This window comes from Streptomyces sp. NPDC015171, from assembly GCF_043079545.1.
Taxonomy (GTDB): Bacteria; Actinomycetota; Actinomycetes; order Streptomycetales; family Streptomycetaceae; genus Streptomyces.
Map to the genome: position 1 here is coordinate 1 of NZ_JBIBUO010000012.1, position 57671 is coordinate 57671.

Here is a 57671-nt window from a genome sequence, read left to right on the forward strand (position 1 = left end):
CCAGCGAACCGCTCACCACCCAGCCACGCCTGCACCACATCAAGCACCCGACACGACACCGCACGCACACCCGACAGCACATCCACCGCACCCACCGCACCCACGGCATCCACGGCACCGCAGTCCCACACCACCACATCCGGAACCGGGTAGTCCTGCCCGCCCCCGGACACATCCTCCCAACGCGCCCACGACACATCCGATCCCATCGGAGTCGCCACGCGTGACCACTCGACGGTGAACGGGCGCTCCGCGGCGCTCCTGCCCGAGTCCAGCTGTTCGGCGGAGACCAGACGGCTGAGCATCGAGCCGACCGACAGCACCGGCCGACCGGTCATGTCGGCCATGGCCAGTGACAGCCCCTCGGCACCGACACGGGTCAGCCGCACCCGTACCGCCGTCGCACCCGTGGCGTGCAGGGTCACCTGGTTCCAGACGAACGGGACGACCGTGTCGTCGCCGTCACCTTCCACCAGCCCGGGGTGCAGCGAGGCGTCCAGGAGCGCCGGGTGCAGACCGAACCGGCCGGCGTCATCGTGCGCCCGCTCCGGAAGCACGACCTCGGCGAACAGTTCCTCACCCGCACCGCGCCGCCACATGGCACGCAGCCCCTGGAACACCGGCCCATAGCCGAAGCCGGCCGCCGCGAAGGTGTCATAGGCGTCCTCGACGGACACGGGCTCCACGCCCTCGGGGGGCCAGACCGACCAGTCGTACGACTCCGCGACGGCACGGGCAGCGCCGTCGGCACGGGGAGTCAGCACACCGCCGGCATGCCGCAGCCACTCCACGTCGCCGGCGTCGTCCGGCCGCCCGAACACGCCCAGGGTGCGGCGCCCCGTGTCATCGGCGGCGCCGACCTTCACCTGGACCTGGATCCCGCCCTGCTCGGGCAGGACCAGCGGGGCGGCGAGCGTCAGCTCATCCACCACGTCACAACCGACCTCGTCGCCCGCCCGAAGGGCCAGCTCCAGCAGGCCCGTTCCCGGCAGCAGCACGGTCTCCTTGACCCTGTGGTCCGCGAGCCAGGGGTGCGACTGCACGGACAGGCGTCCGGTGAGAAGGACCCCGTCGTCATCGGCGAGCGTCACGGCAGCGCTCAACAGCGGGTGCCCCGCGCTGCTCAGACCGGCGAACTTGACGTCACCGGCCCGGACGACGGGGCCGGCGGGCCAGTACCGCTCGCGCTGGAAGGCGTAGGTGGGCAGGTCGACGCGGCGGGCGCCGGTGCCTGCGAAGACTGCTTCCCAGTCGGCCTTGGCGCCGTCGACGTAGAGGCGGGCCAGGGCGGTGAGGGCGGTGCTCTCCTCGTCGCGGTCCTTGCGGAGTACGGGGACGAGAACGGCTTCACCGTCCACCGACTCGGCCGCCATGGCGGTCAGGGTGCCGTCGGGGCCGAGTTCGAGGAAACGGGTCACGCCTGCGTCGGCGAGCGTGCGGATGCCGTCGGCGAAACGGACCGCCTCACGGATGTGCCGCACCCAGTAGTCGGCGGAGCCGAGTTCCTCGGGCGTCGCGATGCGACCGGTCAGGTTCGACACGACCGGAACGGACGGCGTACCGAACGACAAGCCTTCGACCACCGCGCGGAAGTCGTCCAACATCGGATCCATCAACGGCGAGTGGAACGCGTGCGAGACACGCAGCAGGGTCGACTTGCGGCCCTCGAAGTGCGCCCCGATCTCCGCCACCGCCTCCGCGTCACCGGAGACGACCAGGGCCCGGGGGCCATTGACCGCCGCGATCGACACCGACTCGCTAAGCAGCGGGCGTACTTCCTCCTCCGTCGCCTGGACGGCCAGCATCGCACCGCCCTCGGGCAGCGCCTGCATCAACCGACCACGCGCCGCCACCAGCCGACAGGCGTCCGCAAGCGAGAACACCCCAGCCACGTGCGCTGCCGTCACCTCACCGATCGAGTGACCGGCGACGAAGTCCGGCTGCACACCGAGAGATCCGACCAGACGGAACAGCGCCACCTCCACCGCGAACAGCGCCGCCTGCGCATGCACGGTCCGGTTCAGCAGGTCGGCGTCCTCACCCCAGACCACCTCCCGCACCGACCCATCCAAGTGCTCGTCCAAACCGGCACACACCGCGTCGAACGCCTCCGCGAACACCGGGAACCGGGCATACAACTCCCGTCCCATACCAAGCCGTTGCGACCCCTGACCCGAGAACAGGAACGCCGACCTTCCGGGCCGCGTCAGACCTTCGACGACCTCCGTGCCTTTCAGGACCACCGCACGGTGGGCGAACTCCGCACGGCCGGCGGCCAGGGACAGGCCCAGGTCGACCGGCCGTACTTCAGGGTGCTCCTCGGCGTGGGCCAGGAGCCGGGCAATCTGGCCGTGCAGTGCGTCCTCCGTCTTGGCGGAGACCACCCACGGGACCACACCCGGGACCACCGCGGCCTCGTCGGCCACGGTCACGTCCTCGGGCAGTTCGAGTACGACGTGGGCGTTGGTGCCGCTGATCCCGAACGACGACACACCCGCACGACGAGCATGACCCCTCTGCGGCCACGCCCGCTCCTCCGTCAGCAGCTCCACGTCCCCGGCGGACCAGTCCACGTGCGAGGACGGCACATCCACATGCAGGGTCCTCGGAGCCGTTCCGTGCCGCATCGCCATGACCATCTTGATGACGCCCGCGACACCCGCAGCCGCCTGTGCATGCCCGATGTTCGACTTCAGCGAACCCAGCAACAACGGCACCTCACGACCCTGACCATAGGTCGCGATCAGCGCCTGCGCCTCGATCGGGTCGCCCAGCGTCGTACCCGTACCGTGCGCCTCCACCACATCCACATCAGCGGCACTCAAACCGCCACTGGCCAACGCCTGCCGGATCACCCGCTGCTGCGAAGGACCATTCGGAGCCGTCAGACCATTGCTCGCACCGTCCTGATTGACCGCCGAACCCCGCACCACCGCCAACACCGCGTGACCGTTACGGCGCGCGTCCGACAGCCGCTCCAGCACCACCATGCCGACACCCTCGGACCAGCCCACCCCGTCAGCCGCGTCCGAGAACGAACGACACCGACCGTCACTGGACAACCCGCCCTGCTTGGCGAACTCCACGAACGTCGTCGGCGTCGACATCACCGTCACACCACCGGCCACCGCCAACGCACACTCACCCGACCGCAACGACTGCGCAGCCCAGTGCATGGCGACGAGGGAGGACGAGCATGCGGTGTCCACGGTCACCGCGGGGCCTTCGAAGCCGAAGGTGTACGACACCCGGCCCGAGGCGACGCTGCCCGCGCTGCCGCTGCCCTGGTAGCCCTCGAACTCACGGCCGCCCAGGAGGTGGGCGTAGTCGTTGTACATCACGCCGGCGAAGACACCGGTCTGCGAACCGCGCAGCGACACCGGATCGATCCCGGCCCGCTCGACCGCCTCCCACGTCGTCTCCAACAGCAACCGCTGCTGAGCATCCGTCGCCAACGCCTCACGCGGACTCATCCCGAAGAAGTCCGGATCGAAATCACCCGCGTCATACAGGAACCCACCCGCCCGCGCGAACGAATCCCCCTCCACACTCCACCCACGATCCGACGGAAACGCACCCACCGCGTCCCCACCGCCCGACACCAGCCGCCACAGGTCCTCCGGCGACTCCACCCCACCCGGATACCGACACGCCATACCCACGATCACCACCGGATCATCGGCAGCCACCGCACGCACCGGCACCAGCTCACCAGCGACTGTCCGCACCCCGAACAGCTCGTCGAGGACGAATCCGGTCAGCGCGTCGGCTGTCGGACGGTCGAAGACGACGGTGGCCGGAAGGCGCAGACCGGTCGCCTTGCCCAGGCGGTTGCGCAACTCCACCGCCGTCAGCGAGTCGAACCCGAGATCCTGGAACGCACGCGTCGGGTCCACATGGGACGGATCCGTGTGGCCGAGGACGAGAGCGATCTGTTCGCGGACGAGGGCGAGTACGGTCGCACGCCGTTCGGCCTCGTCGAGCCCGGACAGCCGCTGCACGAGGCCCGCCGTGGCGGTCGGCGTGACAGCCGTGCCCCGTGCGGCGCGCGTGCGCACCAGGCCGCGCAGCAGCGCGGGGATCTCGCCCTGGGTCCGGATCGCGGCGAAGTCCAGACGTACCGGCAGTACCACGGGCCGGCCGGTGGTCAGCGCCGCGTCGAAGAGCGCCGGTCCTTGTTCGGGCGTGATGACGGGCATGCCGAGGCGGGCGATGCGTTCCACGTCCGTGTCACTCAGCGTGCCCGTCATGCCCTCGGTCCTGGCCCAGGGTCCCCAGGCCAGCGACACGGCGGGCAGTCCCTGCGCGCGCCGGTACTGGGCGAGCCCGTCGAGGAAGGCGTTGCCGGCCGCGTAGTTGGCCTGGCCCGCGCTGCCGAAGCTCGCGGCCACGGACGAGAAGACGACGAAGGCGGAGAGGTCGAGATCCTTGGTGACCTCGTGGAGGTTCCAGGCCGCGTCGACCTTGGGCCGCAGTACGGCGGCCAGCCGCTCGGGGGTGAGCGAGGTGATCACGCCGTCGTCCAGGACACCCGCCGTGTGTACGACGGCTCGGACCGGATGGCGGGCGACCAGTTCGGCGAGGGCGCTTCGATCGGTCACGTCGCACGGCTCGACCACGACTCGCGCGCCCTGGCCGGCGAGTTCGGCGACCAGTTCCGCCGCGCCCTCGGCGGCCATGCCGCTGCGGCTGACCAACAGCAGCTCCCGTACGCCGTGCTCGGCGACGAGGTGCCGGGCGATGACCCGGCCCAGCCCACCCGTGCCGCCAGTGAGCAGGACGGTCCCCTCACCGTCCCAGAGCGGCTTCGGCTCGGGGGTGGCGGGGGCTGACGTACGGGCCAGTCGGCCGGCCAGCACTGCGCCGTCCCGCACGGCCAACTGCGGCTCGTCGGAGGCGAGGAGTGACGGCAGCAGCCGGGCGGCATCCTCGTCATCGAGATCCACCAGGCCGAAGCGGCCCGGGTTCTCCGACTGCGCCGACCGCACCAGACCCCACACCGCTGCCCCGGCCAGATCCACACCAGCCGTCGCACCACACGTCACAAACACCAGACGAGAACCAGCGAACCGCTCCTCACCCAACCACGTCCGGACCAGCCCCAGCACCCGTGCCGTCACCGCATGCACCGACGCCACCACACCACCGGCACCCGCCGCACCCACCCGCACGACGACCACCTCCGCCGACCCAGCCGGCAGAGCATCAAGACCGCACTCCACGTACGCCACGGCCGTACCAGAGTCCGGCACTCGCACCGGGGACCACTCCAGTGCGAAGAGAGCCTCCCTGGTCAGGGAGTCGGCGGAGTTCAGCTGCTCGGCCGAGACGGGGCGCGTCACCAGCGACCGTACCGTCGCGACGGGCGCCCCCGTGGCGTCCGCGATGGCCACGGAGACCCCACCGTCGGCGCTTCGGGACAGGCGGACCCGGGCGGACGAGGCCCCCACGGCGTGCAGCGCCACCCCCGACCAGGAGAAGGGCACCCGGCCCTGGCCCGCCTCCTCGTCGGCGCCGAGGAAGACCGACGCGTGGAGGGCGGCGTCGAGCAGCGCCGGGTGCACGCCGAAGGCATCCTCGTCCACGTTGTCGGGCAGGGATACGTCCGCGAACACCTCGTCCCCGACCCGCCAGGCCGCGACCAGTCCCCGGAACACCGGGCCGTACGCGAACCCGGTGTCGAGAAGAGTCTCGTACATGCCGGTCACGTCCAGCCGCTCGGCACCGGCCGGAGGCCACACGGCGGCGTCGAGGGGTGCGGGTGCGGCGGTCGCGGGGGCGATCAGACCACTGGCGTGCTGCGTCCACGCGCCGTCGCCCTCACCCGCCTTGTCGGTACGGGAGTGCACACTCACGGCACGACGGCCGGACTCGTCGAGTCCGCCGACCCACACCTGGACCCGAACGCCACCCGTCTCGGGCAGGATCAGCGGGGCGGCGAGCGTCAGCTCCTCCACCTCGGGACAGCCGACCTCGTCGCCCGCCCGCAGGGCAAGCTCGACCAGCGCCGCGCCCGGCACGAGCACCGAGCCCATCACCTCGTGATCGGCGAGCCACGGGTGCGACTGCACCGACAGCCGGCCGGTGAACAGGAACCCGCCCATGTCGACCAGTTCCACAGCCGCGCCCAGCAGTGGGTGCCCCGCCGATTCGAGGCCGACGGAGCTGACATCACCACTTCGGGCGAGCGGAGCGGCGGGCCAGTAGCGCTGATGCTGGAAGGCGTAGGTGGGCAGGTCGACGCGGCGGGCGTCGGTGCCTGCGAAGAGTGCCTTCCAGTCGGTCTTGGCGCCGTCGACGTAGAGGCGGGCCAGAGCGGTGAGGGCGGTGCTCTCCTCGTCACGGTCCTTGCGGAGTACGGGGACGAGGACTGCCTCTTCGGCTGCGGATGCCGCCGCCATGGCGGACAGGGTGCCGTCGGGGCCCAGTTCGAGGAAACGGGTCACACCCGCCTCCGAGAGCGTGCGGATGCCGTCGGCGAAACGGACCGCCTCACGGACGTGCCGCACCCAGTAATCGGCGGAGCCCAGCTGCTCGGGCGTCGCGATGCGACCGGTCAGGTTCGACACGACCGGAACGGACGGCGTACCGAAGGACAAGCCTCCGACCACCCCGCGGAAGTCGTCCAACATCGGATCCATCAGAGGCGAGTGGAACGCGTGCGAGACACGCAGCAGGGTCGACTTACGGCCCTCGAAGTGCGCCCGGATCCCCTCCACCGCTTCGACGGTGCCCGAAACGACCACAGCCCGGGGGCCATTGACCGCCGCGATCGACACCGACTCGCCCAGCAGCGGGCGTACTTCCTCCTCCGTCGCCTGGACAGCCAGCATCGCACCACCCTCAGGCAGCGCCTGCATCAACCGACCACGCGCCGCCACCAGCCGGCAGGCGTCCGCGAGGGAGAACAGCCCGGCCACATGCGCTGCCGCCACCTCACCGATCGAGTGACCGGCGACGAAGTCCGGCCGCAAGCCCAGCGATTCGACCAGGCGGAACAGCGCCACCTCCACCGCGAACAGTGCCGCCTGCGCATGCACGGTCCGGTTCAGCAGGTCGGCGTCCTCACCCCAGACCACCTCCCGCACCGACCCATCCAAGTGCTCGTCCAGACCGGCGCACACCGCGTCGAACGCCTCCGCGAACACCGGGAACCGGGCATACAACTCCCGTCCCATACCGAGCCGTTGCGAGCCCTGGCCCGAGAACAAGAACGCCGTCAGCCCGGCTCGGGCGGTGCCCTCGACAGTCTCGGTGCCGTTCAGGAGCACGGCCCTGTGACCGAACTCCGAACGGGACGTCACCGACGTCCAGCCGATGTCGGCGGGCCGCAGGTCGGGACGCTCATCGGCGTAGGCGAGCAGTCGCGCGACCTGGGCCCGCAGGGCCTGTTCCGTCCTGCCGGACACCACCCACGGCACCACGCCGGGAGTGACCTCGGGTTCTTCCGCTGTCCCGGCGTGTTCCGGCAGTTCGAGTACGACGTGGGCGTTGGTGCCGCTGATCCCGAACGACGACACACCCGCACGACGGGCACGACCCGTCTGCGGCCACGCCCGCTCCTCCGTCAGCAGCTCCACATCCCCCGCGGACCAGTCCACGTGCGAGGACGGCACATCCACATGCAGCGTCCTCGGAGCCGTTCCATGCCGCATCGCCATGACCATCTTGATGACGCCCGCGACACCCGCAGCCGCCTGTGCATGCCCGATGTTCGACTTCAGCGAACCCAGCAACAACGGCACCTCACGACCCTGACCATAGGTCGCGATCAGCGCCTGCGCCTCGATCGGGTCGCCCAGCGTCGTACCCGTACCGTGCGCCTCCACCACATCCACATCAGCGACACTCAACCCGCCACTGGCCAACGCCTGCCGGATCACCCGCTGCTGCGAAGGACCATTCGGAGCCGTCAGACCATTGCTCGCACCGTCCTGATTGACCGCCGAACCCCGCACCACCGCCAACACACGGTGCCCGTTGCGGCGCGCGTCCGACAGCCGCTCCAGCACCACCACGCCGACACCCTCGGACCAGCCCACCCCGTCAGCCGCGTCCGAGAACGAACGACACCGACCGTCACTGGACAACCCGCCCTGCTTGGCGAACTCCACGAACGTCGTCGGCGTCGACATCACCGTCACACCACCGGCCACCGCCAACGCACACTCACCCGACCGCAACGACTGCGCAGCCCAGTGCATCGCCACCAACGACGACGAGCACGCCGTGTCCACCGTGACCGCAGGCCCCTCAAGGCCCAGCGTGTACGACACCCGGCCCGAAGCGACGCTGGGCGCGCTGCCGTTGGCCCTGAAGCCATCGAACTGGTCGTCTGCCAACAGGTCTCGATAGTCGGTGTACATGACGCCGGCGAAGACACCGGTCTGCGAACCGCGCAGCGACACCGGATCGATCCCGGCCCGCTCGACCGCCTCCCACGTCGTCTCCAACAGCAGGCGCTGCTGAGCATCCGTCGCCAACGCCTCACGCGGACTCATCCCGAAGAAGTCCGGATCGAAATCACCCGCGCCGTACAGGAACCCACCCGCCCGCGCGAACGAATCCCCCTCCACACTCCACCCACGATCCGAAGGAAACGCACCCACCGCGTCCCCGCCGCTCGACACCAGCCGCCACAGATCCTCCGGCGACTCCACCCCACCCGGATACCGACACGCCATACCCACGATCACCACCGGATCGTCGGCAACCCCCGCACGCACCGGCACAGGGTCCGCGGTCGCCGCATCCGCCCCGAACAGCTCGTCGAGGACCAGGCCCACCATGGCTTCCACGGAGGGGTAGTCGAAGACGACGGTGGCCGGCAGGCGCAGACCGGTCGCCTTGCCCAGGCGGTTGCGCAACTCCACCGCCGTCAGCGAGTCGAACCCGAGATCCTGGAACGCACGCGTCGGGTCCACATGGGACGGATCCGTGTGGCCGAGGACCGTGGCGGCCTGGCCGCGCACGAGGTCGACGAGGACTTCGCGTCGGTCGGCGGCCGAGAGGGCGGCCAGGGTCTGGGTGAGACCCGCCGTCGCGGGAGAGTCCGCGGCGGCCGAGCGCCGGATCCGCCTGCCGGTCCGTACGAGTCCGCGGAGCACGCCCGGGATCTCGTCCCGCGCCCGCAGGGACGCTAGGTCGAACCGTACGGGGAGGACCACGGCCTCGGGGACGCGCAGGGCGGCGTCGAAGAGTTCCGCGCCTTCCGCGTTCGTCAGCTCGGGCATGCCGGTACGGGCGATGCGCCGGACGTCGGTCTCGGCGAGTGTCCCGATCATGCCGCCGTCGCGGGTCCAGGGGCCCCAGGCCAGCGACGTGCCGGGAAGCCCGGAGGCCCGCCGGTGCTGCGCCAGGGCGTCGAGGAAGGTGTTGCCGGCCGCGTAGTTGGCCTGTCCGGGGCCGCCGAAGATGCCGGAGACGGACGAGAAGAGCACGAAGGCGGTGAGGTCGAGGTGTCGCGTCGCCTCGTGGAGGTACCAGGCGGCGTCGACCTTGGGCCGCAGTACGGCGGCCAGCCGCTCGGGGGTGAGGGAGGCGACGACACCGTCGTCCAGGACACCAGCCGTGTGGACCACGGCCCGTACCGGGTGCCGCGCGATCAGTTCGTCCACGGCACCGGGGTCGGTCACATCGCAGGCCACGATCTCGGCTTCGGCGCCCAGGCCGGCGAGTTCGGCGACCAGTTCCGCCGCACCCTCGGCGGCCATGCCGCTCCGGCTGACCAGCAGCAGCTCCCGTACGCCGTGCTCGGCCGCCAGGTGCCGGGCGATCACCCGGCCCAGTCCGCCCGTACCGCCGGTGACCAGAACCGTGCCGTCCCAGACCTCGGCGTCCGCCGCGACCGGCTCGGTCGCCGCCCGTGCCAGGCGCGGGGCCAGTACCCGGCCCTCGCGCACGGCCAGTTGCGGCTCGTCGGACGCCAGCGCGGAACCCAGCAGGCCGTACGCCTCGTCGCCGTCGACGTCCACCAGGCCGAAGCGGCCCGGGTTCTCCGACTGCGCCGACCGCACCAGACCCCACACCGCTGCCCCGGCCAGATCCACACCAGCCGTCGCACCACACGTCACGAACACCAGACGAGAACCAGCGAACCGCTCCTCACCCAACCACGTCCGGACCAGCCCCAGCACCCGTGCCGTCACCGCATGCACCGACGCCACCACACCACCGGCACCCGCCGCACCCACCCGCACGACGACCACCTCCGCCGACCCAGCCGGCAGAGCATCAAGACCGCACTCCACGTACGCCACGGCCGTACCAGAGTCCGCCACCGGGGCCCAGTCGAGGGTGAACAGGTCGTCGCGGACCGGCGTGGCCGCCGCGGCGGCGGACGTCGCTCGCAGGACGAGGGAGCCGATGGCGGCCACCGCCCCGCCGGCCGGGTCGGCGACCGCGACGGACACGGTGTCGTCGTCGGTACGCGTGACCCGTACCCGTATCGAGGACGCTCCCGAGGCGTGCAGTGCCACGCGCTCCCACGAGAAGGGCACCACGCCGCGGGGCATCCCGTTGAACGCGGTGACGTGCAGGGCGGCGTCGAGCAGGGCCGGGTGCAGGCCGAAGGGGCCGCCGTCGGTCCCCTCGGGAAGCGCGACCTCGGCGAACACGTCGTCACCCAGCCGCCAGGCCGAGCGCAGGCCCTGGAACACGGGCCCGTAGCCGAAGCCGCCCTCCGCCATACGCACGTAGAGGTCGGTGAGGTCCACCGGTTCCGCACCGGCGGGGGGCCACACCGAGGAGTCGAGGCCTGCCTCCGCCGTCGCGCTCGCCCCGGCGGAGGTCGGGGCCAGCACGCCGGTCGCGTGCCGGGCCCAGGGCTGATCGGCGGCTCCTTCGGGCCGGGAGCGGACGGTGATTCCGCGGCGGCCGGTCTCGTCGGACGGACCCACGTGCAGCTGAAGCTGTACGCCGCCGTGCTCGGGCAGAACGAGCGGCGCGGCGAGCGTCAACTCCTCCACCAGGTCGCAGCCGGCCTCGTCCGCGGCACGTACGGCCAGTTCCAGGAAGGCCGTGCCGGGCAGCAGCGTCTGTCCCAGCACCACGTGGTCCGCGAGCCACGGGTGGGTCTGGACCGACAGCCGGCTGGTGAACAGGAGGGCGTCGCCGTCGGACAGCTCGACCGAGGCGCTGAGCAGGGGGTGGTCCGCCACTTCGAGGCCGGCGGAGCGTACGTCTCCGTCCTGGGCACCCGAGACGTTCGGCCAGTACCGCTCGCGCTGGAAGGCGTAGGTGGGCAGGTCGACGCGGCGGGCGCCGCTGCCCGCGAACAGGGCGGTCCAGTCGACGGCCGTGCCGCAGACGTACAGTTCGGCCAGGGCGGTGAGGGCGGTGGTCTCCTCCTCGCGGTCCTTGCGGAGTACGGGGACGAGGACTGCCTCTTCGGCTGCGGATGCCGCCGCCATGGCGGTCAGGGTGCCGTCGGGACCGAGTTCGAGGAAACGGGTCACGCCCGCCTCGGCGAGCGTGCGGATGCCGTCGGCGAAACGGACCGCCTCACGGACGTGCCGCACCCAGTAGTCGGCGGAGCCCAGCTCCTCGGCCGTCGCGATACGGCCGGTCAGGTTCGACACGACCGGGACGGACGGCGTGCCGAAGGACAGTCCTTCGATCGCCGCGCGGAAGTCTTCGAGCATCGGTTCCATCAGCGGCGAGTGGAACGCGTGCGAGACACGCAGCAGGGTCGTCTTACGGCCCTCGAAGTGCGCCCGGATCCCCTCCACCGCCTCCGCATCACCGGAGACGACCACGGCCCGAGGGCCATTGACCGCCGCGATGGACACCAACTCGCACATCAGCGGGCGTACTTCCTCCTCCGTCGCCTGGACGGCCAGCATCGCACCGCCCTCGGGCAGCGCCTGCATCAACCGACCACGCGCCGCCACCAGCGCGCACGCGTCGGAGAGGGAGAACACCCCGGCCACATGCGCCGCCGTCACCTCACCGATCGAATGGCCGGCGACGAAGTCCGGCCGGACGCCGAGGGATTCGACCAGACGGAACAGCGCCACCTCCACCGCGAACAGCGCGGACTGCGCATGCACGGTCCGGTTCAGCAGCTCGGCGTCCTCACCCCAGACCACCTCCCGCACCGACCCATCCAAGTGCTCGTCCAGACCGGCGCACACCGCGTCGAACGCCTCCGCGAACACCGGGAACCGGACATGCAACTCCCGTCCCATACCAAGCCGTTGCGATCCTTGCCCCGAGAACAGGAACGCCGACTTTCCGGGCCTGGCCGTGCCCTGGGCGGTCGGGTGTCCGTCTAGGAGTACGGCCCGGTGGTCGAGGGCGGCGCGGCCCGCTGCGAGGGTCAGGCCGATGTCCGCCGGGCGTGCCCCGGGGTGCTGGGAGACGTGGGCCAGCAGGCGTGCCGTCTGGTCGCGGAGGGCATCCTCGGTTCTGCCGGACAGCACCCACGGCACCACGCCCGGTGCCGCATCGGGCTCGTCGGCGGCGGGCTGGTCCTCCGCCTGTTCCACGAGGACGTGGGCGTTGGTGCCGCTGATGCCGAAGGCGGAGACACCGGCGCGGCGCGGGCGGCCGGTGGCGGGCCAGTCGGTGGGCTCGGTGAGCAGCCGTACCGCGCCCGTCGTCCAGTCGACGTGCGAGGAGGGCTCGTCCACGTGCAGGGTCTTGGGCAGCACGCCGTTGCGGAGCGCCATGACCATCTTGATGACGCCCGCGACACCCGCGGCGGCCTGCGCGTGGCCGATGTTCGACTTGATGCCGCCGAGCAGCAGCGGCCGGTCCGCCGGGCGGCCCTGGCCGTAGGTGGCCAGCAGGGCCTGGGCCTCGATGGGGTCGCCGAGGGTCGTGCCGGTGCCGTGTGCCTCGACGGCGTCGATCTGGTCGGCGGTCAGCCGGGCGTCGGCGAGGGCGGCGCTGATGACGCGCTGCTGGGAGGGGCCGTTGGGGGCGGTGAGGCGGCTGCTCGCGCCGTCCTGGTTGACCGCGGTGCCGCGGATGACGGCCAGGACCTCGTGGCCGTTGCGGCGGGCGTCGGAGAGCCGCTCCACGAGCAGGACGCCGACGCCTTCGGCCCAAGACGTGCCGTCGGCGCTCTCGGCGAAGGGCTTGCAGCGGCCGTCCGGGGCGAGGCCGCGCTGGCGGGAGAACTCGGTGAACAGCCGGGGCGTCGGCATGAGGGCGACGCCGCCGGCGAGGGCCATGCCGCATTCGCCGGCGCGCAGCGCGCGGACGGCGAGGTGGAGGGCGACCAGGGCGGAGGAGCAGGCGGTGTCGACGGTGACGGCCGGGCCTTCGAGGCCGAGGGTGTAGGAGATGCGGCCGGACAGGACGCTGACGGCGCCGCCGGTCAGCAGGTGTCCCTCGGTCTCGTCGGACTGCCTGGCGAGCGAGCCGTAGTCGGTGTCGGCGCCGCCGATGAAGACGCCGGTCTGGCTGCCGCGCAGGGCGGCCGGGTCGATCCGGGCGTGCTCGACGGCCTCCCAGGCGGTCTCCAGCAGGAGTCGCTGCTGGGGGTCCATGGCGAGGGCCTCGCGGGGTGCGATGCCGAACAGGCCGGCGTCGAAGTCGGCGGCGGCGTCAAGGAAGCCGCCGTGGCGGACGTAGCTCTTGCCGGGGGTGCCCGGGGTGGGATCGTAGAGGGAGTCGGTGTCCCAGCCGCGGTCCTGCGGGAGTTCACCGATGGCGTCGGTGCCGTCGGCGACCAGCCGCCACAGGTCTTCCGGCGAGTGCACGCCGCCGGGGTAGCGGCAGGCCATGCCCACGATGGCGATCGGTTCGCCGTCCCGTGCCTCGACGGACTCCAGCCGCTGCTTGGTGCGCCGCAGGTCCGCCGTGACCTTCTTGAGGTAGTCGCGGAGCTTGTCCTCGGAGGAACCGGAGCCGGAGCCTGCGGCCTTGGGTGCCGTGGGTGCCATGGGTGGGAAAACCTCGCAGTCGGGAAGGGGTGGTGCTGGTCGCTCTGGGATCGGCGTGGCTTGGTCAGGCGAGGCCGAGTTCCTTGTCGATGAGGTCGAACATCTCGTCATCGGTGGAGGCCGCGAGGTCGGCGTCGCCGGTGCCGTCGTCCTCGTCGGGTGTCCCGTCGGCGGTGGCGTCGACCTTCCACTGGAGTGCCTTGAGCCGGGTGACGAGCCGGGCGCGGCCCTCGGTGTCCAGGTCGGCCGCCGACAACGCGGTCTCCAGGGCGTCGAGTTCGGTGAAGACGGCGGAGACGGTGCCGTCGCCGCTCTCCGGTACCAGTTGTCCGCGCAGGTGGCGGGCGAGGGCGAGGGGCGTGGGATGGTCGAAGACCGCTGTGGTGGGCAGGCGCAGGCCGGTCTCGGCGCCGAGGCGGTTGCGGACCTCCACGGCGGCGAGCGAGGACATGCCGAGGTCGAGGAAGCCTCGCTCGGGTTCGACGGCCGCGGCGGAGCCGTGCCCGAGGACACCGGCGACATGTGCGCTGATCAGGTCGAGCAGGAGGGCTTCGCCCTGGGCCGCGCTGAGGGCGGACAGGCGGTCGCGCAGTCCGTGCCCGTCGGGCCCGTGTCCGTCGGCGGCCGTGGCGGTGGCCGTGCCGGCGGTCGCCCCGCTGCCGGCCGTGCGGCGTACGGGGGTACCGCCGGCCGTGAGGGCGCGCAGCAGCGGCGGCACGCTGCCGGCGGACGCGATGGCCCGCAGGTCGAGCCGGACGGGGATCAGCTGGGCGCTGTCGACGGCCGCCGCGCCGTCGAGCAGGCCGAGTCCTTGGCCTGCCGAGAGCGGCAGCATGCCGGAGCGGGCGAAGCGGGCGACATCCACGCGGTCCAGCGTGGCCGTCATTCCACTGGAATCTCCCCAGTATCCCCAGGCGAGGGAGACGGCGGTGAGGCCGTGTGCGCGGCGGTGCTGGGCGAGGGCGTCGAGGTAGGCGTTGGCGGCCGCGTAGTTGGCCTGGGCCATGCCGCCCATGACTCCGGCGAAGGAGGAGAAGAGCACGAAGGCCGAGAGCTTGGTGCCGCGGGTCAGCTCGTGCAGGTTCCAGGCGGCTTCCGCCTTGGGTCGCCACACCTTCTCCAGGTCCTCGGCGGTGAGGTTCTCCAGGAGTCCGTCGTGCAGGACGCCGGCCGCGTGGAAGACGGCGGTCAGCGGGTGCTCTTCGGGGACGGTGGCGAGCAGTTCGGCGAGCCGGTCGCGGTCGGCGGCGTCGCAGGCGGCGACGGTGACCTCGGCGCCCATGCGGGTGAGTTCGTCGCGCAGTGCCTCGGCGCCCGGAGCGGCGGGGCCGCGCCTGCCGGTGAGCAGCAGTCGGCGTACTCCGTGCCGCTCGACCAGGTGGCGGGCGAGCAGCGCGCCGAGGGTTCCGGTACCGCCGGTGATGAGGACGGTGCCGGCGCCGTGGGCTTCCCACGCGCGGTGGGCCGGGTCGTCGGCGGGTGTGGCGCGGTGCAGGCGGGGGACGGTCACCGTGCCGGCGCGGAGCGCCAGTTGGGTCTCTTCGCCGGCGACGGCGGCGGTGACGGCCTCGGCGAGGACGGCTTCGGACGCCTCGGTGCCGTCCGTGTCGACGAGGAGGAAGCGGCCGGGGTGCTCGGACTGGGCGGAGCGGATCAGACCCCGGACGGCGGCTTCGGCGGGTACGGCGATCTCGTCGTCGGGCCCGGTGGCCACGGCGTCGCGGGTGACCACGGCGAGGCGTACGTCCGCGAGCCGCGGGTCGGGCAGCCATTCCTGGACCAGGCGCAGCAGTTCCCGCACGGGCGTGCCGTCGGCGCCGGACGCGGTGGCGGAGCCGGACGCGGTGGCGGAGCCGGACGCGGTGGCGGAGCCGGACGCGGTGCCCAGGCGCAGCAGGACGGTCCCGGCGGCCGGGAGCGGGCGGCCTTCGGTGCTCCGGAGCGCGGTGCGCAGGGCGTCGGGTCCCTCGAAGGTGACCGGTTCCGGCGCGGGGCGGGCGTCGACGGGACGGGGGTCCGCCGGATCCCACGCCTGCGTCCGCCCCGTCCGCTCCGTCTGCCCGGTCTGCTCCGTCCGCCCCGTCTGCCAGGTCGGCCACTCGGTCCGGTACAGGGCGTCCTGGCATACGGCTCCGGTCGTCGCCGCCACGAGCTGTTCGTGCGCGAGCGGCTGGGTGGCGACCGAGTCGACCGTCAGGACGGGTGCGCCCGCCGGGTCCGTGGCGGTGACGGACACGGTGCCGTCCGCCGTGCGGGTGAGCCGTACGCGCAGGGTGTCGGCGCCCATGGCGGTCAGGGAGATGCCTCGCCATGTCACGGGCAGCCCGGCCGTGTCGTCGCCCAGCGCGGGTGCGCCGGTCAGCAGGGTCTGGAGCAGCGCGGGGTGGAGGCGGAAGCGCGCGGCGTCCGCCCGGTCCTCGTCGGGCAGCGCCACCTCGGCGACGATGTCCTGGCCGCACCGCCACAGGGTCCGTACGGTGCGGAAGAGCGGCCCCGGGTCGTATCCGTGCCCGGCGAGGTCGTCCTCCAGCGCCCCGGTGTCGACGGGCTGTGCGTTCTGGGGCGGCCAAGTGCCGAGGTCCGCGTCTTCGGGGACGGGAACGGTGTCCGTTGCGGTTGCGGTTGCGGTTGGGGAGACCGTTCCGGTCGCGTGGCGGGTCCACTCCGTGTCCGTGGCCGGTCCCGCGGGGCGGGTGAACACCGTGAGCGGACGGCGTCCTGAGGCCCCGTCGGCCGCGCCGACGGTCACCTGGATCTCGGCCGTCGCGCCCCCCGGCAGCACCAGCGGGGTGTGCTGGGTGAGTACGTCGACGGTGCCGCATCCTGCCTCGTCGGCGGCGCGGACCGCCCATTCCACCAGCGCGGTGCCCGGCACGACGACGGTGCCGTGCACGGTGTGGTCGGTGAGCCAGGGGTGGCCGCTCGCGCCGAGGGTGCCGGTGAGGACGACCGTGCCGTGCTCGCCGGCGAGATGGACGGCGGTGTCCAGGCCGGACGGGTCCGCAGGACGCCCGGCGGCGGCACGGGGTGCGGCCTCCAGCCAGTAGCGGCGGCGCTGGAAGGCGTACGTCGGCAGGTCCACGGCATGGCCGCCGGCGACGGCGGGGGTCCAGTCGACGGGCACGCCGTGTGTGTGGGCCTCTGCCAGGGAGGTCAGGAGGCGGGCCCGCCCGCCGTCGTGGCGGCGGATCGTGCCGATGACGACCACGTCGGCCTCCGCCGCAGCGGCGGTGTCCTCGATGCCCGGGGTGAGCACGGGGTGCGGGCTCGACTCGACGAAGGCGTCGTGCCCCTGTCGCAGCAGGGTGCGCAGCGCGTCCTCCAGGCGGACGGTGCGGCGCAGGTTCTCGTACCAGTAGTGCGCGTCGAGGGAGGTGCCGGAGTCGATCCAGTCGCCGGTGACGGTGGAGAGGAAGGGGGTGCGGGCCGGGAGGGTCTCGATGCCGGCCAGGTCCGCGAGGAGCCGGGTGCGGAGGCGTTCGACCTGGGCGGAGTGCGAGGCGTAGTCGACGGGGATCTTCCTGGCGCGTACGCCGTCGCGCTCGCAGGCGGCGATCAGTTCGTCGAGGGCTTCGGGCTCGCCGGAGACCACGACGCTCGCGGGCCCGTTGACGGCGGCGACGGAGATCCGTTCGCCCCAGGGTTCGAGCCTGGTGAGGACGGTGTCGTGCGAGGCGGCGACCGAGACCATCGCGCCGTGCCCGGACAGGTCGTCGGCGATGGCGCGGCTGCGCAGGGCCACCACGCGGGCGGCGTCGTCCAGGGAGAGGGCTCCGGCGACGCAGGCCGCGGCGATCTCGCCCTGGGAGTGGCCGAGGACGGCGGCGGGTTCGACGCCGTGCGCGCGCCAGACCTCGGCGAGCGCGACCATGACGGCCCACAGAGCGGGCTGGGCGACGTCGACGCGGTCGAGCGAAGGGGCGTCGTGGGCGCCGCGGAGCACCCCGGTGAGGGACCAGTCGGTGTACGCGGCGAGCGCCTGTTCGCACTCCGCGATCCGGTGGGCGAACGCCGTTGAGGTGTCGAGGAGTTGGGCGCCCATGCCGGTCCACTGCGAGCCCTGGCCGGGGAAGACCAGGACGGCCTTGCGGGCGCGGCCCACGGCGTGCCGGCCCACGACGACTCCGGGGGCCGGGGTGCCGTCGGCGAGGGCGCGCAGTCCGGCGCGCAGGGCGGCGCCGTCGGTACCGGTCACGACGGCTCGGTGTTCGAGCAGGGCGCGTTGGGTGACGAGGGACGCGGCGAGGTCGCGTGCGGTGGCCCGCTGTCCGGCCGGGGTGTCCAGGTGGGCGAGGAGAGCCTGGGCCTGCCCGCGCAGCGCGGGCGCACTGCGCGCGGAGAGCAGCCAGGGCAGGGCGTCGGTGGGCGTGGGGGTGAGGGGCGGTGCTTCGGCGGGGGCGGGCTCGGCGGACGTCGGCGCGGTCGGAGCCGCCGGCCTCTCCGAACCTTCCGGCCCCCTCGAACCCTCCGGCCCCCTCGAACCCTCCGGCCCCGCCGGATCCTTCGCGCCCTCCGAACCTTCCGAACCCTGCGAATCCTTGCAACCCTTCGAATCCTGGGAACCCTCCGGCCCCTCCGGCCCCTCCGGCCCCTCCGGATCCTTGGAACCCGTCGCATTCGCCGGGCTGCCCTCCGGCACCTCCGATTCCTCGGGACCCGTCCGCGGCCCCTCCTCCAGGATGATGTGGGCGTTCGTACCGCTGATGCCGAAGGAGGAGACACCGGCGCGGCGCGGGCGGGTGCCGTCGGCGGGCCAGGGCGCGGCCTCGTCCAGCAGGCGTACGGCCCCGGCGGACCAGTCGACGTGCCGGGTGGGCGTGTCGATGTGGAGCGACTTGGGGAGCACTCCCGCACGCAGCGCGAGGACCATCTTCAGCACGCCCGCGACACCGGCCGCGGCCTGGGTGTGTCCGAGGTTGGACTTGACGGAGCCCAGTCGCAGCGGGTGGTCCCCGGCGCGGTCCTTGCCGTAGGTGGCCAGCAGGGCCTGGGCCTCGATGGGGTCGCCGAGCCGGGTGCCGGTGCCGTGCGCCTCGACGGCGTCCACGTCGGCGGCCGTCAGCCCGGCGGCGGTGAGGGCCTGCCGGATGACGCGCTGCTGTGCGGGCCCGTTGGGGGCCGACATGCCGTTGGAGGCGCCGTCCTGGTTGATCGCGGAGCCGCGGACGACGGCCAGCACACGGTGTCCGTTGCGCTGTGCGTCGCAGAGGCGTTCGACGACGAGGAGGCCGGCGCCCTCGGCGAAGCCGGTGCCGTCGGCCGCGTCGGCGAAGGGCTTGCAGCGGCCGTCGGCGGCCATTCCGCGCTGCCGCGAGAAGTCCACGATGATCACCGGCGACGACATGACGGTGACTCCGCCCGCGAGGGCGAGCGTGCACTCGCCCTGGCGCAGTGCCTGGACGGCCAGGTGGAGGGCGACCAGGGAGGAGGAGCAGGCCGTGTCGACGGTGACGGCCGGGCCCTCAAGGCCGAGGGTGTAGGCGACCCGGCCCGAGACGACGCTGTCGGCGTTGCCGTTGTTGACGTATCCGGCGAGGGCGTCGGGGATGTCGGCGCCTCGGGACATGTAGTCGCTGGAGGAGACGCCGGCGAAGACGCCGGTGCGGCTGCCGCGCAGTGCTCTGGGGTCGATGCCGGCCCGTTCGACGGCCTCCCAGGCGGTCTCCAGCAGGATCCGCTGCTGCGGGTCCATGGCCAGCGCCTCGTTCGGGCTGATGCCGAAGAAGTCGGCGTCGAAGTCGGCGGCGCCGTGCAGGAATCCGCCTTCGAGGGTGCGGGAGGCGTCGGGGTGGTCGGGGACGGAGTCGTAGAGCCCGTCGAGGTCCCAGCCGCGGTCGGTGGGGAAGCCGGCGATGGCGTCGGTGCCGCTGGCCAGCAGCCGCCACAGGTCCTCCGGGGTGCGCACGCCCCCGGGGTAGCGGCAGGCCATGCCGACGATGGCGATCGGCTCGTCGGCGCGGACGGGTGCGCCGGCGTCGGCGGCCGGGGCGGACGGGCCGGCCTGCTCGTCGCGGAGCAGGGTGTCCAGGTGCCCGGCCAGCTCCGCCGGGGTCGGGTAGTCGAAGACCAGGGTGGCCGGCAGGCGCACTCCGGCGGCCGTGGCGAGGCGGTTGCGCAGTTCGACGGCGGTCAGCGAGTCGAAGCCTAGGTCGCGGAACGCCTTGCCGGCGTGGACGAGGTCGGTGCCCGTGTGGCCGAGGACGGCGGCGGCGGAGGTGGTGACCAGGTCGAGCAGCAGGGCGCGGCGTTCGTCGCCGGCCAGTCCGGCGAGCCGGCCGCGCAGTCCGCCGGTGCCGCCGGGCCGGGTGGGGCCGACGGTACGCCGGGCCGGTGCGCGGAACAGGGCCCGCAGGACGGGCGGGAGGGCCGACTGGGCGCGGGTGCGCAGGAGTCGCTCGTCGAGCGGTACGGGTACGAGCAGGGGCCGGCGGGCGGCGAGCGCCGCGTCGAACAGGGCGAGGCCGTCCCGGGTGGACAGCGGCAGCCCGCCGGTGTTCCGGGCGCGGGTCAGGTCGCCTTCGCCGAGGTGCCGGGTCATGTCGCTGGCCTGCGCCCACAGGCCCCAGGCGAGGGAGGTGGCGGGCAGGCCGTGCACCTGGCGGTGCCGGGCGAGGGCGTCGAGGAAGGTGTTGGCGGCGGCGTAGTTGCCCTGTCCCGCGTTGCCGAACACGCCGGCGGCGGAGGAGAACAGCACGAGGTCGGCGAGGTCGTGGTGGCGGGTCAGCTCGTGCAGGTTCCAGGCCGCGTCCGCCTTGGGGCGCAGCACGGTCCGCAGCCGCTCGGGGGTGAGGGAGGCGACCACCGCGTCGTCGAGGACGCCGGCGGCGTGGACGACGGCGGTCAGCGGGTGGGCGTCGGGTACGGCGGCGAGCAGCCGGGCCAGGTCGTCCGGGTCGGCGGCGTCGCACGCGGCGACGGCGACCCGCGCGCCCGACCGGGCCAGCTCTTCGCACAGTTCGAGGGCGGCGGGGCGGTCCGGACCGCGGCGCCCGGCGAGCAGCAGATGCCGTACGCCGTGTTCGGTGACGAGGTGGCGGGCGAGGGCGCGGCCCAGTTCACCGGTGCCTCCGGTGATCAGGACGGTGCCGTCGGGGTCCCAGGGGCGGGGCACGGTGAGGACGACCTTGCCGGTGTGGCGGGCCTGGGAGACGTACCGGAACGCCTCGGGTGCGTGCCGCACGTCCCAGGCGGTGACCGGCAGGGGGCTCAGTGCGCCCTGTTCGAAGAGGCCGACGAGTTCGGTGAGCATCGCGCCGATGCGTTCGGGGCCGGCCTCCTTGAGGTCGAAGGCGCGGTAGAAGGCGCCGTCGTGGTCCCGGGCGACGGTGTCGGCGTCGCGGATGTCGGTCTTGCCCATCTCGATCAGCCGGCCGCCGGGGCGCAGCAGGCGCAGGGACGCGTCGACGTACTCCCCGGCGAGGGAGTTGAGGACGACGTCCATGCCGGTGCCGTCGCCCGCGGTGCGGAAGCGGTTCTCGAAGTCGAGGGTGCGGGAGGAGGCCAGCCGGTCGGCGGGCCAGCCGGCGGCGCGCAGCGTGCGCTGCTTGGGCACGCTGGCCGTGCCGTACACCTCGGCTCCCCACAGGCGGGCCAGCTGGGTGGCGGCCATGCCGACGCCGCCGGCCGCGGCGTGGACGAGGACGGACTCGCCCGCCGTGAGCCCGGCGAGGTCGCGCAGCGCGTAGTAGGCGGTGAGGAAGACGACGGGGGTGGCCGCCGCCTGGGCGAAGGTCCAGCCGTGCGGCATGCGGACGAGGACCCGGTGGTCGGCGACGGCCAGCGGTCCGAAGCCGCCGGTCACCATGCCCATCACCCGGTCGCCCGGGGCGAGCCGGGTGACGTCCGGTGCCGCCTCGACGACGACGCCCGCGGCCTCGGAGCCGAGGAACTCGGCGCCGCCCGGGTACATGCCGAGGGTGTTGAGGACGTCCCGGAAGTTCAGGCCGGCGGCGCGGACCGCGAGCCTGACCTGGCCGGGCTCCAGGGGTGCCGCGGCGTCGGGGCACGGGGTGAGGACGAGGTTGTCGACGGTGCCCTTCTCGGGGATGTCCAGCCGCCAGGGGGTGCCGGGAGCGGGGACGGGCAGCGCGGCCGACTGGTGCGTGCGGGCGAGGCGCGGGGCGTGTGCGGTGCCCTGACGCAGTGCCAGCTGGGGTTCGTCTCCGGCGGCGGCGTGTGCCAGGGCCTGCCAGGAGGCGGGGTCGTCGTCGAGGTCGGCGACGGTGATGCGGCCGGGGTGCTCGCTCTGCGCGGTGCGCAGCAGGCCCCAGAGCGCGGCGCCCGGCAGGTCGGTGACGTCCGCTCCGGGGTCGGCGGCGACCGCGCCCCGGGTGACGACGACGAGGCGGGTGGCGTCGAAGCGGGGGTCGGCGAGCCAGGCCCCGAGCGTTTCCAGGACGTGGTCGAGTGCGGTCGCGGCGGCTTCGGGGGCGGCGGTGCTGGGGAGCGGCGGCGGGGCCATGAGCAGGACGGCGTCGGGGGTGCCGGCGGCCGTGGTCAGGTCCTGCCAGGGGTCGACGGTGACGCCTGCCGCGCCGAGGGCGGCCAGGTCGGCGTGGTCAGCCGCGTCGCCGAGCACGGCCCATCGCGTGTCCCGCGGGGCCGGCGGGGCGGGCAGCGCGGTCCACTCCAGGTGGAAGAGGGCGTCGCGGACGATGGGCGGGGCGGCGTCGGACGCGGTCAGCGAGCCGGCGGTGACGGGCCGTACGGCCAGGGAGTCGATCACGGCGACGGGCCGGCCCTCGGTGTCGGCCATGAGTACGGTCACGGCGTCCTGGCCCGCCGGGGAGATCCGGACCCGCAGTGCGGTGGCGCCGGTCGCGAGGAGTGTGACGCCGGTCCAGGAGAAGGGCAGGCCGGTGCGGCCGTCGTCGTTGCGGAGCGGGCCGAGTCCGGCGGTGTGCAGCGCCGCGTCGAGCAGGGCGGGGTGCATGCCGTAGCGGGCCGCGTCCTGGTGGGCCTCCTCGGGCAGCGCCACCTCGGCGTACACGTCGGGGCCGAGCCGCCAGGCGGCGCGTACGCCCTGGAACACCGGCCCGTACCGGTAGCCCTCGGTGCGCAGCGCCGTGTAGTGGTCCGCCATGCCGGCGACCGGCTCCGCGCCCTGCGGGGGCCAGCTTTCGAGGCCCTGCGAGGTCTCCTCGGCGGGGGCGGCGAGCGCGCCGGTGGCGTGGCGGGTCCAGGGGCCGTCGGTGTCGGCCGCCCGGCGGGTGTGGACGGCGACGGGTCGGGTGCCGGACTCGTCGGGTGCGCCGACGGAGATCTGCACCTGGATGCCGTCGTGCTCGGGCAGCGGGACGGGTGCGTGCAGGGTGAGTTCCGCGAGCCTGCCGCAGCCGAGTTCGTCGCCGGCCCGGATGACGGCTTCGACGAGGGCGGCGCCCGGCACGACCACCGTGTCGGAGACGGCGTGGTCGGCGAGCCAGGGGTGGGTGCGCAGGGACCAGCGGGCGGTCGCGACCAGCCCGTCCTGCTGGGCGAGCGGCAGGGAGGCGCCCAGCAGCGGGTGGTCGAGGGTGCCGAGCCCTGCCGAGGTGACGTCGCCGGGCGTCCCGGCGGCCGTGCGGGGCCAGTAGGGGTGGTGCTGGAAGGGGTAGGTGGGCAGGGCCGCCGCAGGGGGGAGGGCGCCGCCGGTCGCGGTGGTGAAGAAGGCGTCCCAGTCGACGCGGGTGCCGTGGACGCGGGCCTCGGCGAGCGCGAGGCGGAAGCGGTCGAGGCCGCCCTCGTCGCGGCGGAGCGTGCCGGTGGCGGCGGCAGCGGCGCCCGTGGCCTCGATGGTCTCCTGCACGCCGGTGGTGACCACCGGGTGCGGGCTGACCTCGATGAACACCCGGTGGCCCGCGTCCAGCAGCGCGCGTGCGGCCTGTTCGAACTCGACGGTTCCGCGCAGGTTTCGGTACCAGTACGCGGCGTCCAGCGTGGTGGTGTCGACGTGGGTGCCGCTGACGGTGGAGTAGAAGGGGATGTCGGCGGGGCGGGGTGCGACGGGGGCGAGGAGGGTGTGGAGTTCGTCCTCGATGAGGGCGACCTGGGCGGAGTGGGAGGCGTAGTCGACGGGGATACGGCGGGTGCGTACGCCGTCGCGGTCGCATGCGGCGATCAGCTCGTCCAGGGCGTCCGGGTCGCCGGAGACCACCACGGAGCCCGGTCCGTTGACGGCGGCCAGGGAGAGCCTCTCGCCCCAGGCGCCGAGCCGTTCGCGGGTCTCGTCGGCGGGCCGGGCGACGGAGACCATGCCGCCCTGGCCCGACAGCGCGGTCAGGGCGCGGCTGCGCAGGGCGACCACGCGGGCGGCGTCGTCCAGGGACAGCGCACCGGCGACACAGGCGGCGGCGATCTCGCCCTGGGAGTGGCCGACGACCGCGGCGGGCCGCACGCCGTGGGCCTGCCACAGCTCTGCCAGCGACACCATGACGGCGAACAGGACGGGCTGGACGACGTCGACCCGGTCGAGGGACGGGGCGCCGTCCGCGCCGCGCAGCACGTCGGTCAGCGACCAGTCGGTGTAGGCGGAAAGGGCGGTGGCGCACTCGGCCATGCGCGCGGCGAACACGGGTGAGGTGTCGAGGAGTTCGAGGGCCATGCCCGCCCACTGGGAGCCCTGGCCGGGGAAGACGAACACGCTCTCCCCGTCGTTCTCGCAGACCGCGTCGCGGAGGTGCCCCGCGGCGCGGCCCTCGGCGAGGGCGTCGAGTCCGGTGAGGAAGCCGTCCCGGTCGGCGGCGACGACGGCCGCGCGGTGCTCCATGGCGGTGCGGGTGGTGGTGAGCGCGCGGGCGATGCCGGGGAGGTCCGGGGTCTGGTCCGCGGCCCTGAGGCGGGCGGCGAGCCGGGCCGCCTGGGCGCGCAGGGCGTCCGCGCTCCTGGCGGAGAGGAACCAGGGCAGGGCGGTGGCGGCGGTCGCGGGGGTGGCGGCGGGGGCGGGTTCGGGTGCCGCCTCGACGATCACGTGGGCGTTGGTGCCGCTGATGCCGAACGAGGAGACACCGGCGCGGTGCGGCCGGTCCGCCTCGGGCCAGGGCACCGGTTCGGCCAGCAGTTCGACGGCGCCGGCCGTCCAGTCGACGTGCGGGGACGGTTCGTCGATGTGGAGTGACTTCGGCAGGATGCCGTGCCGCATCGCCAGCACCATCTTCATCACGCCGGCGACGCCGGCCGCGGCCTGGGTGTGGCCGATGTTCGACTTCACCGAGCCGAGCAGCAGCGGGCGGTCGGCGGGGCGGTCCTGGCCGTAGGTGGCGAGCAGGGCCTGGGCCTCGATGGGGTCGCCGAGCCGGGTGCCGGTGCCGTGTGCCTCGACGGCGTCCACGTCGGCCGTGGTGAGTCCGGCGTCGGCGAGGGCGCGGCGGATGACGCGCTGCTGGGAGGGGCCGTTGGGGGCGGTGAGCCCGTTGCTGGCGCCGTCCTGGTTGACGGCGGTGCCCCGGACGACGGCCTGGACCTGGTGGCCGTTGCGCAGCGCGTCGGACAGGCGCTCCACCAGCAGCAGGCCGGCGCCCTCGGCCCAGCCGGTGCCGTCGGCCGCCGCCGCGAACGCCTTGCACCGCCCGTCGGGGGCGAGTCCGCGCTGCCGGGAGAACCCGACGAACACCTGCGGAGTCGACATGACGGTGACACCGCCGGCCAGGGCGAGGTCGCACTCGCCCCGGCGCAGCGCCTGCGCGGCCAGGTGCAGGGCGACCAGGGAGGAGGAGCAGGCCGTGTCGACGGTGACGGCCGGGCCTTCGAGGCCGAGCGCATAGGACACCCGTCCGGAGACGACGCTGGCCGCGTTGCCGGTCATCAGGTGTCCGCTGTGGTCGTCGGCGGTGCCGCCCAGGAGGGTCTGGTAGTCCTGGAAGTTGGAGCCGACGAACACGCCGGTGGCGCTGCCGCGCAGGGTGTCGGGGGCGATCTGGGCGCGCTCGACGGCCTCCCAGGCGGTCTCCAGGAGCAGCCGCTGCTGGGGGTCCATGGCGAGCGCCTCGCGCGGCGAGATCCCGAAGAAGCCGGCGTCGAACCCGGCCACGTCGGTCAGGAAGCCGCCTTCACGGACGTAGCTGGTGCCCTCGTGGTCCGGGTCGGGGTGGTAGAGCCCTTCGGTGTCCCAGCCCCGGTCGGCGGGGAAGCCGGACATGCCGTCGGCGCCCTCGGAGAGCAGCTGCCAGAACGCCTCGGGCGAGGCGACCCCGCCGGGGAACCGGCAGGCCATCGCGACGATCGCGATGGGTTCGCCGGCGCCGGCCGCCGAGGAGCCGGTCGTCGCGGGCAGGCCGGCGGTGGTCTCGTGGCCGCCGAGCATCTCGGTCAGCAGCCGGGTGGCGACGGCGGCGGCGGTCGGGTGGTCGAACAGCAGGGTGGCCGGCAGCGGTACGCCGGTCGCGGCGGTCAGCCGGTTGCGCAGCTCCACGGCGGTCAGGGAGTCGAATCCCTGGTCCCGGAACGCCTTGTTGACGTCCACCAGGCCCGCCGAGGCGTGTCCGAGCACCCGGGCGATGTTCTCGCGGAGCAGTTCGAGCAGCAGGTGTTCCCGCTCGGCGGCGGACGGCAGGGCGAGCAGCCGGTCCCGCAGCGGGGAGGAGTCCGCGGCGGACGGTGCGCCGGCGGCGCCGAGCCCGCGGACCTCGGGCAGTGCCGCGATGAGCGGGCTGGGGCGGGCCGCCGTCAGGGACGGGGCCAGCAGCTCCCAGTCGATGTCGGCGACGGTGCGGCAGACGGCGCCCTGGGCGAGGGCCTGCTGGAGGGCGGCGAGGGCGAGCCGGGGGGCCATGGGGGTGAGTCCGTCGCGGCGCATCCGGCCGGCGAGCGCCGCGTCTCCCGCGGCCATGCCGGTGTCGCCCCAGCTGCCCCAGGCCACGGAGGTCGCCGGCAGGCCGTGTGCGTGGCGCAGTTCGGCGAGGGCGTCCAGATGGGCGTTGGCGGCGGCGTAGTTGGCCTGGCCGGCGTTTCCGAGGACGCCGGTGACCGACGAGAACAGCACGAACATCGACAGCCCATGGCCGGCGGCACGGGTCAGCTCGTCGAGATGGCGGGCGGACTGGGCCTTCGCCCGCAGCACCGCCTCGAAGCGGTCCGGTCCCAGCGCGCCGAGCACACCGTCGTCCAGGACGCCCGCGGCGTGCACCACACCGGTCAGCGGTACGTCGGCCGGGACGGCGGCCAGCAGCCGGGCCAGCTCGTCGCGGTCGGCGGTGTCGCAGGCGGCGACGGTGACGCGTACCCCGCGTGCGGTCAGCTCCGCGGCCAGTCCGGCCGCGCCGGGCGCGGCCGGGCCGCGGCGGCTCGCGAGCAGCAGGTGTTCGGCGCCGGCGCCGGCGAGCCAGTGGGCGACCCGCGCGCCGAGGGCGCCCGTGCCGCCGGTGACGAGGACGGTGCCGCGCGGGGCGGTCCAGCTCTCCCGCGCCCGGTCCGTGTCCTCGTCGCGGACCGGTACGCGTGCCAGGCGGCGGGCGAAGACTCCGGAGGCGCGGACGGCGACCTGGTCCTCGGCGGCGTCGGTGAGGACCGCGGCGACCCGGCCCGCCGTGGTGGCGTCGAGGGTCGCGGGAAGGTCGACGAGTCCGCCCCACTGCCGCGGGTGTTCGAGCGCCGCGACCCGGCCGAGGCCCCAGATCTGTGCCTGCACGGGGCTGAGGGCGCGGTCCGGGCCGGCGGCCGGGACCGCGCCCCGGGTCAGGCACCACAGCGGTGCCTCGGTGGCGGCCTCCTCCAGGACCCGTACCAGCGCGGCGGTGGCGGTGAGGCCGCGCGGCACGGCCGGGTACGCGGCGTGCGGGCGCTCGTCGAAGGCCAGCAAGGACAGTACGCCGGACACCGGGCCGTGCTCGGCCAGTGCCGCGGTCACCCGGTCGGCGAGGTCGCCGTCGCCCGGGTCCGTGTCGGCGCCGGCCGTGGTGACGACGACCCGTTCCAGGCGCCCGAGCCGGTCGGCGAGCCCGTCGAGCAGTGCGCCGGCCGGGCCGTCGTCGGACAGGGTGTCCGGTACGACGGCCAGCCAGCCGCCGTCCTGTGCGGCGGGCCGGGCCGCGGCGGAACCGCCGCCGACGGCCGTCCAGACGGTCCGGTAGGCCCAGGTGCCGATGGTCGACCGGACCCGTCGGCGGCTGTGCCACGCCCCGAGGACGGGCAGGAGTCCGTCGAGGGATGCCTCGGCCTCTTGCCCCTCGACGCCGAGCACGCCGGCCGCGGCCCGCAGGTCGCCGCGCTCGGCGGCTTCCCAGAAGGCGGTCTCCACCGGGTCGGCCGCGCCCGCCGCGGCCGGTACGGCGGCCCGCTGCTCCGCCGGGAGCCAGTAGCGCCGGTGCTGGAAGGCGTAGGTGGGGAGGGCCACGGTGGCCGTGCCGAGCGGGGCGAAGAACGCGGCCCAGTCGACGCCGGTGCCGCACGTGTGCAGGCGGGCGAGGGCGTCGACGACCGCGGACTCCTCGGAGCGGTGCCTGCGCAGGACGGGGACGAGGACGGCCGACCCGCCGGCCGACTCCGCCGCCATGGCGGTCAGGACGCCCTCCGGGCCCAGCTCCAGGAAGCGGGTCACGTCGGCGTCGGCGAGCGCGCGGATGCCGTCGGCGAAGCGCACCGTCTCGCGGACATGGCGTACCCAGTAGTCCGGTGAGCACAGGTCCTCGGGCGCGGCGATCGCGCCCGTCAGGTTCGACACGACCGGGATCACCGGGGTGCCGAAGTCCAGTCCCTCGGCGACCCGGCGGAAGTCGTCCAGCATCGGGTCCATCAGGGGCGAGTGGAAGGCGTGCGAGACGCGCAGCGGGCTCGCCTTGCGGTCCTCGAAGTGGGCGCGGATCGCGGCCACCGCCTCCTCGGTACCGGAGACGACCACGGCGTCCGGGCCGTTGACGGCCGCGAGGGTAACGAACTCGCCGAGCAGCGGGCGGACCTCCTCCTCGTTGGCCCGCACCGCGAGCATCGCTCCGCCCTCGGGCAGGGCGTCCATGAGCCGTCCGCGTGCGGCGACCAGCCGGCAGGCGCCGGCGAGGGAGAGGACCCCGGCCGCGTGGGCGGCGGCGATCTCGCCGATCGAGTGTCCGGCGACGAAGTCGGGCCGCACGCCGAAGGAGTCCAGCAGGCGGAACAGCGCCACCTCGACGGCGAACAGCCCCGCCTGGGCGTACACGGTCCGGTTCAGGAGTTCCTCGCGCTCGCCCCAGACCACCTCGCGGACCGGCAGCGCCAGCTGCTCGTCCAGTGCGGCGCACGCCGCGTCGAAGGCGTCCGCGAACACCGGGAACCGTTCGTACAGCTCCCGTCCCATGCCGAGGCGTTGGGATCCCTGTCCGGAGAAAAGGAACGCCAGGGGGGCCTGGGCCGCGATGCCGGTGGCGTCGGCGCCCTCGCCGGCGGCCAGGGCGTCCAGGCCGGCCAGGAGGGTGTCCCGCCCGTCGCCGACGACGGCGGCCCGGTGGTCGAGGGCGGCCCGGGTGGTGGCGAGGGAGGCGGCGACGTCCGCGGCCCTGAGGCCGGGGTGCTCGCGCAGGTGGCCGGCGAGCCGGGCGGCCTGGGCGCGCAGGGCGTTGGCGGTCTTCGCGGACAGCAGCCAGGGCAGCGGGCGCACGGGGTGCTCGGGGGCGGGCGGCGCGGACTTTGCCGTGTCGTCGGGCCGCGGTGCCTCCTCGATGACCACGTGGGCGTTGGTGCCGCTGACGCCGAAGGAGGAGACGGCGGCCCGGCGCGGCCAGGGGTTGTGCGGCCAGGCGGTCTCCTCGGTGAGGAGTTCGACGGCGCCCGCCGACCAGTCGACGTGCGGGGACGGCTCGTCCAGGTGGAGGGTCCTGGGCAGCACGCCGTGCCGCATGGCCAGGACGGTCTTGATGAGGCCCGCGATGCCGGCGGCGGCCTGGGTGTGGCCGATGTTGGACTTCATGGAGCCGAGCAGCAGCGGACGGTCCGCGGGGCGGTCCTGGCCGTAGGTGGCGAGGAGTGCCGTCGCCTCGATGGGGTCGCCGAGGCGGGTGCCGGTGCCGTGCGCCTCCACCGTGTCGACCTCGTGGGCGGGCACGCCGGCGTCGGCGAGGGCGCGGCGGATGACGCGCTGCTGGGAGGGGCCGTTGGGGGCGGTGAGTCCGTTGCTCGCGCCGTCCTGGTTGACGGCCGTGCCGCGGACGACCGCGAGCACCGGGTGGCCGCCCCGCAGTGCGTCGGAGAGGCGTTCCACGAGGATGACGCCGGCGCCCTCGCTCCACGCGGTGCCGTCGGCCGCGGCGGCGAAGGGCTTGCAGCGGCCGTCCGCCGCGAGGCCGCGCTGGCGGGCGAACTCGGCGAACATCTGCGGTGTCGACATCACGGTCACGCCGCCGGCCAGGGCGAGCGCGCACTCTCCGCGGCGCAGGGACTGCACGGCCAGGTGCAGGGCGACCAGGGAGGAGGAGCAGGCGGTGTCGACGGTGAGGGCGGGGCCCTCCAGGCCCAGTGTGTAGGAGATGCGGCCGGAGGCGACGCTGACGGTGTTGCCGGTCAGCAGATGGCCCGCGACCTCTTCCCTGCGGTCCCCTTCGACGCCGGAGTCGTATCCGCCGTGCCCGGTGCCGATGAACACGCCGGTCTGGCTGCCGCGCAGGGAGGACGGGTCGATCCGGGCGTGTTCGACGGCCTCCCAGGCGGTCTCCAGCATCAGCCGCTGCTGCGGGTCCATGGCGAGGGCCTCGCGCGGGGAGATGCCGAAGAACTCGGCATCGAAGTCCGCCGCGTGGTGGAGGAAGCCGCTCTCGCCCGGGTGGGCGGTGCCCGGTCCGGCCGCGTCGGTGCCGTACCGGGCGTCGAGGTCCCAGCCGCGGTCGGCGGGAAACGCGGAGACCGCGTCCACGCCGTCGCGGACCAGCCGCCACAGTTCCTCGGGCGAGCGGACGTCGCCGGGGTAGCGGCAGGCCATCCCGACGACGGCGATGGGTTCCCGGCTCTTGCCGTGCGCCTCTCGCAGCTGCTCGCGCGTCTCGTGAAGGTCTGCGATCGCCCGCTTCAGATAGTCGCGCAGCTTCTGCTCGTTCGACATCGGGATGTCAACCTCTCGAGGTGAGATGCCGGGTTTCCGGCTCAGTCTCACCGCGGTGGACTGCGGTTTTCCCTAGAGGCGCATCCCGTGGTTCAGTCGGTGGCGGGGCCTGGGCGGCCGCGGACGGCCCGGGCGTACAGCGGGTGCCCCACGTACGCGTCGCAGTGCGCGGACACCTCGTCGAAGCGTCCGTCGGCGCGCAGCAGGGCGGGCACGGTCGCGGCGTGCAGGGGGCCGTGTTCGAGGACGAGGGTGCCGCCCGGACGCAGCAGCCGTGCCGCCGCCGCCACGACGTGCCGGGTGACGCTCAGGCCGTCGGGGCCGCTGAAGACCGCCTGCCGGGGCTGGTGCACGCCGAACTCGGCGGGTACGCCGGTCTCGTCGGGGATGTACGGCGGGGAGGACAGCACCAGGTCCACGGTGCCGTCGAGTGCGGCCAGGGTCGTGGGCTGTGCGACGTCGGCCTGGTGCAGGACGACGGGCGGGTCGCCGAGTGCGGTGCGCCGCGCGCTGTTGCGGCGGGCGTAGTCGAGTGCGTCCGGGTCGAGTTCCACGGCGTGCACCGTGGCGTTCGGGGTGTGGTGCGCGAGGGCGAGGGCGAACGCCGCCGATCCCGCGCACAGATCGACCACGAGCGGGGCGTCGATGTCCGCCACCGCGGTGAGGCCGGCCGCGAGGGTGGCCTCGCTGACGATCATGGGTACGAACACTCCGGGGCCGACCTCCACGTCGATGCCGGAGAAGGCGGCCCGTCCGGTGAGGTAGCCCAGCGGAACGCCCTCGCTCCGCCTGGCGACCAGCTCGCGGAACCGCGCGGCCGACGCGTCGTCGGGTTCGCCGTCCGGCGGCAGGGTGTCCGCCGGTGCTCCGAAGGCGTGGGCCGCCAGGGCTTCCGCCTCCGCCTGCGCGGCCAGCACGGCGCCGGTCCTCAGGAGGATCTGCACCGCGTCCTCGACATGGGTCATGTGTGTCTTGCGAACCACAATCGTCACCCGTTCCTGTGTCGTTGTCGTCCTGTTCTGGTGGGCCACGATGCACCGGCGATGTCTGGTCGGGATCCGCGACGAATCCGGCGCGGAACAGCTGTGCGTGGGGCGGGTGTGCCGTAGGGGGTCATGGGGCGGGGCGGAGCGCAACCGGGCGCGCGGTCGGCCCGGTTGCGCTCCGCCGGGGCGGCGGCCGGCGGGTGCCGGGGGCCCTAGCGGGTGCCGGTCCCTCCGTCCTCGCCGAGCCACTCCTCCACGATCGCGGCGGTCTTCGCGGAGTCCTCCCGGATCATCGAGAGGTGGTCGGCGTCCACGAGACGTTCCTCGGCGCCGGCCACGAGCGGCTGCCGGTCCCGTGCCGTGTCCCGCGCCTCGATCGGCTCGGCGTCCACGCCGAGGAGTGCCTTGCCGCACCTGACCTGGAGGACGGGGGCCGTGGTGTGCTGCACGTCCAGCCGGTTGAGCAGGACCATCCAGCGGCCCATCGCGGACAGCCGGGAGTTGGTCAGCCGCACCGGTGAGGCGTCCGCCGCCGCGCCGCCCGCGCCGCCGCCCGCCGTGCCGCCGGCCGCGGCGAAGTTGAGCCGCATCATGCCGTTGTAGTCGACGCCCTCGCCGGCGTCGTGCCGGAAGCTGAGGGTGTCGAGCAGGACGACGCCGGCCGGCCTGATCCCCCAGGTGTGTTCCAGCATTCCGGCCGCCGCGTAGGCGAAGGAGCCGCCGGAGGAGTGGCCGAGGAGGACGAAGGGGCGGCCTTCGCTGGCCCGCAGGGCGCTCTCGGCGATGGTGCGGGTGGCGACCTCCGGGGTGGCCGGGAGCCGCTCGCCCGTCGCGAAGCCGACCAGGGGCAGGGCCGCGACGTCCCGCTTGCCGCGGAAGTGCGCGGCGAGCCGGGCGTACTGGTGGATGCCGGCGTTGGCGGTGGGTGCGCTGACGCAGATCAGGCGCGGGCCCAGGGGTCCTTCGGCGAGGTTCGCCGCCCAGGGCAGGTCCTCCAGTTCCGCTGTCGCCTCGAAGCTGGGGCGCAGTGCGGCCACGGTGGCCAGCATGCGCTGGGCCTCGGCCACCTTGCCGGCCTTGAGGCCGTCGGTGAACAGCCGCTCCAGGGAGTCGAGTTCGGGGCCGGCGGCGGGTGCGAGGAGGGCGCCGCCGCCCGGCTCGTCGCCGGTGCCGGTCCGGTGGGTGGCGAGTTCGCCGCGCAGCCAGGCGGCCAGGTCGGCCGGTGTCTTGTTGTCGAAGACGACCGTGGCGGGGAGCCGCAGGCCGGTGACGGCGGAGAGCTTGTTGCGCAGTTCGACCGCGGTGAGCGAGTCGAAGCCCAGCTCGTAGAAGTCGCGGTCGGACTCGACCTCGGCGGGTGAGGCGTGGCCGAGGACGTCGGCGGCCTCGGTGCGGACGGCGTCGGTGAGGAAGCGCATCCGGTCGGTCTCGGGCAGGTCGAGCAGGCGCCGGGTGAAGGCGGCGGTGGCGTCGGCGCCGCCCGCCTCGTTCACCGCGGTCCGGCGCGCGGTCCGCACCAGGCCCCGGAAGAGCGGCGGGACCTCGCCCTGCGGTCGCATCGCGCCGCCCGCGAGACCGATCGGGATGACGAGCGGCTCGGCGGATCCGGTGGCCGCCTCGAAGAGGCCGAGGCCCTGCTCGATGGAGAGCGGGGGCATGCCGCCGGACTGCATGCGCCGCATGTCGGTGTCGCTGAGTTCGCTGGTCATGCCGCCGTCCTGGGCCCAGGGGCCCCAGGCGAGCGAGGTGGCGGCGAGACCGAGGGACCTGCGGTGGTCGGCGAGCGTGTCGAGGAAGGAGTTGGCCGCGGCGTAGTTGCCCTGGCCGGGGCTGCCCATGACGCCCGCGATGGACGAGAAGACGAGGAACGCCGCCAGGTCGTGGTCGCGGGTGAGTTCGTGCAGGTTCCAGGCCGCGTCGACCTTGGGCCGCAGCACACCGGAGAGGCGTTCGGCGGTCAGCGAGGTGATCACGCCGTCGTCCAGGACACCGGCGGTGTGCACGACGGCGGTGAGCGGGTGCTCCGCCGGGATCGCGGCGAGCAGGGCGGCGGTGGCGTCCCGGTCGGCCGTGTCACAGGCGGCGACGACGGCCTCGGCACCCAACTCCCTGAGTTCCGCGACCAGTCCGGCCGCTCCGGGGGCGTCGGGGCCGCGCCGGCTGGTCAGCAGCAGCCGGCGGGTGCCGCGGACCGCGAAGCGCCGGGCCAGATGGCGGCCGAGCGCGCCGGTACCGCCGGTGATCAGCACGGTGCCCTCGGGATCCCACAGCGCCGGCATGGTGAACACGACGCCGCCGGCCGGCCCCTCCCGCTCGGGCAGGGCGGCACGGGCGTGACGGATGTCGTACGAGGTGAAGGCGCCGTCGGCCGCGGCCTGGTCCCAGGTCCGGCCGGCCGGCAGCGGCGCGAGGTGCCGCTCGTCGAGGACGGCGACGGGACCGAGTGCCACCGGCTCAAGGCCGACGACCCGGTCACCGGGGCGTACCGCGGTGACGCCGGGGCCGGTCCCGGTGACCGTGCCCGCCGCCCGGCCGAGCGGTACGGGTCCGTCGCCGGGGAGCGGTGCGGCGGCGCGTACGGCGAGCCGCACCTGACCGGCGTCGAGGGGCCGCGCCGCCTCCGGGCAGGGGGCGAGCCACAGGCCGTCCCCGTCGCTGTCGTCGGCGCGCTCCACGCGCCAGGGCATTCCGGCCGGCGGCAGCAGGCTCGGCCCGGTGGTGAGGCGGGCCAGCCGGCCCACCCGGACGGCGCCGTCGCGTACGAGGAACTGCGCCTCCCCCGCGGCGAGCGGGCCGGAGAGCGCGTCGAGCGCCGCGGTGACGTCCGCGTCCCGTTCGATGTCGAGGAGGACGAAGCGTTCCGGGTGTTCGGAGTTGGCCGAGCGGACCAGGCCCCAGGCGGCGCCGCCCGCGAGGTCGCGCAGGGCCTCGGACCCGGCCCGGACGGCGCCGCGGGTGACGAACACCAGCCGGGAGGCGGCGAACCGCTCCTCGGCGAGCCACTCCTGGACCAGGTCCAGGACGCGCGCGGTCAGCGCGTGCACGGCGGCGGGCACGCCCTCGGCGCCCCCGGACCCGCAGGTCGCGTCCGCCGCGGCCGGGGCGGGCAGGGAGACGACGACCAGGTCGGGGACCTCGGACGACGCCGCGGCCAGTGCGGCCAGGGACGGCGTGGAGGCGCCCACGCCGAAGCCGTCCGTGCCGAGCGCCACCCGGCTCGTGGGTACGGGCTCCGCGCCGGTCTCGGCGGGGATCCACTCCAGGCGGAACAACGGGTCGTGTCCCGCGCGCCGGGCCTGTGCCTCCAGCGGTGCCGCGAGCCGCAGCGACTCCACGGACAGGACGGGCGCCCCCTCGGCGTCGACGGCGGTGAGGGACACCGTGTCGTCGCCGCGCCGCACGAGGCGCACCCGCAGGACGGAAGCTCCCCCGGCGTGCAGGGACACCCCGGTCCACTGCCGGGGCTGCCACGGCAGGTCCTCCGTACCGAACCCGAGCAGGGTGCTGGCGTGCAGGGCCGCGTCCAGCAGGGCCGGGTGCAGGCCGAACCAGCGGGCGTCCTCGGCGATGTCGCCGGGCAGTGCCACCTCGGCGAGGACTTCGTCGCCGCGCAGCCAGGCGGCCCGCAGGCCCTGGAAGGCGGGGCCGTGCCCGGCGGCCTCGTGGAAGCCGTCCAGGTCGACGCTCGCGGCGCCGGCGGGCGGCCAGACGAGCCCCTCGAACGGGGCGGCTCCGGGTCCGGAGGCGTCCTCGGAGGTCAGCGTGGCGGTGGCGCAGCGGATCCACGGCTCGTCGGGCGCGGCGTCGGCGGACCTGGCGTAGCAGGTCACCGTGCGGGCCCCGGAGTCGTCGGGGGCTGAGGTCCACAGCTGGATCACGGGCTCGTCGCCGCCGCCGAGCGGCAGCGGCGCGGTCAGCGTGAGGTCGGCGATGTGCCCGCAGCCGGCCTGGTCGCCCGCCCGGACGGCCAGTTCGAGGAAGGCGGTCGCCGGGACGTGGGGGGTGCCGTTCACGCGGTGGTCGAGCAGCCACGGGTGGACCCGCGTCGAGAGCCTGCTGGTGAACAGGAGCCCGTCGGAGTCGGCGAGCGGAACGGCCGCGCCGAGCATCGGGTGTTCGGCCGGCAGGAGGCCGGCGGAGGTCACATCGCCGGAGAGCGGTGCGGGACGCGGCCAGTACCGGTCGTGCTGGAAGGCGTACGTCGGCAGGCCGACGCGGCGGGCGCCGGTGCCGTCGAACAGCGCGGCCCAGTCGACCCGCACGCCGCTCACGTGGAGCCGAGCCAGCGCGGTGACCAGTGCCGACTCCTCGGAGCCGTCCTTGCGCAGGGCCGGTACGGCCACGCACTCCTCGTCCGCGCCGTCCGGGGTCTGCTGGGCGAGGGCGGTGAGGACGCCGTCCGGGCCGATCTCCAGGAAGGCGGACACGCCGGTCTCGCGCAGTGCCCGGACGCCGTCGGCGAAGCGGACGGTGCGGCGGACGTGGTCCACCCAGTACGCGGGGTCGCACACCAGCTCGGCCGTGGCCGGCTCGCCCGTGACGTTGGAGACGAGCGGGATCGCGGGCGCCGCGAACAACAGTCCGGTGACGACCGCGCGGAACTCGTCCAGCATCGGGTCCATCAGCGGCGAGTGGAAGGCGTGCGACACGCGCAGCCGGTTCGTCTTGCGTCCTAGGGCGGTGAACTCCTGCCCGATCCGCAGGACTTCCGCCTCGTCGCCGGCCAGTACGACCGATTCGGGTCCGTTGACGGCGGCTACGGCGACCGCGTCCGTCAGCCGGGCGAGGGCCTCGGCCTCGGTGGCCTGGACGGCGAGCATCGCACCGCCCGCGGGCAGGGCCTGCATCAGCCGGCCGCGAGCGGCCACGAGCGTGCAGGCGTCCGTGAGCGAGAGCACCCCTGCGGCATGGGCGGCGGCCACCTCGCCGACGGAGTGCCCGGCCAGCGCGTCGGGCCGGACGCCGAGGGACTCGACGAGCCGGAACAGCGCGACCTCGACGGCGAAGAGGCCCGTCTGCGCCCACAGTGTGCGGTCGGCGCGCACGTCGTCGGCACCCCAGATCACCTCGCGCAGGGGCGTGTCGAGATGCCGGTCGAGCTCCGCGCACACCTCGTCGAAGGCCCGCGCGAACACCGGGAAGCGGTCGTACAGTCCCCGGCCCATGCCCAGGCGCTGGGCGCCCTGGCCGGAGAAGAGGAAGGCCGTGCCGCGGGAGGCGGCCTCGCCCCGGGCGATCTCGGTGCCGTCGACCAGGACGGCGCGGTGGGCGAAGGCGGTGCGCGCGGTCGCGAGGGAGAAGCCGACGTCCACCGCGGACCGCCCGGACAGCGCGCCGACACGGTCCCGCTGGGCGTCGAGGGCGGACCGGGTCCGGCCCGACACCACCCACGGTACGACGGCGGGCGTCACGGGTGTGCCGACGGCGGGTTCGGCCGGCGGGGCCTGTTCGATGATCGCGTGCGCGTTGGTGCCGCTGATGCCGAACGAGGACACGCCCGCCCGCCAGGGCCGGTCCGCCTCGGGCCACGGCCGGGCCTCGGTGAGCAGGGAGACCGCTCCGGCCGTCCAGTCGACGTGCGAGGACGGCTCGTCGATGTGCAGTGACTTCGGCAGGATGCCGTGCCGCATCGCGAGCACGGTCTTGATCACGCCGGCGACGCCGGCGGCGGCCTGGGTGTGGCCGATGTTGGACTTGAGCGAGCCGAGCAGCAGCGGCCGGTCGGCGGGGCGGTCCTTGCCGTAGGTGGCGAGCAGGGCCTGGGCCTCGATCGGGTCGCCGAGCGCGGTGCCGGTGCCGTGGCCCTCGACGGCGTCCACGTCGGCGGGCGTCAGGCCGGCACCGGCCAGGGCCTGGCGGATGACCCGCTGCTGGGACGGTCCGTTGGGCGCGGTGATGCCGTTGGAGGCACCGTCCTGGTTGATCGCGGAGCCGCGGACGACGGCGAGGACCTCGTGCCCGTTGCGGCGGGCGTCCGAGAGCCGTTCGAGGACCACGACGCCCACGCCCTCGGACCAGTTGGTACCGTCGGCCGCGTCCGAGTACGCCTTGCACCGGCCGTCGCCGGCGAGGCCGCCCTGGACGGTGAAGCCCGCGAAGCTGACCGGGGTGGTCATGACGGTCACTCCGGCCGCGAGCGCGAGGGAGCACTCGCCGTTGCGCAGGGCCTGCCCGGCCCAGTGCAGGGCGACCAGGGAGGACGAGCAGGCGGTGTCGACGGTCACGGCGGGGCCTTCGAGGCCGAGCGTGTAGGAGATACGGCCGGACAGGACGCTGCTGGCGAGGCCGGTGCCGGCGTGGCCGCCGATGTCCTCGCGGGAGTTCATCATCAGCGTGGCGTAGTCGAGGCCGTTGGTGCCGACGAAGACGCCGGTGCGGCTGCCCTGCAGGGTGTCCGGGGCGATACCGGCCGCCTCGATGGCCTCCCAGGAGGTTTCGAGGAGGAGGCGCTGCTGCGGGTCCATGGCGAGGGCCTCGCGCGGCGAGATCCCGAAGAAGGCGGCGTCGAAGTCGGCGACGCCGGGCACGAATCCGCCTTCCAGGGTGGCGCTGCGGCCGCGCCCTTCCTGGTCACCGGTGCGCAGGGTCCGCAGGTCCCAGCCGCGGTCGTCGGGGAACGCGGCGATGCCGTCGCCGCCCTCGGCGAGCAGCCGCCACAGGTCCTCAGGCGAGCGGACGTCGCCGGGCAGCCGGCAGGCCATGCCGACGATGGCGATGGGGTCGTCGGCCGCCGCCGTGGCGGCGGGGACGGCGCCGCGCCCGTCGTCCGCCGGCTGCTCCTCCAGCAGTTCGGCGAGGAGCCGGCGGGCGAGGACGGTGGCGGTCGGGTAGTCGTAGACGGCGGTGGCGGCCACCTTGAGGCCGGTGGCGAGGTTGAGCCGGGCGGGCAGCTCGACCGCGGTCAGCGAGTCGAACCCGAGGTCGCGGAATTTCCGGTCGGCCGCGACGGCCTCCTTGCCGGGGTGGCCGAGGACGGCCGCGACATGGGTGCGCACGAGGTCGGTGACGAGGGGCAGCCGGTCATCGGCGGGCAGCGCCCGCAGCCGCTGACCGAGCCGGGCGGCCTCGGAGGCGAACTCCTCGCGGGCCGCCGCCGCGTCCTCGATGGCCCGGCGGGCGGCCGGCAGCTCCTTCAGCAGGGCACCGCCCCTCAGGCCGACGAGGGTGTCGAGGACCTGCGGCTGGTGCAGGTCGAGCAGGACCAGCGTCGGCTCGGGCCGGGTGACGGCCTGCCGCAGCGCGGCGAGGGCCAGTTCGGGGTGGACGACGGGGACGGTGGCGCGGCGCGGCAGCGCGGTTCCGGGGTCCTGGCCCGGCTCGTCGGCCGTGTCCTCGTCCCACCAGGCGCCCCAGGAGAGGCAGGTCGCCGGCAGGCCCCGGGCGCTGCGGTGCCGGGCGAGGGCGTCGAGCACCGCACCGGCGGCGGCGACGGGGGCTCGGCCCGGTCCGCCGACCGCTCCGGCCACGGAGGAGAACAGGACGAACGCCGACAGCTCGTGGCCCTGCGTCAGCTCGTGCAGATGGCAGGCGGAGGCCGCCTTCGCCCGGTGGACGGCGGCGAACCGCTCGGCGGTCAGCTCGTCCAGCACGCCGTCGTCGACGATGCCCGCGGCATGCACCACGGCGGTGAGCGGCGCGTCCCCGGGGATGCCGGCCAGCACCGCCGCCAGGGCGTCGCCATCGCTCACGTCACAGGCGACGACGGAAACCACGGCTCCCAACTCCCGCAGCTCATCGGCGAGTTCACTCGCGCCGGGCGCTTCGGGGCCGCGCCTGCTGACGAGCAGCAGGTGCCGGGCCCCCTCGGCGGCCAGCCAGCGGGCCACCCGGCCGCCCCGGCCGCCGGTCCCGCCGGTGACGAGGACGGTGCCGTGCCTCTCCGGCGCGTCGGCGGCACCCGGCCGCCATCCGGCGTCCGGGGATCCGGCGGGGGCGGGCACGAGCCGCCGGCCGTACACGGCGGTCGGCCGCACCGCGACCTGGTCCTCGCCGTCGAGCCCCGCGAGCACCGCGGCGAACCGCCGCGCCGCATGCCGGTCGATCGTCTCGGGCAGGTCGATGACACCGCCCCACCGCTGGGGGTGCTCGAGAGCTGCCACCCGGCCGAGTCCCCACACTCCGGCCTGGGCCGGGGCGGGCAACGCCTCGGAGGCGGCGACCGCGACCGCGCCCCGGGTCACACACCACAGGGGTGCGGTGACACCGGCGTCGGACAGGGCCTGGAAGAGGGCGGCGGTCGCCGTGACGGCACCGTCCGCGCTCTCGGCGTCCAGCGCGAGGAGCGACAGCACTCCGGCGAACGGGGTGCCCGGGTCGGGCAGTTCGCCCAGCTGCCGCGCGAGGGCGCTCCGCTCGGGCGACGGTCCCGTGTTCAGGCAGAGCGTGTCCGGTCCGACGGCGTCGACGACGGCCGTGGTCCACTCCTCGTCCCGGCCGCGGGCCGGCACGAGGACCAGCCAGCGTCCGGCGGGCCGGGCGGAGGTCACGCCGGTCAGGGGCTGCCATGACTCGTGGAGGCGCAGCGCGTCCAGCAGCGACTGGTCACGGCGCTGCCGTCGCCAGGAGGACAGGGCCGGCAGGACGGCGCCGAGGGCCGCCCCGTCGATGTCGAGGTCGATGTCGAGGTCGGTGGCGAGCGAGGCCAGGTCCTCGCTCTCGACGGCCGCCCAGAACCGCGCGTCGACGTGGTCCTCGGCGGGCGCCACGGCCGCCGCACCGGCCGGGCCGGTCGCCGGCCAGTACCGGTCACGCTGGAAGACGTACGTCGGCAGGTCGACGCGGCGGGCGCCGGTGCCGTCGAACAGGCGGGCCCAGTCGACCCGTACGCCGCTCACGTGGAGCCGCGCCAGCCCGGTGACGAGGGCCCGCTCCTCGGGCCGGTCCTTGCGCAGGGCCGGTACGACCACGGCGGACCGGTCGTCGCAGGCGCCCAGGACGCCACGGGTGAGCGCGGTGAGGACACCGTCGGGGCCGAGTTCGAGGTAGGCCGAGGCTCCGGCCCGCGCCAGGGCCTCGATCCCCCGGGAGAACAGGACGGTCTCACGGACGTGCCGCACCCAGTACTCGGGGTCGCACACCAGCTCAGCCGTCGCCGGCTCGCCCGTGACGTTCGAGATCAGCGGGATCTCCGGGGCCGAGAAGGACAGCCCCGTGACGACCGCGCGGAAGTCGTCCAGCATCGGGTCCATCAGCGGCGAGTGGAACGCATGGGACACCCGCAGCACGCTCGTCCGCCGCCCCAGCCCCTCGAAGCGGACCCGGATCTCCTCCACCGCAGCGGCAGCACCGGAGACAACCACTGAGGAAGGACCGTTGACGGCGGCCAGCGACACCAACTCGCCTAGCAGCGGCTGCACTTCCTCCTCCTCCGCCTCGACGGCCACCATCGCCCCGCCCTCCGGCAGGGCCTGCATCAGCCGACCACGAGCCGCCACGAGCGTGCAGGCGTCCTCAAGGGAGAACACCCCGGCGACATGGGCGGCGGCCACCTCACCGATCGAGTGACCAGCCACGAAGTGCGCCCGTACGCCGAGGGATTCGGCGAGCCGGAACAACGCCACCTCGACGGCGAAGAGGGCGGCCTGGGCGTAGACCGTCCGGTTCAGCAGCTCGACGTCCTCGCCCCAGACGACATCACGGACGGAGAGGTCCAGATGCGGGTCGAGCCCCGCGCACACCGCGTCGAAGGCGTCGGCGAAGACGGGGAAGCGTGCGTACAGCTCACGGCCCATACCGAGGCGCTGTGAGCCCTGACCGGAGAAGAGCACGGCCGGCGAACGCTCGCCCGCGACACCGCGCGCGATCTCGGCGCCGTCCAGCAGCACCGCGCGGTGCTCGAAGGAGCCCCGCCCGGCAGCCACCAGCGAGTGGGCCACGTCCAGCGGACGCGCCCGCTTCAGCGAGCCGAGCCGGTCGACCTGGGCGTCGAGCGCCGCCTCGGACTTGCCGGACACCGCCCAGGGCACCACGGAGGGCGTGACGGCCGGTTCCGAGTCGCCGGGTTCCACCGGCGGGGCCTGCTCGATGATGGTGTGCGCGTTCGTACCGCTGATACCGAACGCCGAGACCGCCGCCCTGCGCGGCCTGCCCTGCTCGGGCCAGGGGGTCGGCTCGGTGAGGAGCCGTACGTCACCGGCGGACCAGTCGACGTGCGTCGACGGGGCGTCCACGTGCAGGGTGCGGGGCAGCACGCCGTGCCGCATCGCCATGACCATCTTGATCACACCGGCCACACCGGCGGCGGCCTGCGTATGGCCGATGTTCGACTTCAGGGAGCCGAGCAGCAGCGGACGCTCCGGCGCACGCTCGCGGCCGTACGTGGCGAGGAGCGCCTGCGCCTCGATCGGGTCACCCAGGGGCGTGCCCGTGCCGTGGCCCTCGACCACGTCCACGTCCGCCGCTGCGATACCGGCGTTGGCCAGCGCCTGGCGGATCACGCGCTGCTGGGACGGCCCGTTGGGCGCGGTCAGCCCGTTGCTGGCGCCGTCCTGGTTGATCGCGGAGCCGCGGACCACGGCCAGTACCTGATGTCCGTTGCGCCGGGCGTCGGAGAGCCGTTCGAGGACGAGGACACCGACGCCCTCGGACCATCCGGTGCCGTCGGCCGCGTCCGCGTACGCCTTGCACCGGCCGTCGGTGGCCAGACCGCCCTGCCGGGTGAAGCCGGGGAAGCCGAGGGAGGACGACATGACGGTGACACCGCAGGCCAGCGCGAGCGAGCACTCGCCGCTGCGCAGGGACTGGGCGGCGAGGTGCATGGCGACCAGTGAGGAGGAGCAGGCGGTGTCGATGGTGACCGCCGGGCCTTCGAGACCGAAGGTGTACGACACCCGGCCGGACACGACGCTCGCCGCCAGTCCCGTACTGGCGTGGCCCTCGATGTCCTCGCGCGAGTTCATGACGAGGGTGAGGTAGTCCTGGCCGCCGGTACCGACGAACACGCCGGTCGCGCTGCCGCGCAGCGATGCCGGGTCGATGGCCGCGCGCTCGATGGCCTCCCAGGACGTTTCGAGGAGGAGCCGCTGCTGCGGGTCCATGGCGAGGGCCTCGCGCGGTGAGATCCCGAAGAAGCCCGCGTCGAACTCGGCGACTCCGTGGAGGAAGCCGCCCTTGGCAGTGGCGCTCCGGCCGCGGCCGTCGGGTCCTTGGCCGCCGCCCAGCAGCGTGTCCAGGTCCCAGCCGCGGTCGGTGGGGAAGTCGGAGATGCCTTCCCTGCCCTCGGCGACCAGCTCCCACAGGTCCTCCGGGGAGTCGACACCGCCCGGCAGCCGGCAGGCCATGCCCACGATGACGACCGGGTCGTCCGCCGTCCCGGAGGTCACCGCGTCCGGGAGCCGGACATCGCCGCTCTCGTCCAGCAGTGCGGCGGCGAGGTGCTCGGCGACGGCGGTCGGTGTGGGGTGGTCGAAGACCAGGGTGGCGGGCAGGCGCAGGCCGGTCACGGCGGTGAGCCGGTTACGGAGTTCCAGGGCGGTGAGGGAATCGATGCCGAGATCGTTGAAGTCCCGGTCGGCGGCGATGGACTGGGCGGAGGCGTGTCCCAGGACGGAAGCCGCCTCGGCCCGCACCATGTCCACGAGGAGGCGGGCGCGCTCGTCGTCGCGCAGGTCCCACAGCCGCGCCGCGAGCGCGGCGGCTGTCCCGGCACCGCCGGCCGTCGTCGCCGCCATCCGCCGGCCCCCACGGACCAGGCCACGGAACATGGTGGGGACTTCTCCGCGCATGCGGGGAGAAGCGGACGTGGAGAGCCGGCCCAGGGGGACGAGGTAGGGCTCGTCGAGGGTGGTGGCGGCGTCGAAGAGCGCCAGGCCCTGTTCGACGGACAGGGGAGGGATCCCGGACGCCGTGATCCGCTTGCGGTCCACCTCCGACAAGCCCGCCGTCATACCAGCGGTCGGCACCCACGCACCCCACGCCAACGACTGCGCCGCAAGACCAAGGGAACGACGGTGCAACGCCAGAGCGTCCAGGAACACATTGGCCGCCGCATAGTTGCCCTGACCCGCCGAACCCATCACACCCGAGATCGACGAGAACAACACGAACGCCTTCAGGTCCATACCCTGGGTGAGTTCGTGCAGGTGCCAGGCCCCATCCACCTTCGGACGCAGCACCGACGACATCCGCTCACCCGTCAGCGAGGACACCACCCCGTCGTCCAGCACACCCGCCGTATGCACCACCGCCGACAACTCAACACCCGACAGCAGAACCTCAAGAGCCTCCCGGTCCGCCACATCACACGCCGCGACCACCACATCAGCACCCTGAGCCACCAACTCGTCCCGCAGACCCGCCGCACCCGGAGCCCCCAACCCCCGCCGGCTCACCAACAGCAGATCCCGCACCCCATGCACCGACACCAGATGCCGGGCCACCTCACGACCCAGACCACCCGTACCACCCGTCACCAACACCCGACCACAAAACGGCGACTCAACGGACGACACATCAGCCCCAAGGCGAGCCAACCGCCCCACATGCACAACCCCGTCCCGCACCAGCACCTGCGACTCACCCACCGCAAGCACCGCCCCCAACGGCACCTCACCCTCACCCTCAACATCCACCAACACAAACCGACCCGGATTCTCCGACTCAGCAGCACGCACCAACCCCCACACCGCCGCACCCGCCAGATCACCACCCCCCACCACACCACGCGTCACCAACACCAACCGCGCACCCGCAGACCACTCCCCCGACAACCACTCCCGCACCAAACCCAACACACGCACCAACACCTCATGCACCCCACCAGGCGCCACACCCCCCACCACAGGCACCACGACCAGGGTGGCTTCGCCGGGGATCTCCGCCAGCGACGTGGCGTCGGCTCCGAGCGTGACGGCCTGGAGGTCCTCGTCGGCGCCGGCTTCGGCGGACGGGACCGCAGTGGGCACCCACCTCAGACGCAGCAGTCCGTCACGGCCGTCCGTCTGCCGGAAGGCAACGGCGGCGACCGGTTCCGCCAGGGTCAGGGACTCGACGCTGAGGACGGGGGCACCGTCGGCGTCGGCCAGAGTCACCGAGACGGTCTCCTCGCCGGTACGGACGACACGCGCCCGGACGATCGGTGCGCCGACCGCGTAGAGCGTGACCCCGTTCCAGGCCACCGGCACCAGTCCCCGCCCGTCGCCCTCCCGCACCACAGCGGAGAGCAGCGCCGGGTGCAGGCCGTACCCTGCGGCTTCCTCCGCGGTCTCGCCGCGCAGGGCGGCCTCCACGAACGTCGCGTCCCCGCGCCGCCACAGCGAGACACCGGTCCGGCCGTCCGCGTCCGCCTCGGCACCGGTCTCGGCGACAACCGCGCCACGCGGCGGCCATACCGCGAAGTCGGCGGTGTCGACGTGCGATTCGACCGGTTCCTCGGTACGGAGCACACCGGAGGCGTGTTCCGTCCAGGCCCCGTCCTCCGTGCCCTCGGTGCTTTCAGGGCGCGAGTAGAGGGCGATCTTGCGGGCTCCGGAGGCGTCGGGAGCCGCGATCCACACCTGGATGACCACGGCGCCGTCCTCGGGCAGGACGAGCGGTTCGGTCTGGACGAGTTGTTCGACGCGGCCGCAGCCGACCTGGTCGCCGGCGCGAACGGCCAGCTCCAGCAGGCCGGCGGCCGGGAACACGGTGTCGCCCTCGGCGTGGTCCGCGATCCAGCGGTGTGCCGTCGGGGACAGCCGGCCCGTGAACACCATGCCGTCCGAGTTCGCCAGGGCGACCGTCGCGGCGAGCAAGGGGTGCTCGGTCGGCACCAGTCCCGCACCGCGGACGTCGCCGAGGTGGGCGGTCGGGCGCGGCCAGTACCGCTCGTGCTGGAAGGCGTAGGTGGGCAGGTCGACGCGGCGGGCACCGGTGCCGTCGAACAGCGCGGCCCAGTCGACGTCGACTCCGGTGACGTGGAGCTGCGCGAGTCCGGCGACGAGGGCGTGCTCCTCCGGCCGGTCCTTGCGCAGGGCGGGCACCGAGACGGTGTCGTCGGCGTCGGGCAGGCAGTGACGTGCCATCGCGGACAGGACGCCGTCCGGGCCCAGCTCCAGGAAGGCGGTGGCTCCCGCCCCGCTCAGGGCGCGAACTCCGTCGGCGAAACGGACGGTCTCACGCACATGCCGCACCCAGTACTCCGGGTCGCACACCAGCCCGGCCGTCACCAACTCGCCCGTGACGTTCGAGATCAACGGGATCTCCGGAGCCGAGAACGACAGCCCCGTGACGACCGCGCGGAACTCGTCCAGCATCGGGTCCATCAGCGGCGAGTGGAAGGCGTGCGACACCCGCAGCACGCTCGCCCGCCGCCCCAGCCCCTCGAAGCGGACGCGGATCTCCTCCACCGCAGCGGCGGCACCGGAGATGACCACGGAGGAAGGGCCGTTGACGGCGGCCAGGGACACCACCTCACCCAGGAGGGGCTGCACTTCCTCTTCCGTGGCCTCGGCGGCGAGCATCGCCCCGCGCTCCGGCAGGGCCTGCATCAACCGACCACGAGCCGCCACCAGCGTGCATGCGTCCTCCAGCGAGAACACCCCCGCCACATGCGCCGCAACCACCTCACCGATCGAATGACCGGCCACGAACTCCGGCCGCACACCCAGCGATTCAGCCAGCCGGAACAACGCCACCTCGACGGCGAAGAGGGCAGCCTGGGCGTACACCGTCTGGTTCAGCAGCTCGGCGTCCTCGCCCCAGACGACATCACGGAGGGAGGTGTCCAGGTGCGTGTCCAGGCCCGCGCACACCGCGTCGAACGCCTCCGCGAACAGCGGGAAACGCCCGTACAGCTCACGGCCCATACCCAGCCGCTGCGACCCCTGCCCCGAGAACAGCACCGCCAGCGAACGCTCGCAAGCCTCCCCACGCGCCACCTCACGGCCGTCCACGAGCACCGCGCGATGGGCGAAGTGCGTGCGTTCCGCCGCCAGTGAGTGGGCGGCGTCGAGGGCCGGGACCCCGGCCAGCGCGCCGAGCCGCTCCAGTTGGGCGTCGAGCGCGGCCGGAGTCCTGCCGGACACCGCCCAGGGGACCACGGCGGGCGCGAGGACCGGCCCGGAGTGCTCCGGCTCGGCCGTCGGGGCCTGTGTCGGGGCCTGTTCGATGATGGTGTGCGCGTTCGTGCCGCTGATGCCGAACGCCGAGACCGCAGCCCTGCGCGGACGGTCGAGCTCAGGCCAGGACACCGGTTCGGTCAGCAGCCTGACCTCGCCCTCCGACCAGTCCACGTGGGTGGACGGGGTGTCCACGTGCAGCGTGCGGGGCAGCACGCCGTGCCGCATCGCCATGACCATCTTGATCACGCCCGCGACACCGGCGGCGGCCTGCGTGTGACCGATGTTCGACTTCAGGGAGCCGAGCAGCAGCGGACACTCGGGATCGCGGTCGCGGCCGTACGTGGCGAGGAGCGCCTGGGCCTCGATCGGGTCGCCGAGGGGCGTGCCCGTGCCATGGCCCTCGACCGCGTCCACCTCGGCGGGCGACAGTCCGGCACTCGCGAGCGCCTGCCGGATCACACGCTGCTGGGACGGTCCGTTGGGCGCGGTGAGGCCGTTGCTGGCGCCGTCCTGGTTGATCGCCGAGCCGCGGATGACGGCCAGTACCTGGTGCCCGTTGCGCTGGGCGTCGGAGAGCCGTTCGAGGACGAGGACACCGGCGCCCTCGGACCATCCGGTGCCGTCGGCCGCGTCCGCGTACGCCTTGCACCGGCCGTCGGTGGCCAGACCGCCCTGCCGGGAGAAGCCGGAGAAGCTCATCGGCGTCGACAGGACGGTCACGCCGCCCGCCAGGGCCATCGAGCAGTCGCCGCTGCGCAGGGCATGCGCCGCCAGATGGAGCGCCACGAGGGACGACGAGCAGGCAGTGTCCAGGGTGACCGCCGGCCCCTCAAGGCCGAACGCGTACGACAGGCGTCCTGAGAGCACGCTGGCCGTGAGCCCGGTGGTGGCGTGTCCCTCCACATCCTCGGCGGAGTTCATGACCACACCGACGTAGTCGACACCGGCGGTGCCGACGAACACGCCGGTACGGCTGCCCCGCAGGGTCTCCGGCCTGATCCCGGCCCGCTCGAACGCCTCCCAGGACGTTTCCAGCAGGAGCCGCTGCTGCGGGTCCATGGCCACGGCCTCGCGCGGCGAGATCCCGAAGAAGTCCGCGTCGAACGCGGCCGCGTCGACGAATCCGCCTTCACCGGAGGCGCTGCTGCCGCTTCCCTCGCCGGAGAGGGCGCCCAGGTCCCAGCCGCGGTCGGTGGGGAAGGGGGAGACCGCGTCCCGGCCTTCCGTGACCAGGTCCCACAGTTCCTCCGGCGTACGGACGCCGCCGGGCAGCCGGCAGGCCATCCCCACGATGGCGATGGGTTCCTGCTTCCCCGACTCGACTTCCAGCAGCCGTTGGCGAGTCTGGTGCAGGTCCGCGGTGACCCACTTGAGGTAGTCAACGAGCTTGCTGTCGTTCGACATGAGGAAAGGAGCCTTCCTTGGGTGACGGAGAGTCGGTCAGCGGTCGGTCAGACGGCCGAGCTCGTTGTCGATGAATGCGAGGACTTCGTCCGTGCTGGCGGACGCGATGCGCTCCGCGACCTCTTCGGCGGACGTGTCCGTGTCCGGGGCTGCGGCCGTCCACTTCTCCAGGAGATGGCGCAGGCGGAGGGAGACCGCGGCGCGGGTCGACTCGTCCGGTTCGTCTGCCGCCGCCAGCGCGGCGTCGAGCCGGTCCAGCTCGGCGAGCAGCGCGGACGGCCCCTCACCGGATCCGAGGCCGTCGAGCAGTTCGGCCAGGATGTGCTCGGCGACGGCGGTCGGTGTGGGGTGGTCGAAGACCAGGGTGGCGGGCAGGCGCAGGCCGGTGACGTCGGTGAGCCGGTTACGGAGTTCCAGGGCGGTGAGGGAATCGATGCCGAGGTCGTTGAAGTCCTTGTCCGTGGACACCGCTTGGGCCGAAGCGTGGCCCAGTACGGCGGCGGCGTCCGTCCGGACGAGCCCCAGGACGTACGGGAGCCTGTCGCTCTCCCGGAGTTCCCCCAGCCGTGTCGCGAGTGCCGTGGCCACGCCGGATGCCGAGCCGGCGTTGGCCGCTGCCCTTCTGGCGCCCTTGACCAGTCGACGCAGCAGGTGGGGTACTTCGCCGGGCATGCGCGTCGGGCCTGATGCCCTGCCCATCGGGACGAGGTAGGGCTCGTCGAGGGTGGTGGCGGCGTCGAGGAGCGCGAGGCCCTGTTCGACGGACAGGGGAGGGATCCCGGATGTTGTGATCCGCTTGCGGTCCACCTCCGACAAGCCCGCCGTCATACCAGCGGTCGGCGCCCACGCACCCCACGCCAACGACTGCGCCGGAAGGCCGAGGGAACGACGGTGCAACGCCAGAGCGTCCAGGAAGACATTGGCCGCCGCATAGTTGCCCTGACCCGCCGAACCCATCACACCCGAGATCGACGAGAACAACACGAACGCCTTCAGGTCCATACCCTGGGTGAGTTCGTGCAGGTGCCAGGCCCCATCCACCTTCGGACGCAGCACCGACGACATCCGCTCCGGACTCAACGAGGACACCACCCCGTCGTCCAGCACACCCGCCGTATGCACCACCGCCGACAACTCCACACCCGACAGCAGAACTTCAAGAGCCTCACGGTCCGCCACATCACACGCCGCGACCGTCACATCAGCACCCTGAGCCACCAACTCGTCCCGCAGATCCGCCGCACCCGGAGCCCCCAACCCCCGCCGGCTCACCAACAGCAGATCCCGCACCCCATGCACCGACACCAGATGCCGAGCCACCTCACGACCCAGACCACCCGTACCACCCGTCACCAACACCCGCCCACAAAACGGCGACTCAACGGACGACCCATCAGCCCCAAGGCGAGCCAACCGCCCCACATGCACAACCCCGTCCCGCACCAGCACCTGCGACTCACCCACCGCAAGCACCGCCCCCAACGGCACCTCACCCTCACCCTCAACATCCACCAACACAAACCGACCCGGATTCTCCGACTCAGCAGCACGCACCAACCCCCACACCGCCGCACCCGCCAGATCACCACCCCCCACCACACCACGCGTCACCAACACCAACCGCGCACCCGCAGACCACTCCCCCGACAACCACTCCCGCACCAAACCCAACACACGCACCAACACCTCATGCACCGCAGCAGGCACGGTCAGGCCGTCCGCCGCCGACACCGGCACCACGACCGACGCGTCGATGTCGGCATCACCGCCGGTGGCAGTCCCGGGCACCCACTCCAGGCGCAGCAGCGTGGTTCCGGCCAGGGTGGTGGCGGGGGCGAGAGCGGTGGGCGGGGTGTCCAGAGTGACCGACTCCAGGGACAGCACCGGGGCTCCCTGGGCGTCGGCGACGGACACGGAGAGGGTGTGGTCACCTTGTTTCGCAACGCGCATGCGGACCACGGACGCGCCGGTGGCGTGCAGGGATACCCCGTGCCAGGCATGCGGCACCAAGGGCTCGCTGTCGTCCACTCCCGCGAAGCCGGCGACCTGGACGGCCGCATCCAGCAGTGTGGGATGCAGCCCGTAGAGGGTGGCGTCCTCTCCGGAGTCCGGGAGCGCGGCCTCGGCAAACACTTCGTCGCCGCGCTTCCACACCGCACGGAGCGTGCGGAAGGCGGGTCCGAGATCGCTGTCCTCGTAGAAGCCTTCCAGGTCGACGGGGACCGCGTCCTGCGGCGGCCACACCGAACCGTCGAGGATCGGGGCGGAGTCCTGGACGGCGGCTTCCGCAGCTCCTTCCGCGGTGACTTCCGTGACCACTTCCGCTGCGGCTTCCGCAGCGGCTTCCGCGGCGCTGAGCCTGCCGGTCGCGTGGCATGTCCACGCGTCGTCCGGGGCGTTCTCCGGGCGGGCGTAGCAGCCGAACTCACGGGTGCCTGATCCGTCGGGCGCGCTGAGCGCGACCTGGACGGCCGTCGTACCGGTGGCGGACAGCAGGAGCGGCTGAGCGGTCGAGACCACCTCCTCCACGCGGTCGCATCCGACGTGGTCGCCGGCTCGGATCGCCAGTTCCAGAAAGCCTGTGGCCGGGAAGACCACGGTGCCGCCCAGGCGATGGTCCGCGAGCCAGGGCTGGGACTTCACCGACAACTGCCCTGTGAGCAGGACCCGGCCGCTGTCCGCCACGGTCACGGCCGCGCCCAGCAGCGGGTGTTGTGTCGCGATGAGGCCCGCGCCGCTCACATCGCCGGTCCGCACGGCCGGCGTGGGCCAGTAGCGCTGCCGCTGGAAGGGGTAGGTGGGCAGGTCGACACGCTGGGCGCCGCTGCCGTCGAACAGTCGGGTCCAGTCCACGTCTGCGCCCGCACAGTGCATCCGCGCCAGCCCGCTGACGAGTGCGCTCTCTTCCGGACGGTCCTTGCGCAGCATGGCCGCGCTGACGCAGTCCTGGTCCTCCTCGCCCAGGCTCCGCTGCGTCAGCGCCGTGAGAACAGCGTCCGGTCCCGCTTCCAGGAAGGCGGTTGCACCGGCTCGGCGCAGAGCCCGGACACCGTCCCAGAAGCGCACAGTGTCCCGGACGTGCCGGACCCAGTAGTCGGTGGAGCGCAACTCCTCGTCGGTCGCGATCTCACCCGTACGGTTCGAGACGACGGGGACTTCGGGGGACTTCGGCACCAGCCCTTCGACGACCTTCCGGAAGTCGTCCAGCATCGGGTCCATCAGCGGCGAATGGAAGGCATGGGACACAGGCAGCACACTCGTCCGCCGCCCCAGCCCCTCGAAGCGGACGCGGATCTCCTCCACCGCTGCGGCGGCACCGGAGACGACGACGGATGAGGGGCCGTTGACGGCGGCCAGAGACACCAACTCACCAAGGAGGGGCTGCACTTCTCCTTCTGTGGCCTCGACGGCGAGCATCGACCCGCCCTGCGGCAGAGCCTGCATCAACCGACCACGAGCCGCCACCAACGCGCAGGCATCCTCCAACGAGAACACCCCCGCCACATACGCCGCAGCCACCTCACCGATCGAATGGCCGGCCACGAACTCCGGCCGCAATCCGAGAGATTCGGCGAGTCGGAAAAGTGCCACCTCGACGGCGAAGAGACCGGCCTGGGCGTACACCGTCTGGTTCAGCAGCTCGGCGTCCTCGCCCCACACCACATCCCGCAGCGGCAGGTTCAGATGCGAGTCCAGTCCCCCGCACACCGCGTCGAAAGCTTCGGCGAAGACGGGGAAACGCCCGTACAGCTCACGACCCATACCCAGCCGCTGCGACCCCTGACCCGAGAACAGCACCGCCAGCGAACACTCGCCAGCCTCCCCACGCGCCACCTCACGACCGTCCACCAGCACCGCACGATGAACCATCCGCGCCCGACCGGCCGCCAACGAGAAACCCACATCCAGCGGACGCAGACCACCACCCAGCCCGGACAAGCGCTGCAACTGGGCGTCGAGCGCCGCCTCGGACTTCGCCGACACCACCCACGGCACGACCGCCGACGACTCCTCGGGCGTAGGCGTTGTCTCCGCCGGCGTAGCTTCGGCCTGTTCCAGGACGACGTGGGCGTTCGTGCCGCTGAGCCCGAACGATGACACCCCCGCTCGCCACGGCCGGTCCACCTGCGGCCAGGGGGTCGCCTCGGCGAGGACCCGTACGTCACCGGTCGACCAATCGACGTGCCGGGACGGGGCGTCCACGTGCAGGGTGCGCGGAAGTACCCCGTGCCGCATCGCCATGACCATCTTGATCACGCCCGCGACACCGGCGGCGGCCTGCGTGTGGCCGATGTTCGACTTCACCGAGCCCAGCCACAGCGGACGATCGGCAGCTCGGTCCCGGCCGTACGTGGCGAGGAGCGCCTGCGCCTCGATCGGGTCACCCAGGGGCGTGCCCGTGCCGTGGCCCTCCACCGCGTCCACGTCCGCCGGCACGATACCGGCGTTGGCCAGCGCCTGGCGGATCACGCGCTGCTGGGACGGCCCGTTGGGCGCGGTGAGCCCGTTGCTGGCGCCGTCCTGGTTGATCGCCGAGCCGCGGACCACCGCCAGGACGGGATGTCCGTTGCGCCGGGCGTCGGAGAGCCGTTCGAGGACGAGGACGCCGACGCCCTCGGACCATCCGGTGCCGTCGGCCGCGTCCGCGTACGCCTTGCACCGGCCGTCGGTGGCCAGACCGCCCTGCCGGGAGAAGCCGAGGAAGCTCATCGGTGTGGACAGGACGGTCGCGCCGCCGGCGAGCGCCAGTGAACATTCGCCGCTGCGCAGGGACTGGGCGGCGAGGTGCATGGCGACCAGTGAGGAGGAGCAGGCGGTGTCGACGGTGACCGCCGGGCCTTCGAGACCGAAGGTGTACGACACCCGGCCGGAGATCACGCTGTTGGCAAGGCCGGTACTGGCGTGGCCTTCCACGTCGTCCCGCGAGTTCATCACGAGGGACGCGTAGTCCTGGCCGGTCGTTCCGACGAACACCCCGGTACGGCTGCCGCGCAGCGAGGCCGGGTCGATGGCCGCACGCTCGAACGCCTCCCAGGACGTTTCGAGGAGGAGCCGCTGCTGCGGGTCCATGGCGAGGGCCTCGCGCGGCGAGATGCCGAAGAAGTCCGCGTCGAAGTCGCCGAGCCGGGAGAGGAAACCGCCGTGCCGAGTGGCGCTGACGCCTCGGCCGTCCTGTCCACCTGTGCCATCGCCACCGCCGAAGAGGGTGTCGAGGTCCCAGCCCCGGTCGGTCGGGAATTCCGACATGCCCTGCCGACCGGCGCGTAGCATCTCCCACAGGGCTTCGGGGGTGTCCACACCACCCGGCATCCTGCATGCCATGCCGACGATGGCGATCGGTTCGTCGTCACTTGCGCGCACCGCGACCGCCGATGCGGTGGTGGCCTCGCCTGCCTCTTCGAGCAGTTCGGCGAGGAGGTGTTCGGCGACGGCGGTCGGTGTGGGGTGGTCGAAGACCAGGGTGGCGGGCAGGCGCAGGCCGGTCACGTCGGTAAGCCGGTTACGCAGCTCCAGCGCGGACAGTGAGTCCACTCCGAGTTCCCTGAACTCTCGTCCGGGTGCTACGGCCTTGGCGGACGCGTGTCCTAGCACCGCGGCTGCCTCAGCCCGTACGAGATCCAGGACGTGCGGAAGCCTTTCGCTGTCGCGCAACGCCTCCAGCCGAAGGGCGAGCGCGGTCGTGATCGCGGCCCCGGCCGCACTCGCCGCCGCCCGGCGCCGCCGGCCCCGGATCAGACCTCGGAACAGCGGGGGAGCGTCACCCTGGGGGACCGTGGGTCCCGCAAGGCGTCCGATGGGGATCAGGTGGGGTGCGTCGAGGGTGGTGGCGGCGTCGAGGAGCGCGAGGCCCTGTTCGACGGACAAGGGCGGGATCCCGGATGTTGTGATCCGCTTGCGGTCCACCTCCGACAAGCCCGCCGTCATACCAGCGGTCGGCGCCCACGCACCCCACGCCAGCGACTGCGCCGCAAGGCCGAGGGAGCGACGGTGCAACGCCAGAGCGTCCAGGAAGACATTGGCCGCCGCATAGTTGCCCTGACCCGCCGAACCCATCACACCCGAGATCGATGAGAAGAGAACGAACGCCTTCAGGTCCATACCCTGGGTGAGTTCGTGCAGGTGCCAGGCCCCATCCACCTTCGGACGCAGCACCGACGACATCCGCTCCGGACTCAACGAGGACACCACCCCGTCGTCCAGCACACCCGCCGTATGCACCACCGCCGACAACTCAACACCCGACAGCAGAACTTCAAGAGCCTCCCGGTCCGCCACATCACACGCCGCGACCGTCACATCAGCACCCTGAGCCACCAACTCGTCCCGCAGATCCGCCGCACCCGGAGCCCCCAACCCCCGCCGGCTCACCAACAGCAGATCCCGCACCCCATGCACCGACACCAGATGCCGGGCCACCTCACGACCCAGACCACCCGTACCACCCGTCACCAACACCCGACCACAAAACGGCGACCCGACCGCAGGCACCTCAGCACCCAACCGAGCCAACCGCCCCACATGCACAACCCCGTCCCGCACCAGCACCTGCGACTCACCCACCGCAAGCACCGCCCCCAACGGCACCTCACCCTCACCCTCAACATCCACCAACACGAACCGACCCGGATTCTCCGACTCAGCAGCACGCACCAAACCCCACACCGCCGCACCCGCCAGATCACCACCCCCCACCACACCACGCGTCACCAACACCAACCGCGCACCCGCAGACCACTCCCCCGCCAACCACTCCCGCACCAAACCCAACACACGCACCAACACCTCATGCACCCCACCAGGCACGGTCAGGCCGTCCGCCGCCGACACCGGCACCACGACCGACGCATCGATGTCGGCCTCACCACCGGTGGCAGTCCCGGGCACCCACTCCAGGCGCAGCAGCGTGCCGCCCAGGCGCGCGTCAGCGGTCGGCCTGGGGCCGAAGGTCACCGCGTCCACGGACAGCACCGGGGTGCCTTCGACGTCGAACAGCGTGACCGAGGCCGTTGCCCCGCCCGTGCGCGCGATGTGTGCCCGAACCATCGCGGCGCCGGACGCGTGCAGGGTGGCTCCGCTCCATGACACGGGTACGAGGTCGTCGTCGCCGGCCGCTGTTCGCATCACCTCGGAGAGGAGAGCCGGGTGCAGACCGAACCGTTCCGCGGTCCGGGCGGCTTCGCCGTCGAGCGCGAACTCCTCACCTGGAGTCTGTTCCTCAGGAAGGGCAACCGTGCTGCCGGGTGTCAGCAGACCCGACGCGTGCTCGGTCCACGGCTCGTCCGGCGCGGCGTCCGAACGGGAGAAGAAGCGGACGCCGCGTGCGCCCGCGTCATCGGGGTCGTCCACGCGGACCTGGAGCACGACGCCGCCGTCCTCGGCGACGACGAGCGGTGCCGACACGGTCAGCTTCTCGACTCGGTCGCAACCGACGTGGTCGCCGACCCGGACGGCCAGTTCGAGGAAACCGGTGGACGGGAAGACCACCCGGCCGTTCACGAGGTCGTCGGCCAGCCAGGGCTGGGTGAGCAGGGACAGACGGCTGGTGAACAGCACGCCCTCGCTCTGTGCCAGGGGCACGACGGCCCCGAGCATCGGGTGCTCGGCGGCGATCAGCCCGGCGCCGGCCACATCGCCCACGGCCGGGGTGAGCGTGGGCCAGTATCGCGCGTGCTGGAAAGGGTAGGTGGGGAGGTCGACACGCTGGGCGCCCGTACGGTCGTAGAGCCGGGCCCAGTCGACGTCGACGCCCGCGCAGTGTGCTCCCGCCAGAGCGGTGACCAGAGCGCGCTCTTCAGAGCCGTCCCGGCGCAGGGCGGGAACGGCAACCACAGGGCTGTCCGCCACGGGCTCCAGGGCCGCCGACACCAGTGCCGTCAGGGTGCCGTCGGGACCCAGTTCCAGAAAGGCGGTGGCTCCCGCCCCGCTCAGGGCGCGAACTCCGTCGGCGAAACGGACGGTCTCACGCACATGCCGCACCCAGTACTCCGGGTCGCACACCAGCCCGGCCGTCACCAACTCGCCCGTGACGTTCGAGATCAGCGGGATCTCCGGAGCCGAGAACGACAGCCCCGTGACAACCGCGCGGAACTCGTCCAGCATCGGGTCCATCAACGGCGAGTGGAAGGCGTGCGACACCCGCAGCACGCTCGCCCGGCGCCCCAGCCCCTCGAAGCGGACGCGGATCTCCTCCACCGCAGCGGCGGCACCGGAGACCACCGCCGACGACGGACCGTTCACCGCCGCCAGCGACACCAACTCACCCAGAAGCGGCCGTACTTCCTCCTCCGTCGCCTCGACGGCCACCATCGCCCCGCCCGCCGGCAGAGCCTGCATCAACCGACCACGAGCCGCCACCAACGCGCAGGCATCCTCCAACGAGAACACCCCCGCCACATACGCCGCAGCCACCTCACCGATCGAATGACCAGCCACGAACTCCGGCCGCACACCCAGCGATTCAGCCACCCGGAAAAGTGCCACCTCAACAGCGAACAAACCCGCCTGGGCGTAGACCGTCTGATTCAGCAGCTCGGCATCCTCGCCCCACACCACATCCCGCAGCGGCATCTCCACGTGCAGGTCCAGCCCCGCACACACCGCGTCGAACGCCTCCGCGAACACCGGGAAACGCCCGTACAACTCACGGCCCATACCCAGCCGCTGCGACCCCTGACCCGAGAACAGCACCGCCAGCGAACGCTCACCAGCCTCCCCACGCGCCACCTCACGACCGTCCACCAGCACCGCACGATGAACCATCCGCGCCCGACCGGCCGCCAACGAGAAACCCACATCCAGCGGACGCAGCCCACCACCCAGCCCCGACAACCGCCCCAACTGGGCGTCGAGCGCCGCCTCGGACCTCGCCGACACCACCCACGGCACCACCCCGGGCGCCACGGCCGGCTCGATCGTGCCGCCGGGCTCGGCCGAAGGCGCCTGCTCCACGATCACGTGCGCGTTCGTACCGCTGATGCCGAACGAGGAGACGCCGACCCGGCGCGGGCGGTCGGGCTCCGGCCAGGTCACCGGTTCGGCCAGCAGTCTTACGGCGCCGGTCGTCCAGTCGACGTGGGTGGACGGGGTGTCCACGTGCAGGGTGCGGGGCAGCACGCCGTGCCGCATCGCCATGACCATCTTGATCACGCCCGCGACACCGGCGGCGGCCTGCGTGTGACCGATGTTCGACTTCACCGAGCCCAGCCACAGCGGACGATCGGCAGCTCGGTCCCGGCCGTACGTCGCGAGGAGCGCCTGCGCCTCGATCGGGTCACCCAGGGGCGTGCCCGTGCCGTGGCCCTCCACCGCGTCCACCTCGGCGGGCGACAGACCGGCGCTCGCCAGCGCCTGGCGGATCACGCGCTGCTGGGAC

General features: G+C 73.4%; 4 protein-coding genes and 1 pseudogene (1 of these 5 running past the window's edge). All 5 read right to left on the reverse strand.

The window, feature by feature from the left end:
- Window positions 1-13892: SDR family NAD(P)-dependent oxidoreductase (locus tag ACF073_RS28775; protein WP_392074311.1), on the reverse strand; the 13892-nt coding region annotated here is incomplete at its 3' end.
- Between the two features lie 64 nt (window positions 13893-13956).
- Complete coding sequence (locus tag ACF073_RS28780; RefSeq protein ID WP_392074312.1) at window positions 13957-30870, reverse strand: type I polyketide synthase; 16914 nt, start codon at window positions 30868-30870, stop codon at window positions 13957-13959.
- A gap of 92 nt (window positions 30871-30962) precedes the next feature.
- Window positions 30963-31862, reverse strand: coding sequence for a N5-glutamine methyltransferase family protein (locus ACF073_RS28785; RefSeq protein ID WP_392074313.1), 900 nt, complete (start codon window positions 31860-31862; stop codon window positions 30963-30965).
- Window positions 31863-32068: 206 nt separating this feature from the next.
- The gene (locus ACF073_RS28790) at window positions 32069-48298 is read right to left on the reverse strand and encodes a type I polyketide synthase (RefSeq protein WP_392074314.1); all 16230 of its coding nucleotides are present in this window, start codon (window positions 48296-48298) and stop codon (window positions 32069-32071) included.
- 36 nt (window positions 48299-48334) lie between these two features.
- Window positions 48335-57671 (reverse strand): annotated as a pseudogene (locus tag ACF073_RS28795) (SDR family NAD(P)-dependent oxidoreductase) (its annotated part continues 932 nt past the right edge of the window); the annotation flags it as partial.

What these genes read in the sequence shown, in the direction of transcription:
- ACF073_RS28780 (WP_392074312.1), bottom strand. Translation starts at nt 30,870, where the DNA reads ATGTCGAACGAGCAGAAGCTGCGCGACTATCTGAAGCGGGCGATCGCA.
- ACF073_RS28790 (WP_392074314.1), bottom strand. Translation starts at nt 48,298, where the DNA reads ATGTCGAACGACAGCAAGCTCGTTGACTACCTCAAGTGGGTCACCGCG.